The organism is Nocardiopsis sp. SBT366 (genome assembly GCF_001083815.1).
Taxonomy (GTDB): Bacteria; Actinomycetota; Actinomycetes; order Streptosporangiales; family Streptosporangiaceae; genus Nocardiopsis; species Nocardiopsis prasina.
In genome coordinates, this window is record NZ_LAVM01000021.1 from 1 (window position 1) to 56,774 (window position 56,774).

At 70.8% G+C, this 56,774-nt stretch carries 52 protein-coding genes, 1 tRNA gene and 1 riboswitch (1 of these 54 running past the window's edge); of the genes, 31 read left to right on the plus strand and 22 right to left on the minus strand.

The features are described from left to right. The first annotated feature begins 195 nt into the window (after window positions 1-195). Both ADX84_RS08585 and ADX84_RS08590 read left to right on the plus strand, forming a co-directional pair. Window positions 196-828, plus strand: a complete 633-nt coding sequence (locus tag ADX84_RS08585; protein WP_049570230.1) for a class I SAM-dependent methyltransferase — start codon at window positions 196-198, stop codon at window positions 826-828. 618 nt (window positions 829-1,446) lie between these two features. Then, on the plus strand, window positions 1,447-4,278 hold the full coding sequence (locus tag ADX84_RS08590) for a transglycosylase domain-containing protein (protein WP_156208049.1): 2,832 nt from the start codon (window positions 1,447-1,449) through the stop codon (window positions 4,276-4,278). 55 nt (window positions 4,279-4,333) lie between these two features. Here the strand turns inward: ADX84_RS08590 and ADX84_RS08595 are convergent, their stop codons facing one another. The 4 genes from ADX84_RS08595 to ADX84_RS08610 form a co-directional block, all read right to left on the minus strand. Further along, window positions 4,334-5,386: a prenyltransferase gene (locus ADX84_RS08595; RefSeq protein ID WP_049570236.1), complete on the minus strand. Its 1,053-nt coding sequence runs from the start codon at window positions 5,384-5,386 to the stop codon at window positions 4,334-4,336. Beyond that, complete coding sequence (locus tag ADX84_RS08600) at window positions 5,386-6,114, minus strand: class I SAM-dependent methyltransferase (RefSeq protein WP_049570240.1); 729 nt, start codon at window positions 6,112-6,114, stop codon at window positions 5,386-5,388. The genes ADX84_RS08595 and ADX84_RS08600 overlap by 1 nt, the downstream gene beginning before the upstream one ends. Before the next feature lie 37 nt (window positions 6,115-6,151). Continuing rightward, window positions 6,152-7,510 (minus strand): glycosyltransferase family 4 protein, encoded by a 1,359-nt coding sequence (locus ADX84_RS08605; protein ID WP_049570244.1) that lies wholly within the window; start codon window positions 7,508-7,510, stop codon window positions 6,152-6,154. Window positions 7,511-7,666: 156 nt separating this feature from the next. Then, window positions 7,667-8,698 (minus strand): MBL fold metallo-hydrolase, encoded by a 1,032-nt coding sequence (locus tag ADX84_RS08610; protein ID WP_049570248.1) that lies wholly within the window; start codon window positions 8,696-8,698, stop codon window positions 7,667-7,669. Between the two features lie 366 nt (window positions 8,699-9,064). Between ADX84_RS08610 and ADX84_RS08615 the strand changes: the two genes are divergently transcribed. Further along, entirely contained in the window at window positions 9,065-9,703 is a 639-nt protein-coding gene (locus tag ADX84_RS08615; protein ID WP_049570251.1) for a TetR family transcriptional regulator, read from the plus strand. A 62-nt stretch (window positions 9,704-9,765) separates the two neighbouring features. On the opposite strand, the gene ADX84_RS08620 is transcribed toward ADX84_RS08615, so the two are convergent. Both ADX84_RS08620 and nadA read right to left on the minus strand, forming a co-directional pair. Beyond that, complete coding sequence (locus ADX84_RS08620; protein ID WP_049570253.1) at window positions 9,766-11,226, minus strand: hypothetical protein; 1,461 nt, start codon at window positions 11,224-11,226, stop codon at window positions 9,766-9,768. A 152-nt stretch (window positions 11,227-11,378) separates the two neighbouring features. Beyond that, on the minus strand, window positions 11,379-12,377 hold the full coding sequence (nadA, locus tag ADX84_RS08625) for a quinolinate synthase NadA (RefSeq protein ID WP_049570254.1): 999 nt from the start codon (window positions 12,375-12,377) through the stop codon (window positions 11,379-11,381). Between the two features lie 165 nt (window positions 12,378-12,542). Here nadA and ADX84_RS08630 point away from each other — a divergent pair, with 165 nt between their 5' ends. The 6 genes from ADX84_RS08630 to ADX84_RS08655 all read left to right on the plus strand — a co-directional run bounded on the left by ADX84_RS08630 (window position 12,543) and on the right by ADX84_RS08655 (window position 17,843). Beyond that, a complete protein-coding gene (locus ADX84_RS08630; RefSeq protein ID WP_234003883.1) occupies window positions 12,543-13,274 on the plus strand; it encodes an NUDIX domain-containing protein in 732 nt (243 codons plus the stop codon). Window positions 13,275-13,347: 73 nt separating this feature from the next. Continuing rightward, on the plus strand, window positions 13,348-14,019 hold the full coding sequence (locus tag ADX84_RS08635) for an HAD family hydrolase (RefSeq protein ID WP_234003884.1): 672 nt from the start codon (window positions 13,348-13,350) through the stop codon (window positions 14,017-14,019). 243 nt (window positions 14,020-14,262) lie between these two features. Then, window positions 14,263-15,378: an ATP-binding cassette domain-containing protein gene (locus ADX84_RS08640; RefSeq protein ID WP_049570263.1), complete on the plus strand. Its 1,116-nt coding sequence runs from the start codon at window positions 14,263-14,265 to the stop codon at window positions 15,376-15,378. Further along, complete coding sequence (locus ADX84_RS08645) at window positions 15,375-16,202, plus strand: ABC transporter permease (RefSeq protein ID WP_049570265.1); 828 nt, start codon at window positions 15,375-15,377, stop codon at window positions 16,200-16,202. The genes ADX84_RS08640 and ADX84_RS08645 overlap by 4 nt, the downstream gene beginning before the upstream one ends. 2 nt (window positions 16,203-16,204) lie before the next feature. Continuing rightward, window positions 16,205-16,885, plus strand: coding sequence for an ABC transporter permease (locus tag ADX84_RS08650; RefSeq protein ID WP_049570268.1), 681 nt, complete (start codon window positions 16,205-16,207; stop codon window positions 16,883-16,885). Window positions 16,886-16,943: 58 nt separating this feature from the next. Next, window positions 16,944-17,843: an ABC transporter substrate-binding protein gene (locus ADX84_RS08655; RefSeq protein ID WP_049570270.1), complete on the plus strand. Its 900-nt coding sequence runs from the start codon at window positions 16,944-16,946 to the stop codon at window positions 17,841-17,843. Window positions 17,844-17,917: 74 nt separating this feature from the next. Here the strand turns inward: ADX84_RS08655 and ADX84_RS08660 are convergent, their stop codons facing one another. Both ADX84_RS08660 and ADX84_RS08665 read right to left on the minus strand, forming a co-directional pair. Beyond that, entirely contained in the window at window positions 17,918-18,415 is a 498-nt protein-coding gene (locus ADX84_RS08660; protein ID WP_234003885.1) for a flavin reductase family protein, read from the minus strand. After that, window positions 18,412-20,136, minus strand: coding sequence for a S49 family peptidase (locus tag ADX84_RS08665; RefSeq protein ID WP_049570273.1), 1,725 nt, complete (start codon window positions 20,134-20,136; stop codon window positions 18,412-18,414). The genes ADX84_RS08660 and ADX84_RS08665 overlap by 4 nt, the downstream gene beginning before the upstream one ends. A 121-nt stretch (window positions 20,137-20,257) precedes the next feature. Between ADX84_RS08665 and ADX84_RS08670 the strand changes: the two genes are divergently transcribed. The 4 genes from ADX84_RS08670 (at window position 20,258) to ADX84_RS08685 (ending at window position 25,357) form a co-directional block, all read left to right on the plus strand. Continuing rightward, window positions 20,258-20,938, plus strand: coding sequence for a hypothetical protein (locus ADX84_RS08670; RefSeq protein ID WP_049570277.1), 681 nt, complete (start codon window positions 20,258-20,260; stop codon window positions 20,936-20,938). Window positions 20,939-21,124: 186 nt separating this feature from the next. After that, on the plus strand, window positions 21,125-22,468 hold the full coding sequence (locus ADX84_RS08675) for a pitrilysin family protein (RefSeq protein ID WP_049570413.1): 1,344 nt from the start codon (window positions 21,125-21,127) through the stop codon (window positions 22,466-22,468). Between the two features lie 40 nt (window positions 22,469-22,508). Beyond that, on the plus strand, window positions 22,509-23,852 hold the full coding sequence (locus tag ADX84_RS08680) for a pitrilysin family protein (protein ID WP_049570279.1): 1,344 nt from the start codon (window positions 22,509-22,511) through the stop codon (window positions 23,850-23,852). A 335-nt stretch (window positions 23,853-24,187) separates the two neighbouring features. Then, the gene (locus ADX84_RS08685) at window positions 24,188-25,357 is read left to right on the plus strand and encodes a serine/threonine-protein kinase (protein ID WP_049570282.1); all 1,170 of its coding nucleotides are present in this window, start codon (window positions 24,188-24,190) and stop codon (window positions 25,355-25,357) included. A 99-nt stretch (window positions 25,358-25,456) separates the two neighbouring features. Here the strand turns inward: ADX84_RS08685 and ADX84_RS08690 are convergent. Both ADX84_RS08690 and bcp read right to left on the minus strand, forming a co-directional pair. After that, a tRNA-Leu gene (locus ADX84_RS08690) sits at window positions 25,457-25,530 on the minus strand. A 77-nt stretch (window positions 25,531-25,607) separates the two neighbouring features. After that, on the minus strand, window positions 25,608-26,090 hold the full coding sequence (gene bcp / locus ADX84_RS08695) for a thioredoxin-dependent thiol peroxidase (RefSeq protein WP_049570287.1): 483 nt from the start codon (window positions 26,088-26,090) through the stop codon (window positions 25,608-25,610). 328 nt (window positions 26,091-26,418) lie between these two features. On the opposite strand from bcp, the gene ADX84_RS08700 reads away from it, so the two are divergent. Both ADX84_RS08700 and ADX84_RS08705 read left to right on the plus strand, forming a co-directional pair. After that, the gene (locus ADX84_RS08700; protein ID WP_049570290.1) at window positions 26,419-27,516 is read left to right on the plus strand and encodes a CDP-alcohol phosphatidyltransferase family protein; all 1,098 of its coding nucleotides are present in this window, start codon (window positions 26,419-26,421) and stop codon (window positions 27,514-27,516) included. 16 nt (window positions 27,517-27,532) lie between these two features. Beyond that, the gene (locus ADX84_RS08705; protein WP_049570292.1) at window positions 27,533-27,931 is read left to right on the plus strand and encodes a DUF3618 domain-containing protein; all 399 of its coding nucleotides are present in this window, start codon (window positions 27,533-27,535) and stop codon (window positions 27,929-27,931) included. A gap of 85 nt (window positions 27,932-28,016) precedes the next feature. Here the strand turns inward: ADX84_RS08705 and ADX84_RS08710 are convergent, their stop codons facing one another. Then, window positions 28,017-29,240 (minus strand): alanine racemase, encoded by a 1,224-nt coding sequence (locus tag ADX84_RS08710; protein WP_049570296.1) that lies wholly within the window; start codon window positions 29,238-29,240, stop codon window positions 28,017-28,019. Between the two features lie 181 nt (window positions 29,241-29,421). Between ADX84_RS08710 and purU the strand changes: the two genes are divergently transcribed. From purU to amaP, 8 genes are all read left to right on the plus strand, one after another. After that, window positions 29,422-30,309 carry a formyltetrahydrofolate deformylase gene (gene purU, locus ADX84_RS08715; protein ID WP_049570299.1) on the plus strand — a complete coding sequence of 296 codons (888 nt, stop codon included), beginning with the start codon at window positions 29,422-29,424 and terminating at the stop codon, window positions 30,307-30,309. A gap of 302 nt (window positions 30,310-30,611) precedes the next feature. Next, window positions 30,612-30,815 (plus strand): CsbD family protein, encoded by a 204-nt coding sequence (locus ADX84_RS08720; RefSeq protein WP_017546414.1) that lies wholly within the window; start codon window positions 30,612-30,614, stop codon window positions 30,813-30,815. Between the two features lie 39 nt (window positions 30,816-30,854). Further along, window positions 30,855-31,331 carry an Asp23/Gls24 family envelope stress response protein gene (locus tag ADX84_RS08725; protein WP_049570303.1) on the plus strand — a complete coding sequence of 159 codons (477 nt, stop codon included), beginning with the start codon at window positions 30,855-30,857 and terminating at the stop codon, window positions 31,329-31,331. A 2-nt stretch (window positions 31,332-31,333) separates the two neighbouring features. Next, entirely contained in the window at window positions 31,334-31,648 is a 315-nt protein-coding gene (locus ADX84_RS08730; RefSeq protein WP_049570306.1) for a hypothetical protein, read from the plus strand. A gap of 37 nt (window positions 31,649-31,685) precedes the next feature. Next, window positions 31,686-31,859 carry a hypothetical protein gene (locus tag ADX84_RS26275; RefSeq protein WP_199776523.1) on the plus strand — a complete coding sequence of 58 codons (174 nt, stop codon included), beginning with the start codon at window positions 31,686-31,688 and terminating at the stop codon, window positions 31,857-31,859. Between the two features lie 14 nt (window positions 31,860-31,873). Next, window positions 31,874-32,239 carry a hypothetical protein gene (locus ADX84_RS08735; RefSeq protein WP_049570308.1) on the plus strand — a complete coding sequence of 122 codons (366 nt, stop codon included), beginning with the start codon at window positions 31,874-31,876 and terminating at the stop codon, window positions 32,237-32,239. A gap of 1 nt (window position 32,240) precedes the next feature. Then, entirely contained in the window at window positions 32,241-32,846 is a 606-nt protein-coding gene (locus ADX84_RS08740) for a DUF6286 domain-containing protein (protein WP_049570309.1), read from the plus strand. A 2-nt stretch (window positions 32,847-32,848) separates the two neighbouring features. Next, window positions 32,849-33,439 carry an alkaline shock response membrane anchor protein AmaP gene (gene amaP, locus ADX84_RS08745; protein WP_049570311.1) on the plus strand — a complete coding sequence of 197 codons (591 nt, stop codon included), beginning with the start codon at window positions 32,849-32,851 and terminating at the stop codon, window positions 33,437-33,439. 89 nt (window positions 33,440-33,528) lie between these two features. Here amaP and ADX84_RS08750 read toward each other — a convergent pair whose 3' ends face one another. The 6 genes from ADX84_RS08750 to gcvT form a co-directional block, all read right to left on the minus strand. Beyond that, complete coding sequence (locus ADX84_RS08750; RefSeq protein WP_234003886.1) at window positions 33,529-34,815, minus strand: hypothetical protein; 1,287 nt, start codon at window positions 34,813-34,815, stop codon at window positions 33,529-33,531. Window positions 34,816-34,997: 182 nt separating this feature from the next. After that, window positions 34,998-36,269, minus strand: a complete 1,272-nt coding sequence (locus ADX84_RS08755; protein ID WP_049570312.1) for a hypothetical protein — start codon at window positions 36,267-36,269, stop codon at window positions 34,998-35,000. Between the two features lie 312 nt (window positions 36,270-36,581). Beyond that, on the minus strand, window positions 36,582-37,994 hold the full coding sequence (locus tag ADX84_RS08760) for an L-serine ammonia-lyase (RefSeq protein WP_049570314.1): 1,413 nt from the start codon (window positions 37,992-37,994) through the stop codon (window positions 36,582-36,584). 83 nt (window positions 37,995-38,077) lie between these two features. Then, window positions 38,078-39,346, minus strand: coding sequence for a serine hydroxymethyltransferase (gene glyA, locus ADX84_RS08765; protein ID WP_049570317.1), 1,269 nt, complete (start codon window positions 39,344-39,346; stop codon window positions 38,078-38,080). 1 nt (window position 39,347) lies between these two features. Then, window positions 39,348-39,728, minus strand: coding sequence for a glycine cleavage system protein GcvH (gene gcvH, locus ADX84_RS08770; protein WP_017546423.1), 381 nt, complete (start codon window positions 39,726-39,728; stop codon window positions 39,348-39,350). 161 nt (window positions 39,729-39,889) lie between these two features. After that, complete coding sequence (gene gcvT / locus ADX84_RS08775) at window positions 39,890-41,005, minus strand: glycine cleavage system aminomethyltransferase GcvT (RefSeq protein ID WP_049570322.1); 1,116 nt, start codon at window positions 41,003-41,005, stop codon at window positions 39,890-39,892. Between the two features lie 140 nt (window positions 41,006-41,145). Then, window positions 41,146-41,247, minus strand: a riboswitch (glycine riboswitch). Between the two features lie 204 nt (window positions 41,248-41,451). Between gcvT and ADX84_RS08780 the strand changes: the two genes are divergently transcribed. Beyond that, window positions 41,452-42,342, plus strand: coding sequence for a serine hydrolase (locus tag ADX84_RS08780; RefSeq protein ID WP_049570325.1), 891 nt, complete (start codon window positions 41,452-41,454; stop codon window positions 42,340-42,342). A 36-nt stretch (window positions 42,343-42,378) separates the two neighbouring features. On the opposite strand, the gene ADX84_RS08785 is transcribed toward ADX84_RS08780, so the two are convergent. After that, the gene (locus tag ADX84_RS08785) at window positions 42,379-43,389 is read right to left on the minus strand and encodes an Lrp/AsnC family transcriptional regulator (RefSeq protein ID WP_049570327.1); all 1,011 of its coding nucleotides are present in this window, start codon (window positions 43,387-43,389) and stop codon (window positions 42,379-42,381) included. A gap of 194 nt (window positions 43,390-43,583) precedes the next feature. Between ADX84_RS08785 and ADX84_RS08790 the strand changes: the two genes are divergently transcribed. From ADX84_RS08790 to ADX84_RS08800, 3 genes are all read left to right on the plus strand, one after another. Continuing rightward, window positions 43,584-44,855 carry an amidohydrolase family protein gene (locus ADX84_RS08790; protein ID WP_049570330.1) on the plus strand — a complete coding sequence of 424 codons (1,272 nt, stop codon included), beginning with the start codon at window positions 43,584-43,586 and terminating at the stop codon, window positions 44,853-44,855. 40 nt (window positions 44,856-44,895) lie between these two features. Continuing rightward, window positions 44,896-46,506, plus strand: a complete 1,611-nt coding sequence (locus tag ADX84_RS08795; protein WP_049570333.1) for an AbgT family transporter — start codon at window positions 44,896-44,898, stop codon at window positions 46,504-46,506. Between the two features lie 62 nt (window positions 46,507-46,568). Beyond that, on the plus strand, window positions 46,569-47,807 hold the full coding sequence (locus tag ADX84_RS08800) for an amidohydrolase family protein (protein WP_049570338.1): 1,239 nt from the start codon (window positions 46,569-46,571) through the stop codon (window positions 47,805-47,807). 91 nt (window positions 47,808-47,898) lie between these two features. Here ADX84_RS08800 and ADX84_RS08805 read toward each other — a convergent pair whose 3' ends face one another. Further along, the gene (locus ADX84_RS08805; RefSeq protein WP_049570341.1) at window positions 47,899-48,960 is read right to left on the minus strand and encodes a 3-deoxy-7-phosphoheptulonate synthase; all 1,062 of its coding nucleotides are present in this window, start codon (window positions 48,958-48,960) and stop codon (window positions 47,899-47,901) included. Between the two features lie 224 nt (window positions 48,961-49,184). Continuing rightward, window positions 49,185-50,900, minus strand: a complete 1,716-nt coding sequence (locus ADX84_RS08810) for an AMP-binding protein (protein WP_049570344.1) — start codon at window positions 50,898-50,900, stop codon at window positions 49,185-49,187. A gap of 212 nt (window positions 50,901-51,112) precedes the next feature. Here ADX84_RS08810 and ADX84_RS08815 point away from each other — a divergent pair, with 212 nt between their 5' ends. From ADX84_RS08815 to ADX84_RS08825, 3 genes are all read left to right on the plus strand, one after another. Continuing rightward, entirely contained in the window at window positions 51,113-52,015 is a 903-nt protein-coding gene (locus ADX84_RS08815) for a DUF4429 domain-containing protein (RefSeq protein WP_049570347.1), read from the plus strand. Between the two features lie 42 nt (window positions 52,016-52,057). Continuing rightward, window positions 52,058-53,014 (plus strand): prolyl aminopeptidase, encoded by a 957-nt coding sequence (gene pip / locus ADX84_RS08820; RefSeq protein WP_049570349.1) that lies wholly within the window; start codon window positions 52,058-52,060, stop codon window positions 53,012-53,014. 405 nt (window positions 53,015-53,419) lie between these two features. Beyond that, window positions 53,420-53,611: a ferredoxin gene (locus tag ADX84_RS08825; RefSeq protein WP_049570351.1), complete on the plus strand. Its 192-nt coding sequence runs from the start codon at window positions 53,420-53,422 to the stop codon at window positions 53,609-53,611. Here ADX84_RS08825 and ADX84_RS08830 read toward each other — a convergent pair. Then, window positions 53,595-54,860 (minus strand): NAD(P)/FAD-dependent oxidoreductase, encoded by a 1,266-nt coding sequence (locus ADX84_RS08830; RefSeq protein ID WP_049570355.1) that lies wholly within the window; start codon window positions 54,858-54,860, stop codon window positions 53,595-53,597. The genes ADX84_RS08825 and ADX84_RS08830 overlap by 17 nt on opposite strands. Window positions 54,861-54,989: 129 nt before the next feature. Next, on the minus strand, window positions 54,990-55,952 hold the full coding sequence (locus ADX84_RS08835; protein WP_049570358.1) for an asparaginase: 963 nt from the start codon (window positions 55,950-55,952) through the stop codon (window positions 54,990-54,992). 200 nt (window positions 55,953-56,152) lie between these two features. Here ADX84_RS08835 and ADX84_RS08840 point away from each other — a divergent pair, with 200 nt between their 5' ends. Continuing rightward, on the plus strand, window positions 56,153-56,774 hold the 5' portion of the coding sequence (locus ADX84_RS08840) for a PolC-type DNA polymerase III (RefSeq protein ID WP_049570360.1). Its footprint extends 305 nt past the window's final position; only the first 622 of its 927 coding nucleotides appear in the window; the start codon lies at window positions 56,153-56,155; the stop codon falls past the right edge of the window.

Here is a 56,774-nt window from a genome sequence, read left to right on the forward strand (position 1 = left end):
CCCTGTTGTGGGGTGGGAGAGTAGGTCGCTGCCACGGTTTTTCTTGATAGGGGAGGGGAAGGGCTTGTCCTTTGGGGCGGGTTCTTTCCCTTCTTTTTTGTTGGGGTTGTTTGTGCGTTTGTGAACGCCTTTCTCAGGGTCGTTTCCCCATGGGGTGCTGGCGGGCCGGACCTCCTGCGATGGGAGGATTTCCGTATGACGAACACAATCCCCGCGGACCTGCTGGCGGCCGCTGAGGCGGCGAACGGATTCATGCCCACTGACGAGGGGATGGCTCTCTTCGAGACGGCCCTGGAGTACGCGGACCGCGGACCCGTCGTGGAGATCGGCACCTACTGCGGCAAGTCCACCGTGTTCCTCGGTGCCGCCGCGCGCGTGGGCGGGGCCAGGGTCATCACCGTCGACCACCACCGGGGGTCCGAGGAGCACCAGGAGGGCTGGGAGTACCACGACAGCTCCCTGATCGACCCGGTCACCGGGAAGTTCGACACCCTGCCGCACTTTCGGCGCACGATCACCCAGGCGGGTCTGGACGACGAGGTCATCGCGATCACGGGGGCCTCAGTCGACGTCGCGGCGGTCTGGGGCACTGAGCTGGGCATGCTGTTCATCGACGGCGGACACAGCGAGAGGGCGGCCCAGAACGACTACGAGGGCTGGTCGCCGCACGTCGCCCAGGGCGGGGCGCTGGTCATCCACGACGTCTTCCCGAACCCGGAGGACGGCGGCCGGCCGCCGTACAACGTCTACTGCCGCGCGCTGGACTCCGGGAAGTTCAGGGAGGTGCGCGTGGTGGGATCCATGCGGATCCTGGAGCGCGTTTCCTGAAGCGATTCGGGGGCGGGCGCGGCATTCGTGACGGGGGCTCTGGTGAATCGAATGCGTACGCTCAGTGATTGTCCCTGAGTGTGGCAATATTGGTCCAGTATTGTGAGTGAGCCAACACCCGGACATGGACACGCCTTCGGAGGGTAAGCCTTCGGTAAGAAGTGACCGTGCGGTTACGGATTCGGCCTTGACACGGTTACGTGCGGGTATCGTGGCTTTGAGAGTGGAGCGATGGTGGTGATTTTCCCCGAAATACCGCTTCAGCCCTGAATCGACTGAACCGATCAGGGGCACTCGCGCGTCAAACACCAGGACGGCACGGTGCCGGACGTGATTTGCCTTGGGGGCGGGGAGCTGAGCAAGAGCACACACGGCGATGGCGGGACGGACGGACAGCGTCCCGAATCGAACACGCCGGAGACGAAAGAGACCTCTGCTGAGGAGCTGTCCACTCAAACGACCCCCCAGGGTGATGATCTATCCACCAGCGGTGAGGATCAATCCGTGGGGGAGGCATCGGAGTCGGCTGGCGAGGCCAACGGCCAACCCGAGCCGGAGTTCGTCCCGGGGGCCATCGCTTTCAAGACGAGCGGCACGTTCCTGCGTGACCGCGTTGCCATGACACTGGCCGAGCAGGGCTTCGAGTCCGAGGGGTCTGATTCGACCGGGACGGGTGACGACTCGGAGAGGGCGAAGCCGGAGGCCTCCGAAGTGGACTCCGACGACGGACCCGCCGACGACGCATCCGCCGCCGGTGCGGAGGACGAGGCCGACCGGGTTGTCACCGCAGACCGGACCGCCGGGGAGTCCGCGAGCGCGGCCACCGGGCAAGCCGATCTGGAGGAGGCCCGAACCGAACAGATCCCGGTCCTTGGAGCCGAGGAGACCGAGGACGCGGCCGAACCCGCGGCGGCCCCCGCCGTCACCGGCTCCGGACCCTCCTCGGAGCCGGAGAAGGTGACCGAGCCCGAGCCCGACCCCGGGACCGACGCCGCGAAGGATTCCGACGACGGCGCTCGGACCGAGGCCATGCCCGCACCCGCGGCTGGCGCGGTGGCCTTCGCTGGCGCTGCGCCGGAGCCGGACGACGCGGAACACGGAGCCGGGAGCGGATCGGCCGAGGGCACCGACACCGGTGCCACGGCGCAGACCGCGGCCATGTGGCCGACGCCCCGACGGTTGTCGGACTACGTGTCGGACAGGCCAACGCCGGAGGGGCCCAACGGCCCCGCCGAGGGCGGAGTGACCGGGGCGGCGGCCTCGGGCGGAGCCGGTACCCCCGGGGGGCCGGGAGGGCCCGGTGGGCCCACCGACAGCGCAGGGGGGCCGGGTGAGGGTTCCGGGAAGAACAGGAAGAAGGCGAAGAAGCCGCTCTGGCTGCGCCTCCTGCTGGCCTTCCTCGCCGTCACCGGCCTGGGCGTCGTCCTGGCCTGCGGTGTCTTCACGTTCTTCTACGTGACCGTCGAGGTTCCGGACGCGGCCAAGGCCGACGCGGTGGAGCAGGGCTCCACCTTCTACTTCGCGGACGGCGAGACCGAGTTCGCCTACCGGGGCACTGACCGCGAGGTCATCAGCTACGACGAGATGACGGCCGGCGGTGACCACGTGGTCGAGGCGGTCATCTCCGCCGAGGACCGTGGTTTTTGGACCGAGCCCGGTGTCTCGCTCAGCGGCACCATGCGCGCGGTGTGGTCCACCATCACCGGCGAGCAGGTGCAGGGCGGTTCGACCGTCACCCAGCAGATGGTGCGCAACTACTACGAGGGCGTCTCCTTCGAGCAGACCGTGTCCCGCAAGATCCAGGAGATCATCATCTCCATCAAGGTGGATCAGAGCGAGGACAAGGAGTGGGTGATGGAGCAGTACCTCAACACCATCTACTTCGGTCGCATGTCCTACGGCGTCCAGGCGGCTTCGCAGGCGTACTACCACAAGGACGTCGACGAGCTCACCGCTGAGGAGGCCGCCTTCCTGTCCGCCGCCATCCAGCAGCCGACCCGGTTCGGCCAGGCGGACGTGGAGACCACGCCCGACATGGAGAACCGCTGGCAGTACGTGGTCAACGGGATGGTCACCACCGGGGCGATCACCCAGGCCGAGGCGGACGCCATGGAGTTCCCGGCACCCGAGCCGGAAAAGAGCACGGAGGACCTCAGCGGCTACCGGGGGTACATGCTCCAGGAGGCCATGAGCGAGCTGACGGACCTCGGCTACACCGAGGACCACATCAACCGCCAGGGCTTCAGGATCGTCACGACCTTCGACAAGGACATGATGGACGCCGCCTACGAGTCGGTGGAGGAGATGGTCGACCCGGACAGCCTTCCCGAGGGCGTCAACATCGCGCTGACCACCATCGACCCGGAGACCGGCGAGGTCCTGGCCTTCTACGGCGGCCACGACTACCACCTGAACCAGTACGACAGCTCGTTCCTGGGGGCCGCCCAGGCGGGGTCGGCGTTCAAGCCGTACGTGCTGGCGACGGCGTTGGAGCAGGGCTACGGCCTGAACTCCACGGTGGACGGCCGCGGGCCGAGGGAGATCCAGGGTTCCCGTGTGCAGAACGCGGGAGACGCGCCCGGTGGCGTCATGACGCTCACCCAGGCCACCACGGTGTCCAACAACCTGGGCTTCGTGGAGCTAGCCCAGGAGGTCGGCTTCGACAACATCAGGCAGACCGCCTACGACGTGGGCCTGCCCGACGGGAGCATCGACGACAACCAGCTCGTCCCGGTCATGCCGCTGGGCGCCACGAGCGTTCGCTCGGTGGACCAGGCCAGCGGTTACGCGACCTTCGCCAACGGTGGCGTGCACATGGAGGCGCACGTCGTCAAGGAGATCGTCAACCAGGACGGTGACAACGAGCGGCCCGAGATCGAGGGCAAGAGGGCCCTTGAGGCATCGACCGCGGCCGACGTCACCTACGCCCTGGAGCAGGCGGTCAGCTCCGGCACGGGTACCGCCGCGCAGCTGTGGGACCACCCGGTCGCGGGCAAGACCGGCACCACCAACGGCAGCGTGGCGGCCTGGTTCGTCGGGTACACGCCGCAGCTGTCCACGGCGGTCGGGGTCTACAGCGGCAACAACGAGAGCTTCCAGGTCCCGGGGTACAACATCTCCGGCGGCGGTCTGCCCGCCCAGATGTGGGAGTCGTACATGAACCGCGCCATGGAGGGCTACGAGCCCGCCTCGTTCCCGGGCCCCGAGTTCGGTGGAACCACGGAGAACTGGGCCCCGGACCCGGCGACCCAGGAGCCGCAGCAGCCCGAGGCGCCGCAGAACGACCAGCCGGAGACGCCGGAGGGGGAGCCGCCGCCCCCCGAGGAGCCGGTCGACCCGGGGCCGGACATCCCGGAGGACCCGACCTTCCCGGAGAACCCCGAGTGGCCGGGTGACCCGGAGGATCCGGGTATCCCGGAAACGCCGCCAGGCCGGGGCGAGGAAGGCTGACGAACGAGCGAAGGAGGGCCCCTCGGGGCCCTCCTCGTGTGTTCGGGGTCGGAGTTCAGGCCCCGGTGTGCAGGAACACCCGGGAGCCGGGGGTGGCGCGGGTGAGCGCGTCCACCGCCAGGATGATCGCCGCCGAGGTCCACGTGCTGCGCTCCACCGGCCAGCGCACCTGTTCGGCGAACTGGTATCCGGTCCAGTAGACGCCGTCGTCCGCGTCGCGCAGGTGCTGCACGTCCCGCAGGACGCGTACCGCGGTCTCCGTCTCTCCCATGGCGGCCAGCGCCATGACCAGCTCCGAGGACTCCGCCGCGGTCACCCAGGGCTGGTCGCTCACACAGCGCACTCCCAGTCCGGGCATGACGAAGGTGTCCCAGCGCTCGGCGATCCGCTCCTTGGCGGCCTCGTCGCGCAGCACACCGCCGAGGATCGGGTAGAACCAGTCCATCGAGAAGCGGGAGCGGTCCGAGAACAGCCCCTCGTCCTCGGTGATGAGTTCGGCCAGACGGTCGGCCGCCTTGGACCAGTCGGGTCGTTCGCGGCCCAGCCGCGCGCCCAGCTCGGTCCCGCAGCGCAGGGCGTGGTGCACGCTCGCGCACACGGTGAGCAGCGCGTGGTCGCCCGGGGATCCGTCCTCGGAGCGGGCCCACAGGATCTCGCCCTGCTCGCCGCGCAGGGCCAGCACGAACTGCAGGCCGCTCTCCACCACGGGCCACATCCGCTCGGCGAAGTCGACGTCGCCGGTGGTCAGGAGGTGGTGGAGGAGCCCCACGGCCGGGTAGGCGGCGTGGTTGGCCTCGCGCAGCGCCGTCACGGGCCGCCCCTGGCGGTACTTGGCGTACCAGCCGCCGTCGGGGTGGCGGCTCCCGTCCAGCCACAGGTAGGCGCGGCGGGCCGCCTCGGCGTGCTCGGGGACGAGCACGCCGGTGACGGTCAGCGCCATGGCGCACTCCACGTGGTCCCACACGTCGGCGTGGCCGCCCGGGAACCACGGGATCACCCCGTCGCGCTCCTGGGAGCGCACGAGGTAGTCCGCGGACCGGTACAGCTGTTCGGCGCTGAGGACCCCGGGCAGGTGGAGGGCGCCGGGGTCGGACGGTGCGGGTGCCATCAGGCGGCCGCGTCGGTGTGCGGCTTGCGCACGTACACGATGACGCTCTTGCCGATGACGGGGTTGAGGAGCCGCTCGGCCACCCGGGTGACCTTGGGGGCCTGGAGCATGTCCCAGACCAGGAGGTCGTGGTAGGCCTTGGCGGCCGGGTGGTCGTTGTTGTCGGTGCCCACGGCGCACTTGATCCACCAGTACGGGGCGTGCAGGGCGTGCGCGTGGTGGTGCGGGCCGATCACGAACCCGGTGGCCTTGAGCTTGGCCTCCAGCTCGGCGCGGGTGTAGATGCGGATGTGGCCGCCCTCGTTGGTGTGGTACTCCTCCGAGAGGGCCCAGCAGATGCGTTCGGGCAGGAAGCTGGGCACGGTGACGGCGGCGATGCCGCCGGGCCTGAGGACCCGGTACAGCTCCTTCATGGCGGCGGTGTCGTGCGGCAGGTGCTCGAAGATCTCGGCGGCCACGACGCGGTCGAAGCTGTCGTCGTCGAAGGGCATGTCGAGGGCGTCACCCTTGACCGTCTCGGCCTTGGCGGAGGCCGGGGCCTCCCCCTCGTGGGCCATGGCCGCGAACATGGTCTCGACGTCGGCGAGGTCGCTCACGTTCTGGTCGAAGGCGACCACGTCGGCACCGCGTCGGTAGATCTCGAAGGCGTGGCGGCCGCCGCCGCAGCCGAGGTCGAGGACGCGCTGGCCGGGGCCGACGGGGAACAGGTTGAAGTCGACGGTGATCAGTGGAGGCTCCCTAGGGACGGTGCTGCGGGTCGTGGGATCAGGCGCCGTTCGCGCGGGCCCGCACGGGTGCGGGCCGGGTGTCGTCGTCTCCGGTACCGGCGCTGGTCCCCTTGACGGCGTCGATGGTGGTGGCGTAGCGCTGGGCGGTGAGTTCGGCCACGGCCTTCCAGGTGAAGCGCTCCTGGACCCGGCGCCAGGCGGCGGCGCCCATGCGCTCGCGCTCGGCGTCGTCGTCGAACAGGGAGGCGAGTTCGGCGGCCAGCAGTTCGGGGTCGCCCGGGGGGATGAGGCGCCCGGCGTCGCCGTCGGTGCCGACCACCTCGGGCAGGGCGCCCGCGTGGCTGGCGACGAGGGGTGTGCCGCAGGCCATGGCCTCCACGGCGGGCAGGGAGAAGCCCTCGTAGAAGGAGGGGACGACCGCGATCTGGGCGCTGGAGACGAGTTCGCCCAGCTGCTCGTCGTCGATGCCGCTGACGAACTCCACGCGGTCGCGCAGGCCGAGTTCGTCGACGAGCTGGTCGGTGGGGCCGCCGGGTTTGGGCTTGCTGACGATCCTCAGGGTGATGTCGCGTTCGGTGGCGAGCTTGGCGGCGGCGCGCAGGAGCACGCTGACCCCCTTGAGGGGGCTGTCGGCGCTGGCGGTGCACACGATGCGGCCGGGGACGCGTTCCACCTCGGGGCGGGGGTGGAAGTAGCGGGTGTCCACGCCGAGCGGGGTGACCTCCATGGTGGCGGGGTCGACGCCGAACTCGCGGGCGATGTCGTCGGCGGAGGACTGGGAGGGGACCAGGATCGGGTCGAGGCGGCGGGCCACCCGCGCCTGCATCCTGACGAATCCGTACCAGCGGCGCTTGGAGAGCTTCTGGAGGCCGCGGGCCTCCTCGATCTCGATCCGGCGGTCCACGCTGATGGGGTGGTGGATCGTGGTGACCAGGGGGAGTCCCGCTGACCTGATGCCGAGCAGACCCCACCCGAGGGTCTGGTTGTCGTGCACGACGTCGAACTCGTCGAGGCGGCGGCGGAGTTCGCGGTTGGCGCGCAGGGAGTAGGTGAGGGGCTCCGGGAACCCGGCGGTCCACATGGTGGCGACCTCCAGGACGTCGATCCAGTCGCGCCACTCGCGCACGGGCGGGGCGACGAAGGGGTTTGCGTCGTTGTAGAGGTCGAGGGAGGGGATCTTCTCCAGGGTGACGCCCTCGTCGAGGACGGGGTAGGGCTGTCCGGAGAAGACGGTGACCTCGTGACCGAGCGCGGCCAGTTCGCGTGACAGGTGGCGGACGTAGACTCCCTGCCCGCCCACGTGCTGTTTGCTGCGGTACGACAGGAGGGCGACGCGCAGGGGGCGTTCGCCGGAGGGCCGTGGGGTCGGTCCCGTGCTGGTGCCCGACTGGGTCAAGAGTCCACCTCTTCGTTGGATCGCGTGCCCGGTCGCCGCCGTTGGTGCCCCGGTACTGGCCGGAGCCGCTGGTGGGCGGCTGCTGGGATGCTGCGCGCCCCCATATGTTACTCGCGAGTTCACTCGGGGTCGGCGCCGGGCATCAGGTACAGGGGATCATATTCGGGGCGTCGTCCCCGGGGTGACGTTGGCCCAGCGGGGTCGGTGTGGCGTGCCCTCGCGAACGACGCGGCCGCGCTCCTCCAACAGGCGAAGGTGTGCGGCGGTCTCGGAGGCGGCCATGTGCCGGGCCAGTGGTCTCATGTCCGCCCAGGGGCGCCGCCACTCCAGGCGTGAGGTGAGTTCCCACAGGGTGGTGGGTCCCTGCTGCACCAGGCGAACCATGAGGTCCAGGCGCTCCTCGTGGTGGTCGACGATCTCCTTCGCGCGCTCGCGCAGTCCGGAGAAGCGCCTCTCGTGTGAGGGAAGACATAGGAGACGCTCGGCCCCGGGCAGGCCGCCGATCCGGGCCTGGGAGGCGAGGAAGTCGCCGAGCGGGTCGCCCTCGGCGGAGTCCAGGGGGAACTGGCCCACGTGCGGGGTGATGCGTGGCAGGACGTGGTCGCCGGTGAACAGGAGTTCGCGTCCGGCGAGGTGGAGGCACAGGTGCCCTGGCGTGTGGCCGGGGGTCCACACGGCGCGCAGGTCCAGGCCGGGGACGTCGACGCGCTGGCCGTCGTCGAGGGCGGTGTCGGGGAGCGCGGGCGGTCGGAAGACGGTGGGCGAGGCGCGGAAGGCCTCGACGTCCTGGTCGGGGAAGCCCGCTCGGGCCATCTGTTCGATGACGGAGGCGGCACGCTGGTCGTCGGTGCGCTCCTCCTGGCGGCGCAGGACCTCGGCGTCGGCGGGGTGCATGGCGATCCAGGCGTCCGAGGCCGCGCGCAGGCGTCCGGTGAGTCCGGAGTGGTCGGCGTGGAAGTGGGTGACGACGGCGCCACGGACCTCGTCCACCCGGTGCCCTGCCTGGTGGAGGCCCTTGACCAGGGCGTCCCAGGAGTCGTCGTGGTCCCAGCCGGTGTCGACGAGGACGGGGCCGACGGGGGAGTCGAGGGCGTAGACGTAGGTGAACCCGATGGGGTTGTGGGGGACCGGAACGGGGATGCTCCACAACCCCTCGCCCAGGTCCTCTACTGGGGGAACCTCACGCATCCCTGGCCGACCTCTCCACTGGAAACCGAATCGGGTTCGATTCTAGGGAAGGGTCCTTCGAGCCGTGCGGGGGTGGGTACCTCCGGGGCTCGGACGCGGCCCGCCGCATTTCGGACCGACAAAATAGAACATATTCTACAAAGGTCGGAGTGTCGTCCCGAAAGTTCCGGCCAAGTTCTCGTATTGCCTCTGTCACGTCGGGCGATGAGGCGAGGATCATGGGTTCCAGGCGCTGTGATCAAGGGAATTCGTTGGATAACGTGTTCTCGTGAGCCGGGTCGCCGGGCGCGGGTCCACCGGGCTCGGCCGACCCTCGGCCGTCGCACCTCGGCGACGCGCGGACCGATGACGAATGGGAGAGACCCTGTGGCGGTGCAGGCACCGATCGGAACGATGACACGGAGTCAGACCCAGCGTCGTCGGCGCATCGTCCAGACCGCGGCCGCCCTGGCGGTGCGCGGTGGCGTGGAGGCCATGCAGATGCGTTCGGTCGCCGAACGCGCGGGTGTCGCCTTGGGCACGCTCTACCGTTACTTCCCCTCCAAGATGGACCTGGTCGTGGCCGTGGTCACCGAGGAGCTCGACCTCCTGGAGGGCGGCATCGTCCGCCGTCCGCCCACCGCAGACAGCCCCTCCGGCCGGGCGGTCGACGTCCTGCTGCGCGCCACGCGCGGTCTCATGCGCGAGCCGGAACTGGCCGACGCCCTGGTGCGGTCCCTGATCATGGCCGAGGTCAAGATCGAGCTGGACGTGCGCATCAGCGACCTCGTGTGGAGGGTGGCCACCGGCAACCTCGAGGGCGCCGACACCACCGACGAGGCCGGCGAGGACGCGGCGGAGGCCGGTACCGACGTGGACCGCGACAGCACCGGGTACGTCCTGGTCGGCGCGCTCACCAGCGTGTGGATCTTCGAGCTGGTGGAGATCCTCAAGGGACGCCGCGACGTCGACGAGGTCGAGAGGCGTCTCCAGGCCGCCGCCGAACGCCTGCTCTCCTCCTTCTGACGGCTCCGGCTCCCCACGGCTCCCGCCAGGGGGCGTCCGCCTCGTAGCGCCGTCCCGGTCGGCTACTCGGCCGGTTCGTCCACCTCGCTCTGCCCGCTCCCGAACAACAGTCCCAGCAGGCCTCCGAGCAGGCCGGGGGAGCCGTTCCCGGGAGACCCGCCGCCGCCTCCGGGCGGCTCCTCCTCGTCCTCACCCTGGCCGGGGTCGGGCTGCTCCGCCGGGGGCTCGGGTGCGCCCGGACCCTCACCTGGGGCCTCCGGTCCGTTGCCGCCGTGCTCCTCCCGGGGCTGGCCCCCGTCGTCGCCCTCGTCGTCGCCCTCGTCGCGTGGCCCGTTCGGGCTGCCGCTGGGGCCGTCGCTCCTCGGTGTGTCCGTCCCGGGGGCCTCGGTACTCGTCTCCCCGGCGGCGGTGGCCGAGGTCGGCTCGGTCCCCGGCTTGCCGTCGGAGGCGGTGGAGACCGCCTCCACCTCGGACAGGCCCGGACGCTGCCCCGGCAGGGCCGGGCCGGAGTCGATCATGGTGGTGGGGCCGCCGACCGAACTGGCCCACCACCACAGCCCCAACGCGACCACGACCGTGGCCAGTCCGGAGACCGCGGGCAGCGGCCAGCGCCTGCGGCCGGTGTCGGTGATCTCGCCGTGCGGGTCGTGGTCGGGGGAGGGCAGCGGTGAACGCGCGTCGTCGCGCACGGGGTGGTCCGCGGTCATCACTCGGTCGCCGGGCAGGGCCCGGGGGAGCGGGACCTCGACGGGGCCGGCGTCCTCGCCCGCTTCGACCACCGGGTCGCCGGGCGGGCGCGAGCGGTGGACCGGGTAGCCGTCCGCGGTGAGCGGTTGCATGGCGGCGGCGATCCGGGCGCGTTCCTCGGCCGCGTCGGGTGAGGTACAGGTACGCACGACCCGGTCGCGCAGACCGGGCGGCGCCCCGGGCGGGCGCAGCAGGGCCAGCGCGGAGGAGACCTGGTGCACCTGGGTGCGCCAGTTGCCGCTGGGGGTGTCCTCGTCGGGTTCGGGCGCGGGAAGGTCCTCCAGTCCCTCCGCCGCTCGGCGGATCGCGGAGCGGGAGAGCTCGCCGCAGATCCTCGGTTCCAGTCCCAGCACCCGGGAGACGGCCGAGGTGGACAGCGCGTGGCGCAGGTTCAGCTCGACGAGTTCCCGGTGGCTGGCGGGCAGGCGGGAGAACATCCGCGCGACCGGTGCCTCGGCGGGCACGGTGGCCAGGCGCGTGTAGGGGCAGGTGTGCGCGAATCCGCGCCGCTGACAGGCGGCGCGGACGAGCGCGAAGAGCCAGGGGCCCCGGTCGGCGGGGTCCGCGAGTCTGGACCCCAGTTCGACCCCGGCTACGAGGGCCTCGTGTACGGCGTCGGTGACGGGGTCCTCGTCGGGCCGGTCAACGCGCTCGCTGTACTGGTCGGGGTCGCCCAGCAGGGACCACGCGTACCGGAAGAGCGGCTGCGCGAACGCGTCGTGCAGCCCCTCGACGGTGTCGGTCGTCGGTACGCCTGTTTCGTTACCTCTGGTCACGATTCTCCCCCCACTCCTGAGGTGACGCTAGCGAGGGGAGGCGTCTGGTGTGGGCGAATGGATCAGCTGTGGCTGGAAGGTGAGACTTCTGTTACCGTCCATGCGCCTGCGGCGTCACTCGCCACGCGCCGCCGACCTCGCCCACGTGCCCCCTACTCGCCGCCCCGGGAGGGTTGGCCGATGGAGACCATGCGCTCCACCGAGCGACGGGCCCGCTCGGCGGTCCCGGGGTCCACGTGGATCTCGGTGGTGCCGTGGCGGAGCGAGTTCAGCAGCTTGTCCGCGTCGATCATCTTCATGTAGTGGCACTCGGCGCGGGAGTTGACCGCCTCGAACTCCGTGGTGGAGTTGGCGTTGCGCAGCTGGTGCAGCATGCCGGTCTCGGTGGCGATGAGCACCTTCTTGGCGGTGGTGTTCTCGGCGGCGCTCAGCATCCCGCCGGTGGAGAGGACCTTGACGCGCTCCTCCGGGACCGCGCCGCTGCCCACGAGGTAGAGCGCGGAGGTCGCGCAGCCGCACTCGGGGTGGACGTACACCTCGGCGTCGGGCTCGGACGCGACCCGTTCGCGCAGGGTGTGGCCGTCGATTCCGGCGTGCACGTGGCACTCGCCCATCCAGATGTGGATGTTCTCGCGGCCGGTGACCCGCTTGACGTGGGCGCCCAGGAACTGGTCCGGGAGGAAGAGGATCTCCTTGTCCTCCGGGATGGACCGGATGACGTCGGCCGCGTTGGAGGAGGTGCAGCAGATGTCGGTCTCGGCCTTGACCGCCGCCGTGGTGTTGACGTAGGCGACCACGACCGCGCCGGGGTGCTGGGCCTTCCAGGCGCGCACGTCCTCCGCGGTGATGGTGTCGGCCAGCGAGCACCCCGCGTTGGGATCGGGCAGCAGGATGGTCTTCTCCGGTGCGAGGATCTTGGCCGTCTCGGCCATGAAGTGCACACCGCAGAAGACGATGGTGCTGGCGTCCACGCTCGCGGCCAGCCGGGAGAGAGCCAGGGAGTCGCCGGTGTGATGGGCGACGTCCTGGATTTCCGGGCGCTGGTAGTTGTGCGCGAGGATGACAGCGTCGCGCTCCTCTGCCAGGCGGCGGACCTCGGAGGCCCACTCCTGCCTGGTCATGGTGTCCGCCGTCGCGGTGACCGATGCCATGTCCTACTACTTCCTTGAGGCTGTGGGCACGCCGTGCGGGCGCCGTGCCAGGGGAGATGAGTGCGCCGACCAAGTTTTTGTCTGCCAGGCACAAACCTGGTGAAGCTTAACATGGCGTGGAACGGAAGGGACAGGGTGGATATCCCGGAAGCAAACGGACAGGCCATGGTGGCCGCAGCGGGCCCGACCGCGACGGCCGACCCCGAACGGGGGGGAGGGGCCGCGGTGCTGTCCGCGCACGAGGCGATCGCGGTCGTCCTCCAGATCCGCGCGGGCGAGCTGTGCGTCCTGTTGTGGCGGCGGGCCCTGCCGCCCTGCGAGGGCGAGTGGGCGCTGCCCGGCGGGCGACTCGGTGCCGACGAGAGCCTTGGCGCCTCGATCCGCCGTCAGCTCGCGCAGAAGGTCGACGTCCGCGACCTCAGCCACATGGAACAGCTGGAGACCCGCAGCGACCCCGACCGCGACCCCCAGCGCCGCACCCTGGCCACCGCGTACCTGGGGCTGGTCCCGGCGCACATCGACCCGGTGGTTCCGGCGGACACCGACTGGCACCCCGCCGCCGACCTGCCCCCGATGGCCTTCGACCACGCCTCCATCGTCCTCTCGGGCCGCCGCCGACTGCGCTCCAAGCTCAGCTACACCAACCTGGGGTTCGCCCTGGCACCGCCGGAGTTCACGATGTCGGAGCTGTCGGCCCACTACCGGGCCGCCCTCGGGCACGACGTGGCCGCCACCAACCTGCGCCGGGTCCTGCTGCGGCGCGGACAGATCGAGGAGACGGGTCGTTCGGTGCCCTCCGGCCGCTCTGGCGGCCGACCCGCCGCGCTCTTCCGCTTCCGGGCGCGCGAACTGGAGGTCACCGACGCCTTCGCCGTGCTGCGCCCTCCCGGCACCTGAGCCCCGTGCGTCGCGGGCCCGGGCCGCTCCGGTCCGGGTCCGCGCCGGTACAGGCCTTGTACACTCCCTAACCGTGGCAATTCGTACTGTGGTGTTCGACGTCGGCGAGACACTCATCGACGAGACGCGGATCTTCGCGCGCTGGGCGGACCGGTTCGCGATCCCGCACATGGCGTTCTTCGGCACCATCGGCGCGGTGATCGCCTCCGGCGGCACGCTCACCGACGGCTTCCGGCTGCTCGTGCCCGGGTTCGACCTGGAGGCCGAGAGCGCCCGCTGGCGCGCCGAGGACCCCGAGGGCGCCCGCGAGCACTTCGACGAGCGCGACCTCTACCCCGACGTGCGCCCCGCCTTCAAGGCCATGAACGAGGCCGGGCTGTCCCTGGTGATCGCGGGAAACCAGCCGCCCGAGGCCGGACCGGCCCTGGACGCCATGGGCCTGGGAGTCGACGGCATCGGCATCTCCGACGTGTGGGGCACGCAGAAGCCCGAGCCCGAGTTCTTCGACCGCGTCCTGGAGCTGGCCGACCGCGTCCGCCCGGGTGTCACGGCGGGGGAGATCCTCTATGTCGGCGATCGCGTCGACAACGACGTCCTCCCCGCCCGCCGCGCGGGAATGCGCACCGCCCTGCTGCGCCGGGGCATCTACGGGTACCGTCACGCGGCCACCCCCGACGCCGAACGGGCCGACGTGGTGGTCGACGACCTCCACCAGCTCTCCGACTGGATCTCCGACCAGGGCTGAGCCCGACCGGAATGTGACGTCCGCCGGGTCATACTCATGTTCGAACGCGGGTGGCGTGTCGTCTGTCCCACCACCTCCTGGCCTCGGGTACCCTTCCCGGCACGCCCAGGGACCGACCGGGGTCGCGGTCCGGTCACGGTGCCCGATTCAACCCGTTTGATCCCCAGGCCCAGGGGAAGGCTGCGTACCTGCGCGGCTCCCCGCGGTAACACCAACCGGCCCCCGAACGGAGACGACCCCGCGATGATCACATTCGAGGGCGCCGCCAAGACCTATCCAGACGGCACCGTCGCCGTCGCCAGCCTGGACCTGACCGTGGAGTCCGGCGGGACCACGGTCTTCGTCGGGCCCTCCGGCAGCGGCAAGACGACCTCCCTGCGGATGATCAACCGCATGGTCGAGCCCACCGCCGGAACCATCCGCGTCGACGGCGCGGACATCCGCGAACAGGACCCGGCCCAGCTGCGCCGCTCCATCGGCTACGTCATCCAGCAGGCGGGACTCTTCCCGCACCGCACGGTCCTGGACAACATCGCCACGGTGCCGCTGCTCCTGGGATGGCGGCGCAGCAAGGCGCGCGCACGAGCCGCCGAGCTCATGGAACTGGTCGGCCTCGAACCCGCCCAGGCCAAGCGCTACCCGCACCAGCTCTCCGGCGGCCAGCAGCAGAGGGTCGGCGTCGCCCGCGCCCTCGCCGCCGACCCGCCGATCCTGCTCATGGACGAGCCGTTCAGCGCCGTCGACCCGGTCGTGCGCACCAGCCTCCAGGACGAGCTGATCCGCCTCCAGCAGGAACTGAACAAGACGATCGTGTTCGTCACCCACGACATCGACGAGGCCGTGCGCCTCGGCGACCGCATCGCGGTCTTTCGCCCCGGCGGCGAACTCGCGCAGTACGACTCCCCGAAGCGCCTGCTGGCCGATCCCGTGGACGCGTTCGTCGAGTCGTTCATCGGCTACGACCGGGGCGTGCGACGCCTCTCGTTCTTCCCCGCCAGCGGACTCTCCCTGCGTGAGGACGTCGTCTTCGACGACGAGGACCGGGTCGAGCGGGCCAAGGACGTCGTCGCCGGGGACGCCGAACCCTGGGCCCTCGTGGTGGACCCCGACCGGATGCCCCGAGGGTGGGTCAGCGCGGCGCAGCTCGACCGGGCCCCCACCGGGGTGCCGCTCGGCTCACTGGACCTGGCGCCCTACGGCCACACCTTCGACGTGGCGGTCGACTCCCTGCGCGCCGCCCTGGACGCCGCCGTGCTCTCACCCGCGGGCCGCGCCGTCGGCGTGGACGACGAGGGCCGGGTCGTCGGCGTGGTCTCCCAGGACGACCTCGGCTCCGCGATCTGGTCGGTGTCCGAGTGATCGCCGCCGACGGCGGGAACTGGGCCGTGGGGGCCTGGGAGTGGGCGGTGCGGGTCACCGACTGGGGCGTGGCCAACTGGAGCTACCCGGGCGAGCCCAACCGGGGGATCTGGCCCCGGCTCCTGGAGCACATGCGCCTGGCCTACCTGTCCATCCTCATCGGGCTGGCCGTCGCCGTGCCGCTGGGGCTGGCGTGCGCGCGCTGGCGCGGTGTCTACCCGCCCGTGCTCACCGGCGTGAACGTGCTCTACGCGGTGCCGTCCATCGCCCTGTTCTTCCTCATGCTCCCCTACACCGGGTTCAGTGACTGGACCGCGATCATCCCGCTGTCCCTGTACACCCTGGTGATCCTGCTGCCCAACGTCGTGGACGGGCTGCGCCAGGTCCCCGACCACGTACGCCAGGCGGCCGTGGCGATCGGCTACAGCCCGCTCCGGCGCCTCGTGACCGTGGAGATGCCGGTGGCGGTGCCGGTGATCATCGCCGGGCTGCGCGTGGCCTCGGTGGCCACCATCAGCATGGTCAGCGTCGCCTCCCTGGTGGGCCTCGGCGGGTTGGGCCAGCTCATCCTCAGCGACGGGTTCCGCCGCCAGTTCGACGCGCCCATCGTGGTCGGCATCGTGCTGGTGGTCCTGCTGGCCTTCGTCACCGACGCCCTGCTGGTGATCGCCCAGTACCTGCTCACCCCCTGGACGCGCGGCAACGCGGGGCCGGGCGGCGGACGACGCGCACGAGCGCGCCGCGGGGCCACCGCGCCCAGCGGCGCACCCGCCGCCCCGAACGCCGCGCCCGCGAACCCGAGCCCAGCCACGGCGGGGGAGTAACCATGGACATCCTGAACGAACTCGTGGCGTGGTTCAGCGACCCCGCGCAGTGGAGCGGCTCGGCGGGCATCCCGGCCCGGCTGGGCGAACACGTCTACTACTCGCTGCTGGGCCTGCTGATCTCCGCCGTCATCGCGGTGCCGATCGGCCTGTTCACCGGACACACCGGTGTGGGCGGCTTCCTCACCGCGAGCCTGGCCAACTTCGCCCGCGCCCTGCCCACCATCGGCGTGCTCTTCCTGATCGTGCTGGCCGCCGGGATCGGACTGGTGCCCGTCATCGCCGCGCTGGTGGCGCTGGCCGTCCCGCCCATCCTCGTCAACACCCACGAGGGGGTCCGGGGCGTGGAACCCCGGCTCCGGGACGCCGCCCTGGGAATGGGCATGCGCGGCCGCGAGGTCCTGTTCAAACTCGAACTCCCGGTGGCCACGCCGCTCATCCTCATCGGGATGCGCACCGCCGCCGTCCAGGTGGTGGCCACGGCCACCATCGCCGCCTACGTGGGAGTGGGCGGCCTGGGACGCTACATCGTCGACGGCCAGGCCCGACAGGACCTGACGATGATGCTGGGCGGCTCCCTGCTCGTGGTGGCGCTGGCCGTGGCCACCACGCTCCTGTTCGCCGGGCTGCGACGGGTCCTCGTCGCTCCCGGACTGCGTGCCGAATCCGCGGTGGCGCGCTGACCGGGCGGTCTTCGGGCACCGCCTGTCAAGTAGGACTCCCCAGAGAGAAGGTTCGGACATGCACAAGAAGCTCGCCCTCATCGGGCTTCCCCTGGTGTTGCTCCTCAGCGCGTGCGGTGGCAGCGACCCCTTCGAGGAGGAAGGCGGCGGAGGCGCCGAGTCGGGCTCGGTCGTCATCGGCTCCGCCGACTTCCCCGAGAGCACCCTGCTCGCCGAACTGTACGGCCGGGCCATGGCGGCCGAGGGCGTCGACGTCGAGTACCAGCTCAACATCGGCAGCCGCGAGGTGTACTACTCGCAGATCGAGTCGGGCAACCTCTCGGTCTTCCCCGAGTACAACGGGGCGACCCTGGCCTACCTCGACGACGACGCGCCCAGCGCCGACGCCGAGGAGACCAACGCCCTGGTCGTGGAGGCCCTGCCGGAGGGGTTGGAGATCCTGGACTCCTCCAGCGCGGAGAACAAGGACTCGATCACCGTCACCAGAGAGGTGGCCGAGGAGCACGACCTTGCCAGCCTCACCGACCTGGCGGACGTGGCCGACGAGCTGGTGCTGGGCGGGCCGCCCGAGTTCGAGACGCGCCACCAGGGCGTGGTGGGGCTGGAGTCGGTCTACGGGATCGAGTTCGCCGAGTTCCGCTCGCTGGAGGTCGCGCTGCTGACCAAGGCGCTCCAGGACGGTGACATCCAGGCGGCCAACCTCTTCACGACCGATCCGCAGATCGAGGTGGAGGACCTGGTGGTCCTGGAGGACCCGGAGAACCTCTTCGGCTCGCAGAACATCACGCCGCTCATCAACGCCGAGCAGGTCGACGACACCGCGAGGGACGCCCTCAACTCGGTCTCCGCGGCGCTGACCACGGAGGAGCTCACCCAGCTCAACGAGCGCGTCGTGGTCGGTAACGAGAACGCCGCCGACGTCGCCCAGGAGTGGCTGGAGGAGCAGGGCCTGGTCTGACCCCGCCCGCTGACACAAGGGGGCCCCGGAACCGTCGCCCGGTTCCGGGGCCCCTCGTGCGTCCGTCGATCCGCTCAGCCCAGGGCGTGGTAGCGACCGTCCCAGCGGACCATCGCCGGACCGCGCCGACGCTCGCCCACCTCGGGCAGGCCCACCACGTCGGCGAAGAACACCACGTGGTCGCCGACCTCCACGCGTTGACGCACCGAACACTCCATCGCGGCCAGCGCGTCATCCAACACGATCGCCCCGGTGTGCGCGCCCCGGTGGTGTGCCAGCCCCGACACCAGGTGCCGGGCACTCGGGCGGCCCTCGGCGGCGAACCGCCCCGCCACCGCGCGCTGGTCGGCGGCGAGCACGCTCACCGCGAACGCGCCCACCTCCCCCACCACCTCGGCCACGTAGCCCTCCCCGGCCACGCTCAACATCACCACCGGGGGGTCCGTGGAGATCGACACCAGGGCGCTCACCGTCGCCCCGATGTCGTCGCGGCCGTCCGCGATGGTCACCACGGTCACACCGGTCGGCAGCAGCGCCATCGCCTCCAGGTAGGCGCCGCTCGGAACGCTCAACGGATCTCCCACGAGCCGGACATGCTCAGCGGGCCGGAGGCGGGCAGCCCCAGCCGGGCCGCCAGGTGCTCCAGCGGGCCCCAGGCGCTCAGCACCGTCTGCGGTTCCGCGGAGGCCACGTCCTCGCTGGACTCGTGCTGGCGGAGTCGGTCCAGCGGGTGCGACCGCGGGAAGACGCGCACCGGAAGCGCCCCGGCCCCGACCTTGGCGCGGGCCAGACGCACCGCCGTCTCCACGCCGCCCAACTCGTCGACCAGGCCGTTCTCCAGAGCGTCCGCCCCGGTCCAGATCCGGCCCTTGGCGACCGCGTGGATCTCGTCCCAGGTACGGCCCCGAGCGGCGGCGGCCTTGGCCACGAAGTCCTCGTAGATGGAGTCCAGGAGCGTGTTGATCCGCTCCCACTCGGAGTCGCTGAACCCCGTCAGGGTGTCGAACATGCCCGCGTGCGGCCCCTCGCTCACGGAGTCGGAGGTGATCCCGAAGCGCTCCCGGAGCGCGCCCATGACCGGCTTGCCGATCAGCACGCCGATGGACCCGGTGATGGTGGCGGGCTGGGCCACGATCGCGTCCGATCCCATGGCGACGTAGTAGCCGCCCGACCCGGCGACGTCGCCCATGGTCGTGACGACCGGCTTGCCCGCCTCCCGGGTCAGCTGGCTCTCGCGGCGGATCAGGTCCGAGGCGATGGCCGAACCGCCGGGGCTGTCCACCCGGAACACCACGGCCCGGACCCGGGGGTCCTGGCGGGCGGCGCGGAAGGCGGCGCAGACGGTGTCCGAACCCATCACGGTGCCGCCCAGCGGTGAACGGCGGCTCTTACCCAGGTTGATGCCGCCGTTGGCGGAGATCAGGGCGATGTGGTCCCCGTTGTCGGCGAACCGGGGCCGGGGCGGCGGGACGTGCCTGCGGTGGTACCGGGTGACGAACTGGAGGGTGGGTTCGGGGGAGCCCTCGGCCCTGGCCCGCACCTCGGCGTTGAGCTCGGAGTACACCTCGTCGCGGTAGGCGAGCTGGTCGACGAGCCCGGCGTCCAGCGCCTCCTGGCCCAGGATCGGCGCGGTGGCCACGAGCTCCCGGACACGATCCTCGGAGAGCCCGCGGCTCTCGGCGACCGCGGCGACGATCTGGTCGTTCATCGACTCCACGAGCCGCCCCGCCGCCTCACGGTGGGCGTCGGTGTACCCCGTCTGCGTGTACGGGTTGATCGCGTTCTTGTACTCGTGGCGCGCCCCGGCCTCGAACGTGACGTCGAGCTTGTCCAGGGCGCCCTTGAGGAACGTGGTGCGCGACATCAGGCCGCTCAGCCCCACCAGGCCGGTGGGGGAGAGGACCACCCGGGAGAAGGCGGTGGCCAGGTAGTAGGGCAGGTTGCCGTCCCCGGCCTCCCCGAAGGTGTCCGCCCAGGCCACGGCGGGCTTGCCGGTGGCGCGGAAGTCGGCCACGGTGTCGCGCAGCTCCTGGATCCTGGCGATCCCCAGCGAGCGGGCGTCCACCCGCACGACCAGACCGCCCACCTCCGGGTCCCGGGCACCTCTGCGGATGCCCTCCAGCACCTCCAGGTAGTGCTGCTTGCGCCTGTTCATGATCTGGCTGAGGGGATCGCCCGGCGCCTCGTCGGCGACACCCTCCGTGAGGTCCAGTTCCAGGACCAACGGTCCCCGGGGTCGGGCCCCGAACCGGTTGAGGGACAAGGGCTCAGTGATCTTCGCGAGGTCCACCATGGACCCAGAGTAGTAGGGGAGGTGGTCCGGCGCGGAGGGTGTGTCGGGGGCGCTATGGTCGACTGTGCTCCGATCTGTCGGACACGAGTTCGGGGACCGTATGAGAAGGGCGGAACGCACAATGGCGGGCACGACGGACCTGGTTCGGGACCGGCTGAGGGGCGGTCGTGTCGCCGCGGTCGCGGCGACTGCCCTGCTGGCGCTCACCGCCTGCGGTTCCGAGGACGCCCCCGGCGAGCTCGAACTGCAGCGCGGCGAGAGCGGCATGATGCCCGCGATCGAGCCGCCCGGCCCGGAGGGGTTCGAGAACGCCGACGTGTTGGGCGTACGGATCGACACCCCCGACGAGTGGGACGTCCAGAACGACGGCTCCGAGCTGTGCATGACCCCTCCCGGCCAGAGCTCCTGTGCCTACGGTTCGATCCAGCTCGTTCCCAAGCAGGCCGACAAGCACCCGCAGAGCTGGCCGAAGAAGGACGAGTCCTTCAACGACGACGACGGCTGGGCGGACGACACCGGCAGCTGCCGCAGCCTCAACACGGCCGCCTCGGGCAACATCGGTGTGGCCGACGCCAGCCTGGAGACCGGGGCCGGAAGCGTCTTCGAGCACGCCGACGGCCGCAAGTCCCACTACTCCATCTGGTCCGTCACCTGCGACAACGACGACACCTTCGAGGTTCGTATGTGGTTCCTTCCGGAGAGCGACGTCCTCCTCTACGTGTGGTCCGTGGACGCCCAGTACAGCGCCGTCTACGACGAGATCGCCGAGTCGATGGACACCACGGAGTACCGGAACGGGTAGCCGCTTCCGCTCCGTGGCCGTGGCCGCGGCGACCGGTCGGGTCCACGGCCGGGGGCCGGGCGGCGGCCGGGTTTCGCACCTGTGGATTACTCCAACCGAGTGTTCCCGAAGGGCCCTGAGGACATAGGGTCGTGTTCGGTGAAGCAGTCAACGGAACTTGATGGGGTGCATGCGCTGGTGACCACCATGGGAACGGCGGGACGGGTCGAGCAGTACACGCTGGACAACGGACTGCGTCTGGTGACGGCTCCGGCCTCCACCGGGCAGGTCGCCTCGGTCAACCTCTGGTACGGGGTCGGGTCGAGGCACGAGGTGACCGGCCGCACCGGGTTCGCGCACCTGTTCGAGCACCTGATGTTCCAGGGCAGCGGGAACGTCACCAAGGGCGAGCACTTCGACGTGGTCGAGCGGCTGGGCGGCGACATCAACGCCTCCACCTCCACCGACCGCACCAACTACTACGAGACGGTCCCCACCCACGCCCTGGACACCGTCCTGTGGCTGGAGGCCGACCGCCTGGCGACCCTGCGCGAGGGCATGACCCAGGAGGTCCTGGACAACCAGCGCGACGTCGTCAAGAACGAGCGCCGCCAGCGCTACGACAACCAGCCCTACGGCACGGCCCTGGAGCGCATCCTGCGCCTGGCCTACCCCGAGGGCCACCCGTACCACCACTCCACGATCGGCTCCATGGCGGACCTGGACGACGCCGACCTGGACTACGTCAAGTCCTTCCACAAGGCGCACTACGGCCCCGACAACTGCGTGCTGACCATCGTCAGCGACCTGGAGTCCGAGGACGTCCTGGCCAGGGTCGAGAAGTTCTTCGGCGGTATCCCCGCCCGCGAGGACCTCCCCGAGACCCCCGACCCGGCACTGCGCGCGCCCCTGGGCGGCCCCGTGCGGGACGCCGTGACCGAGACCGTCCCGGCCGCCGGGGTGTTCATCGGCTTCCGCGTCCCCTCCTACGGCGAGCGCGGACACGACGCCGCCCAGCTGGCAGCGGCCGTCCTCGGACAGGGCCAGGGCAGCCGCCTGTACCGGTCGCTGGTCGTGGACCGGCCCATCGCCGCCGACGACGGCGGGGGCTCCGCCGACATCCTGCCCTTCCGTTACACCGACAGCCTCCTGCTGGTGAACATGCTGGCCCGCGAGGGCGTGCAGGGCGACGTCCTGGAGCAGGCCATCCGCGAGGAGGTCGCCAAGCTCGCCAACGGCGTCACCGACGAGGAGCTCGACCGGGCCCGCGCCGTCCTGGAACGCGAGCACCTGCACTCCATCGCCAGCCCCTCCGGCCTGGCCGACAGCATCGGCAGCTGCACCCAGCTGTTCGGCGACCCCGAACTCGCCTTCACCTGGCCCGAGCGCTGGGCGGACATCACCGCCGAGGAGGTCCGCGCCGCCGCCGCGAACCTGCTCGTCGACGACAACATGCTGGTCGTCCGGTTCGACCCCGAGCCCGAGACCGCCGCCGAGACGCTCCAGGCGGAAGCCGAGGCCGACGCCGCGGCCCAAGCCCAGCAGGCGTAACCGCCCCGTTCCCGCCCAGCCGCAGAAAGAGCCGCAGAGCATGCAGAACCGCCCGGACCTCGGCGCCCCCGCGTCCTTCACCTTTCCCAAGCCCCAGCGGATCACCGTCGGCGGCGGCACCGTCGTCGCCCTCGACGTCCCCGGCCAGCAGCTGGCCTCCCTCCGCCTCGTGCACCCCTTCGGCGGTGCCGTCGAACCGCTCGACGCCATGGGCGTCAGCGCTCTGACCAGCGAGGCGCTGGAGGACGGCCCCGGCGGCAACAGTTCCCTGGCCCCGGCCCTGGAGCGCCACGGCGCCGAGTGGATCGCCCGCGTCAACTGGGACGGCTTCATCACCGGCCTGGACGCGCCCACCAACCGCCTGGGCGACGCCGTCAACCTGTTCGCGGACGCCGTGCGCCGTCCGGCCCTGAACCCCGACGACGTCGTTCGCCGCCGTGAGCAGCTCCTGGAGCGCTTCTGGCTTGACGCCTCCTCCGCTTCCACCCTGGCCATGCGCAGCCTCGGCGGCCAGCTGTTCACCGGCCGCTACGCCACGCCGCTGGCGGGCGGCCCGGTCAAGCTGGCCGACATCAGCCCCGAGACCGTCGCGCGCTTCCACGCCGACTCGATCGCCTCGGTGGCCGGGACCCTCGTGGTCGTCGGCGACCTGGCCAACGTCGACCTGGAGGAGCTGGGCCGGATCGTGTTCGGCGACGCCGCGCCCGCGCCGGAGCGCCAGGCCACCGAGCCCGAGCCGCCGCCCGGCGACCTGCCGCGCGTGCTCATCGTCGACCGTCCGGGCTCCGTGCAGTCGGCCCTGGTCATCGCGCACCGCGCACCCTCGCGTTCGCAGGTGGACCTGCCGCGCGCCGAGGGCGTCGGCGAGATCCTCGGCGGCATGTTCACCTCCCGCCTCAACATGGAGCTGCGCGAGCGCCTGGGCTACACCTACGGCGCCGGGAGCCGCTTCGACCTGCGCCGCGACAGCGGTGTGTTCTTCATAAGCACGCAGGTCGAGGCCGGGACCACCGCGCACTCGGTCACCTCCTCCCTGGAGCAGGTGAACAAGCTGCGCGACCAGGGCGTGACAGAGGACGAGCTGTCCACGGTCCGCGAGTCCAACACCGTCGGCCTGCCGGTCACCTACTCCACGGCCCGGGCCATGGCGGGCGCGCTGGTCGACATGGTCGTGCACGACCTGCCCGACGACAACGTGGACCGCATCCGCGCCGGATACGAGAAGCTCACCGCCGAGGACCTGAACTCCGCCGCCGTCGAGTACCTTCGTCCTGAGGAGGCCGTCGTGGTGGTGGTCGGCGACGCCGACAGCCTGCGCGAACCGCTGGCCAAGACCGGTGTCGGGCCGGTCGAGGTACGCAGCCCCGAGTCCCTCTGGAGCTGATCCCCGGGGGCGGCGCACGCGAGCACGCACGTGTACGTGGGGCCGCCCGGGTCAAGGATTGGTAAGGGAGGGCCTCGTCACGGCATGCGTGGCCCTCCCCCGGACATAACGAAACCGAACCTATGTGTCAGCCATCAGACAACCAGCGGCGTGACCCCGGCGTCATCCTGGTATAACGAGTGATCCGTGCACCTAAGTGGTGACAGCGACCGCAATGCTCCGCAGGAGGCCACCATGGCCGGTGAATGGACCCGTGGATAACCGTGTCCTCCCTAGAAAATCCGCACACGCAGCGGCCCCAGACGTCGCTCGATCCCGCGCCTCCCGAGGCGGCCGTGGCTGAGCCGGAGGGCGGTGGTCGGCTGCTCAAGGCCCGCTACCAGCTGACCTCCGAGATCGCGCGCGGCGGCGTCGGCACCGTCTGGCGTGCCACCGACCTGGTCATCAAGCGTGAGGTGGCGGTCAAGGAGCTCCGCCTGCCCTCGGACCTGAGCCGGAACGAACGCGAGTCCCTGGTCCAGCGCACCACGCGGGAGGCCCGGGTCGCCGGACGCCTCGTCCACCCCAGCCTCGTCACCGTCCTGGACGTCGTGGACGAGGACGAGCGGCCGTGGATCGTCATGGAGCTGCTGGAGGCCTCCACCCTGGAGGAGATCATCCAGGTGGGCGGCCCGCTGCCGTACCAGCGCGTGGCCGAGATCGGGCTCCAGCTGATCGACGCGCTCAAGGTCGCGCACAACGAGGGCATCGTCCACCGGGACGTCAAGCCGGAGAACGTGATGATCAACGAGGCCGGTCGGGTGGTTCTGACCGACTTCGGCCTGGCCGCCTGGAACGGCGAGTCCGCGCTGAGCGCCTCGGGACGCATCATCGGTTCACCCGCCTACATCCCGCCGGAGCGCGCCAAGGCCGGTCCCGTCGGGCCGGAGTCCGACATCTGGTCCCTGGGCGCCACCCTGTACGCGGCGGTCGAGGGCTACCCGCCCTACGACCGCAAGGGCTACATCAAGATCCTGCGCCAGGAACCGTTGGACGAGCCCAAGGAGGCCACCAACGCCGGGCCGCTCGCCCCGGTGCTGGCCGGGATGCTGCGGGTGGAGCCGGGGGAGCGGCTGAGCGCGGAGAACGCCGCCAAGATGCTGCGGATCGCGGCGCTGGCCCCCTGGGCACCCGAACGTACCGACGCGGAGCGCGCGCCCGCGGCCGAGGGCGCCTCCGAGGAGGAGGCGGGAGCCGACACCGAGGGGGCGGAGGAGCGCGAGTCGGCGCGGGAGCACTTCCGCGCGGGAGCGCACGTGCTGGCCGAGTCCATCAGCGAACGGCTGCGCAACAGCCCGGAGGCGGTGAACTCGATCATGCTGTCGATCCGCGAGTCCACCGAGACGCTGGGGCTCACCAAGTCGGGCAAGCACTCCGAGCGCAGCCACCTGACGGTGGCGGCCGCCGTCGGCCTGGGTGTGGTCGCCCTGCTGGCCCTGGTCGTGTGGGCGCTCTTCGGTCTTTGACCACCGGACACACGAAGAGGCGCGCGAACCGGTGTTCGCGCGCCTCTCGTCGTTCACGGGGGTCCGCCGGGACGCTTCGAAGAGCCGCCGGGGATGGAGTGGGGCCGACGGGATTCGAACCCGCACTGTACAGCACCTAAAGCTGCCGTCTCCTGCCGTTGGACTACGGCCCCGACGGGGCCACTCTACCGGGATCGGGGACTCGACCGGCCGTCCGGGCCCGTGGTCTCCGGGCGGCCGGTCGGCGGGCTCAGACGCCCAGTTCCTTCTTGATCCGGTCCACGTGGCCGGTGGCCTTCACGTTGTAGAACGCCTTGGTCACCTTGCCGTCGGTGCCTACGATGACCGTGGAGCGGATGACGCCCTGGACGACGCGGCCGTAGTTCTTCTTCTCGCCGAACGCGCCGTACGCGCGCAGGGTGTCCTTGTCCGGGTCACCGAGCAGGGTGAAGGTCAGGCTCTCCTGCTCCCGGAACTGGGCGAGCTTCTCGGGCTTGTCCGGGGAGACGCCCAGGACGGTGAAGCCGGCGGCGGCGAACTCGGCGATGTTGTCGCGGAAGTCGCAGGCCTGCGTGGTGCACCCGGGCGTCATGGCGGCCGGGTAGAAGTACAGGACGACGCTCTTGCCGGTGTCGGCCAGGACCTTGCTCAGGGTGACGGGCTGGCCGTCGGCGTCGCTGAGGGTGAAGTCGGGAGCCTGGTCGCCGGGCTCCAGGCGGATGGGGTCGCTCACGTTGTGTCTTCCTGTCTGCTGCTGGCGGACCGCGTGCGACGGTCCGCGTCGTTTCACGCCTCACAGTACGAGATCCGCCTGAGCGGCGGGAGGGCCGGTTCGTCGGCGCTGGTCGGAGACGCGGATGATCTTCGGTTGCGATTCCGGTTCGGTTCATCCGCTTTGGGATCGACCAACGGTTCGATCACCTATTGTTGACCCTGTGCTATAGGTTGGTCGTCCTCTGGGACATGGCGCAGCGTGCGCGGGTCGCCCGTGACCCGATGGTGTGTCCGACGACCACGGACCGGGACACACATCCGCTTCGCTTTGGGAGTAGTTCGTCACGATGCCTCGATACACACTCGACGAGGTCAGGGCTCGCACCCTCAAGGAGCGCGACTCCTGGTTGACGGTGTACCTGGTCGACCCGATCGCGGTCCGGCTCGTGCGTCTGATCGCGAACCGGACGTCCGTCACCCCCAACCAGCTGACCGTCGTCGCCCTCTTCCTGGGCCTGGGCGCGGCCGTGTGCTTCGCGTTCGGCTACTGGCAGCTGTTGCTGCTCGGATCCCTGCTCTACTACGCCTGCTTCCTCGTGGACTGCACGGACGGCAAGCTCGCCCGCCTCACCGGTTCGGAGTCGCTCTTCGGGGCGTGGATGGACTACGTCTCGGACCGGTTCAGAGTGCTGGTGTGCGTGGTCGCCCTCATGGGCGGCCAGTTCCGGGAGACCGGGCACGTGGCGTTCGTGTGGCTGGCGCTGGCCGTGGTCTTCCTGGACATGCTGCGCTACCTGAACGCGCTCCAGGTGTACAAGGTCCGCCGTGAGATGCGCTCGCACCTGGCGGCCGCCCTGGAGCGTGCCCGCGCCACCCTCTCCATGCTGGAGCCCGAGCGCGACGCCACCGGCGACGCGACCGGTGGCGGCGGCCGCACCATGAGCGACGGCGGGGAGCAGGCGGTGCTGCGTCACGGCATCGGCGTCCTGGAGCAGATCCTGCGCAGCCAGAACGAGCGCGAGGCCCGCAACCAGCGGACGGCGGGCAAGCAGCCGGACCTGACACTGCCCAAGGTGGACCTGCACCAGGAGTTCCGGAGCCGCTTCCCCTGGTACCAGCGGTTCTGGGCTGCGCTCAACGCGCGCCGGGTCCGCACCCACCTGGTGGGCGGGATCGAGTTCCAGATGGCGGTCTTCGTGGTGGCTCCGATCGCGGCGGTCGTCTTCGGGCCGCCGGTCATCGGCTGGATCACCGCGGTCGTCGGCGTTTTGCTGCTCGCCTTCGAGATCGCCATCATCTATAAACTGTGGTTGTCCACACGGGACTTCTTCCGTGTGGTCGACGGAATCGATGGCGCGCTGAGATTCTCCGGTCCGTTCGACGGCGCGGAGGAACAGGGTCGGGACACCGGCTCGGACTCGGACTCTCAGACAACCGTGCGCTAGTGAAGAGAGGCACCCTATGACGGGACACGAGACCGAACCGCGCCAGACCCCCGCCGAACTCCAGGCCGAGATCAACCGAGAGCAGCGTCGGCTGGCCGAGACGCTGGAGGAGCTGGGCGTGCAGGCGCGCCCGGCCAACATCGCCCGGCGCCAGATCGACAGGGCCAGGGACCGCGGGACCCGGATCTTCGACGAGGCGCGGGCCCTCGTGTTCGGCGGCGGCGCCGTACGCGTGGAGAGCCGTCTGGTGCAGCCCGAGGAGGGCAGCATCGTGGTCAAGGGCGACGACAAGGTGGTGACCACCTACCAGTCGCGCGGCCAGCTGCCGCCCGAGGCGCTCCTCCTGATGGCCGGGGTGGGTACGGTCGTCGCGGTGGGCGTCGTGGCCTGGGCGGTCCGCCGCAAACGGAAGTAGCCGCACAGATACGACGACGGGGCCCGCGCGAACACTCGCGCGGGCCCCGTCGCCATGTCGGCGCGGTGCCGTATCCCCCGGGGGATCAGAGGAAGGTCCGGCCCTCGCCGCGGTAGGTGGGTACGGAGCCCTCGTAGGTGCCTGTGTCGGAGTCGACCAGGTGCAGGGTGTCGAACCGCTCGCAGAGCTCCCCGGCCTTGGCGTGGCGCATCCACACACGATCGCCCACATGGAGCTCGCGGGCGGCCTCCCCGATCAGGGGGGTCTGGACCTCGCCCGCGCCCTCGGTGGGGCTGTAGGCCAGGCCCTCGGGCAGGTGGGGGACCGGTGGGCGGTGCGCGTCGGCGGGGCCGGAGGCCGGGTAGCCGCCGCCGAGGACCGTGGCCACGTTCGGGGCGGGGCGGCGGACGACCGGAAGGGCGAACAGTGCGGCGGGACGGCCCCGGAACGACCGGTACTGGTCGAACAGGTGCGGTTGGTAGAGGCCGGAACCGGCGGCCAGTTCGGTCACGGCGCGTTCGCGCCCGGTGGTGTGCAGGCTGCCGGTGCCGCCGCCATTGACGAAGCGCAGGTCGGCGACGCCTCGGACGGCTCTGGTGATCGCGGCTCTGCGTCTGGCGAGCTCGACGGCCGAACGGCGCTGGACGGCCCGCAGGACCCTGCCGTAGAGGGGACGACCGGGGGGCGCGTCGCCCACCCCGGCGATCTGTCCCTCGTAGGCCATGATCCCGTCCAGTTCCAGCTCGGGGAGGCGCACGACGGCGCGGGCCAGCGCCGCTGCCTGTGCCGGGGTGCGGACGGGGGAGCGGTAGGCGCCCACGCGCATGCCGGAGCCGAGCGGCTGCCAACTGGTGTCAATGTCCAGGCAGACCCGGATCGGGGGTGCGTCGGGGGCGCGGTCGGCCCGGGCGACGGCGGCGCTCACCAGTTCGAGGTGGGCGGGGTCGTCGACCATCAGGGTGATGACGCGGGCGGCTGTGGGGGAGGCGGCGAGTTCGGCGAGGGCGTCGGTGTCCGATGTGGGGTAGGCGACGAGGATGTCGTCGCTGAGCGGTTCGGGGTCGCCCGTGGCCAGCCAGAGTGCCTCGGGGAGGGTGAAGGCCATGACGCCCGCGTATCCGGGCAGGTCGAGCACGGTGCGAAGGAGGTCCCTGGAGCGCACGGACTTGCTGGCCACCCGGATGGGGCGTCCGTGGGCGCGGCGGGTCAGGTCGGCGGCGTTGGCGCGGAAGGCGGCCAGGTCGACCATGGCGAAGGGGGCCGGGATGTCGCGCGTCGCGGCCTCGTACTTCTCACGCAGTCTCGTCATGTTCCTGAGGATGCCAGAACATGAATGTGCTTCATATTGCTCGGGGGTCCGATTTCGTGCTTTTCGGGTCGGTCGCGGGTGACGCGGGATACGCGGGGGCAGGCCCCGCCGGTCGCGCCCGCTGGATATCCTGGGGCGTCACGGCTGATCAGCCGGTCGACCCCGGGAGTTGTTTCCTTTCATGAACGAGCGTGAGTACGTCCTGACCCTCTCCTGCCCCGACAGCCGGGGCATCGTGGCCGCCGTCGCCAACCTGTTGGCCGACCACGGTTGCAACATCACCGAGAGTCAGCAGTACGGTGACCACTTCTCCGGTCGCTTCTTCCTCCGGACGCAGTTCGTCGCGGAGGCGGGACACGCGGGCGTGGTCGGCGAGGACGTCCTGCGTGGAGCCTTCGCCGCTCTGGCCGGGGGGTTCGGCGGTGGCTCCGAGGGCTCGTTCGTTGAATGGGACCTCCAGGCGCGGGACGTGCGCCCGCGCATGATCGTGATGGTGTCCCGGTTCGGGCACTGCCTCAACGACCTCCTCTACCGCCAGCGCAGCGGCCTGCTGGACATCGACATCGCTGCGGTGATCTCCAACCACCCCGACCTGGAGTTCCTGGCCGACTCCTACGGCGTGGACTTCCACCACCTGCCCGTCAGCCCCGAGAGCAAGGGCGAGCAGGAGGAGCGCGTCCTCGAGCTGGTCGACTCCTACGACGTGGACCTGGTGGTGCTCGCCCGGTACATGCAGGTGCTCTCCGAGCAGCTGTGCACCAAGATGTCCGGACGCATCATCAACATCCACCACTCCTTCCTCCCCAGCTTCAAGGGCGCCCGCCCCTACCACCAGGCGCACGCGCGCGGTGTGAAGCTGATCGGCGCCACCGCCCACTACGTCACGGCGGACCTGGACGAGGGCCCGATCATCGAGCAGGAGGTCTCCCGGGTCGACCACACCCACAGCCCGGAGCAGCTCACCGCGATCGGCCGGGACCTGGAGTCCGTGGCCCTGGCGCGCGCCGTGAACTGGCACGCCCAGCGCCGGGTCCTGCTCAACGGGGACAGGACGGTCATCTTCGGCTAGGGCGAACCGCCTGGCCCGCCCGACGCGGGCGGGCACAACACGATTTCGGACGCGCAGGGGTGCCCACGGGCACCCCTGACGTTTTTCCTGCCCAGTCGGGGTTCCGGATGTGTTTTTGGGGCACGGATGGTATGACCGTGACCCTTCTGACCTGCAAATCATGACCAGAAGTGCCTTGTTGGCTACATAGAGTGCGTATAAGGTGTGATGAGGTCCAAACCGCTCCGGTCGTCCTGACTCGGGGCGACACGGGTTTCGGACCACCAACCCTGAGCCGCACGGGCTCTGATCAGGGGGCACAAATGGGCAAGCACTTCGACGACGCCGCCGGCAAGGGCAAGGAAGCCTTCGGCAAGGCCACCGGCGACAAGCGCACCGAGGCCGAGGGCAAACTCGACCAGACCAAGGCCGGGGCCAAGGACAAGGCCGACAAGGCCAAGGACAAGGCCGAGGACCTCAAGGACAAGGCGGAGGACAAGATCAAGGGCGTCTTCAAGAAGAAGTAGCGGCGTCCAGGACGGATTGCGCACTGTGTAGGGGGACCAGTGTCGGACTTGAAGACCGAATCCGCGGTACCGAGCGCCCGTGAGTCCAGGGGCGGGCGTGACTCCGCGAGCACGAACGAGCAGGGACACACTCAGATCGCCGACGGCGTCGTGGCCAAGATCGCGGGCAAGGCCGCCCGCGAGATCGGTGGCGTCCACGCCATGGGCGGCGGTGCCGCCCGTGTGGTCGGCGCGGTACGCGACGCCGTGAGCGGCGGCAGTTCCTCCGGATCGGTGGCGCAGGGCGTCTCCGTCGAGGTGGGGGAACGCCAGGCGGCGGTCGACATCGACCTGGTCGTCGACTACGGGGCCGCCATCCAGGACCTGGCTTCCGCCGTACGGCGCAACGTCACCCAGGCGGTCGAGCGGATGACGGGCCTGGAGGTCACCGAGATCAACATCCGGGTGGACGACATCCACCTGCCCGAGGACGACGAGTCCGCCGACGACGGCGACTCCGAACCCAGGGTCCAGTAGCCATGGCCGGCGGCGATCCTGGAGCGACCGCACGAGCCGTCGCGGAGGCCGCGTCGCGTTTCTCCGACGTGGTGGAACTGTCCTCCGGCTCCTTCGGAACCCTGAGCACCGCCGTGCCCGGGGGACGTGTCCGGGGGGTCGCGGTGCGCGAGGACCACGTCGAGGTCGGCGTGGTGGTCCGCTACGGGCGTCCGCTGCCGGAGATCGCCGCCGAGATCCGCCGGGGCCTGGCCCCGTTGTCCGGCGGCCGCGCCGTCCACGTGTCCGTGGAGGACGTGGTCGCCGGACTCGGCGACGGCGCGCGCACCGTCAGCTAGACCTACAAGCAGGGCGTTCTGATTAGAGGGGGTAGCCATGTGGCCCATCGTTGGACTGTCCTACGGGACGGTGCTCGGGCTCTCGGCGGCGTTCGGCGGGTTCCCCGCCTTCGCGCTGGTACTGGTCCTCGGCCTCGTCGGGTTCGTCGCGGGCCGGGCAATGGAGGGTGAGATCGACCTCGCCGAGATGTTCACACGGCGGTCGGCGTAGACAGGGGTGAGGTCGTGGTCGGGGTTCGCACGGACACCGTCCCTCGTCAGAGGGGTCCCGCTCCGGAGGGGGAGGCCGTAGGGCACACCCGCGGACGGGACCCCGGGGGCCGCACGGACATCCCCGGGGCCGTCATCGAGAAGGTGGCGGCCAGGGCCGTCGGAGAGGTCTCCGGGGCACGGGCGGTGCGATCGAGGACCGCCCGCGCCCGGGTGAGCGGGGAGATCGTCCTCCTGCGCCTGCGGGTCGGGGTGCGCTACCCGAGGCCCGCGCGCCAGGTCGCCGAGGAGGTGCGCGGCCACGTCAGGGACCGGGTCGAGCGCATCACCGGCAAACAGGTCCACCACATCGACATCGAGATCGCGGAGCTGGTGCGCTGACATGACCACCGTGGAAGAGGCGCTCGCCCGTCCGAGCCAGGGGATCGACCGCCGCGCCAAGCGCGTCGCCGTCCACACGTTCCGCCCACGCAGGTCGTGGCCCGCGGTACTCATCGGACTGCTGATCCTGGTGGTGGCCGTGGTCGCGGCCGCCGAGGTCATCGCCGCCCTCGCGGGCAACCCGCTGAGGCTGATCCCGGTCGGTCCGGCCACGGACTACGCCGCCGCCACGACCTGGTCGGAGCCCTCGGTGCAGATCGCCTCGGCGGTCCTGGCGCTGATCGGACTGGCCCTGATCGTGGTCGCGCTGGCTCCGGGTCGGAGCCGGTGGACGGCGCTGCGCACCGACGACCCGGCGCTGGTCGTCGGACTGACCCGCCCAGCTCTGCGGCGGGCCGTGGCGGCCGCCGCGCAGGACGTGAGCGGCGTCGACCACGTGCACGTGGCCGTGCGCGGCAACCGGCTCCGGGTCCACGTACGCACCGGGATGCGCGAGTCGCACGGGCTGCCCGCCGAGGTCACCTCGGCCGTGGAGACCCGACTGGAGGAGCTGGCCCCGCTGCGCAGCATGCGGATCGCCACGCACGTTCGATACGCGGAGGGTTGACCATGGCGCGCGACAGGTCTCGAAGGTCGGCCCGGGGCAACCGCCTGGGCCTGGTGGTCGTGGGAATCATGCTGCTCGTGGCGGGCCTGGCGGCCCTGGCCGCCGGGCAGGGACTCCTCGGCGGCGACCTCGCCACCACTCCGTTGCTCGGGGACCGGGCCAACGAGGTGCTCGCCCAGCAGTGGGTGCCGTACGTGGCGGTGGCCGTCGCTTTCGTGGCCGGTTTCCTGGCCCTGCGGTGGCTGATGGTGCAGGGCATGAACGACACCGTGGGTCGTATGCACCTGGCTCGCGACGACGCGGGCAACGTGGAGATCTCGGAGAGTGCCGCCAGGGGCGCCCTGGAACAGGAGGTCACCGACTATCCCGGTGTGCGCCGTGCCCGAGCCCGCCTCACGGAGTCCGGTGACCACCCGCACCTGCGGCTGGCGCTGACCCTGGAGGAGGACGCCGACGTGGCCGGGATCTGGCGGCGCGTGCGTTCGGAGGCCATCACCAACCTGCGGGGCGCCCTCGAACTCGACCAGGTGCCCGCGGTCATCCGGATGTCCATGACCGCCCCCGCCAGGAACCCCCGGCGCAGCCTGGCCTGAGGGACCCCGTGGAACGAGGGAGGGGGCGGCGCGAGAGGCGCCGCCCCCTCCGTGTCGGCCGGGATCATGTCGGTCGGTGGAGCGTGGGGCTACTGCCAGGCGGCGATGATCGTGTCAGGGTCCTCGAGTTCGAACGCCTCCTCGGGCTCGGCGGAGCCGTCGGTGGGGGCCCGGTACCAACTCGACCCGCCGCTCTCCGGTGTGGAGCGGAAGAGGACTTCGGTGCGGTCGGGGGAGAGAAGGAAGTTCTCGTTGTACCGAGGGCCTTCAGGGATGAGCGTGCGGTCGACGGGAAGGTACTCGTCGTTGAAGGTGAAGAGGTCCCTCTCCTCCTCCGGCTCGGTGTGCTCCGCCAACAGGTCCTCGGTGAACTCCCAGATCGACAGCTCGTTGTCCCCCAGGAGCAGGGTGTTCTCGTCGATGAACTGGGGCGGGGCGGCCACTTCCAGGTTCACCTCGTAGTGGCGCAGGTCAGCGATACCGCCCGTGATGAGGTCGGGGTTGTCGGCGAGGGCCGTCTCGATGTCGATGAAGGTCAGCACGGTCGAGGACCCGGTGTGGTCCGCGTAGAGCAGGGTCTCGCCGTCCGGGGACTCCAGAAGGCTCGCGTCCATCGCGCTGCCTGAGGCCGGGGGCGTCAAGGGGCCCTGGACGGCGATGCCGCTCTCGGGCAGGACGGACAGCGACCCGCAGTGATCGGATCCCTCACAGGTGCCGAGGTCGTTGACCTCTCCGGAGTGCAGGTCCATGGCCTGGACGTCACCCTCGTCGGCGCTGGGGTCATATGCCACGAAGAGGATGCGCTCGTTCACCGCGTCGTACACCGGGTGTCGGTAGTCGATGGGGACGCCGAAGTCGGAGACCTCCTGTTCGGGAGCCAGGGTGGTGAGGGCGCCCTCCTCGGACATCACTCCGAAGGTCGACACGGTGTTGCCGTTGACCTCTTCGCTGTAGACGCGCAGGAGCAGGTGTTCGTGGGGGGACACACTGATCAGCGCTCCGCTGCAGGCGTCGAACTCCCGGTCGTGGTTCAGTTCCTCGACGTCCGGGGCCCGGCCGTGGCCGAGGGCTTCGGAGGTCTCCGCGGCGACCAGTTCGCTGGTGAAGGTCAGCGTGGAGATCCTGGTGCCGTCATCAGCGGAGTAGAGGGTGAAGACACCGTCGTAGCCGTCACAGTCTCTGGTGATGAGTCCGGATTCGGTGATGGAGGGCTGCTCCGGGGTCTCCTCGGCCCCTTCTTCGGTGGAGGCGCCCGCCTGGTTCTCGTCGGAGGATCCACCCTCTCCGTCGGAGCCGCCGCAGGCGGAGAGCAACAGGGTCAACGCGGCCGCGGGGGCGAGCGCGCGGATAACGGGGGAAATGGTTCTGGAGGTCACGGGCGAAATCTATCCCACTCGCGGAGGGTGGGAATTCGGGGAGTTCTGGGAATGACAGTGAGAATGGCCATGCGTTTCCCGCGAGAATCGGCTTGAAACAGGAGTATTCGGAGGCGGCACAGGCCGGAACGACCCACCTGGGGACCGGTGGCCGGTTGTGGCCAGGTGGGTGCCCTCAGGAGTTATCGCCAGCCGATGACCGTCGAGACGTTCCCGGGCATCCCGGGCAGCTCCTCCGGTGCGCCGGATCCGTCCGTGGGCACCCTGTACCAGCTGGCCGGACCGCTCTGGGGCTGGTTGCGGAAGAGGATCTCGGCGCCGTCCGGGGAAAGCACGACGTGGGAGTTCTCCCCGTCGCCGTCGGGGGCCAGGGTCCGGTTGACCGGCAGGGGCTCCCACAGGTTCCGCGGCGTGGTGGCGTTCTCCTCCTCGTAGCCGGCGAGGGTGCTGTCGGAGAATTCCAGGACGCTCAGCACCTCGTCGTCGAAGAGCAGGGTGTTGGAGTCGAGGGCCTGAACGGTGCCGCTGGCGTCCACGTCCACCTCGGTCGTGCGGTCCCGGTTGAGGAAGTTGAGGGTCAGGTCGACCACGTCGGAGTCGGCCTGGTCCCCGATGTCGAAGAAGGACAGACCCAGGTCGTTGCTCTGGACCACCGTCGAGCCGTCGAGGACCACTGCCATCGGAGTGCTCTGGCCGTCGTCGATGGCGACTCGGTCGAGCCCCGGCATGATCGTGAGGTTCTCGCAGACCTGCTGACTGTCACAGGTGCCGAGGTCGGTGAACTCCCCGCTCTCCAGGTCGAGGGCCTGGACGGTGTCCTCGCCCTCGCCGGTCTCCGTCACGAAGACGATCCTGTCCCCTTCCGGATCGGCCACGGGGTGGACGTGGTCGGCCGGGGCGTCGGCCCCGGACTCCTCGTGGTCGGGGCTGAGCGCCGTGAACGTGCCGTCCTCGGCCATGACCCCGAACCCCGTGACGGCGACGCCGTCGACCCTCTCCTCGAAGGTGCCCAGGACGAGGCCGCGTTCGGGGAACAGCGACGGAGCGCCCGTGTCGCACGAGGTCTCCAGGGAGACGCTCCGCGCGTCCACCGCACGGCCGTGGGTGAGGTCGTCCGACTCGGCGTGGACGGCCTCGGCGGTGTCGAACCGGACGCTGGTGATCTCCTGGGCGTCCTCGGCGGAGTGGAGGGTGAACTCCAGCCAGCCGGACTCGGGCTGGCACGCCGCGGTGAGGATGCCGGGGTCGGCCAGGGAGTTCGACCCCGTGGACCTCTCCCTGGAGGGGCCGCCCTCCTCGGTGTCCGGTGCCTCCGTTTCCTCGGAGGCACCCTCCTCGGTCTCCGTGGAGGCGGGTTCCTCCGCCCTGAGAAGGCCGCAGCCGGAGAGCAACAGGGCCAGCGCGGCCGCGGGGGCGAGCGCTCGGACGGCAGGGGGAATGGTTCTGGAGGTCACGGCCGAAATCTATACCACCCTCGCGCCGGGGGAATTGCCGGAGTGCGGAAAATGGCGGTGGGGCCGTCACGTGTTTCTCGCGGGAGCGACCTGGAAGAGGTGGAACGGGTGGTTATCCGGGCTCGAATCGCCGGGTCGTGCTGCGGTGGCCGGAAGTGGCCAGAAAGGGGGCGAGTCTGGTGGCGAGCAGAGCTCAAGCCACCAGACCCGGGGTGACGGCCGACGAGGGCGAGCGGGTGGGAGCTCGAGCCCGGTCGTCGACCGTGCCCTCCGTACAACCAGGGAACGAACCAGGACATTCCCGGCACACGGTCAGCACTCGATGACGTTGACGGCGAGGCCGCCGCGGCTGGTCTCCTTGTACTTGTCGTGCATGTCGCGCCCGGTGTCACGCATGGTCCTGATGACCTTGTCGAGGCTCACGAAGTGGCTGCCGTCGCCGCGCAACGCCATCCGGGTGGCGCTGATCGCCTTGACCGAGGCGAGCGCGTTGCGTTCGATACAGGGGATCTGCACCAGGCCGCCGATGGGGTCGCAGGTCAGACCCAGGTTGTGTTCCATGGCGATCTCGGCCGCGTTCTCCACCTGCGCCGGGGAACCGCCCAGGACCTCGGCCAGGCCCGCCGCCGCCATGGAGGAGGCCGAACCCACCTCGCCCTGACACCCCACCTCGGCGCCGGAGATCGACGCGTTCTGCTTGAACAGTATGCCGATCGCCGCTGCCGTCAGCAGGAAGCGCACCACACCGTCGTCGCCCGCGCCCGGGCTGAAGTGCAGGTAGTAGTGCAGGACCGCCGGGACGATACCGGCCGCGCCGTTGGTCGGCGCGGTCACCACGCGGCCCCCCGCGGCGTTCTCCTCGTTGACCGCGAGGGCGTACAGCGTGATCCAGTCACTGCCGCGCATCGGGTCCGGGTCCACGTGGGTGGGTGCGAGCAGGCCGTGCTCGTCGCAGTTGCCGCCGAGCTGGCGGTAGAGCCGGTGGGCCCGGCGCGGCACCTTCAGGCCCCCGGGCAGACTGCCCTCGGTGGACACACCGCGACGTACGCACTGGCGCATCGCCGCCCAGACCTCCAGCAGCTCCTCCCGGATCTGCTCCGGGGTGCGCCCGAAGGCCTGCTCGTTGGCCAGCATCAGCGCACTGATGGACATGCCGGTCTGCTCACACAGCTCCAGCAGTTCCTCGGCGGAGGAGAAGGGGTGGGGCAGGACGGTGTCGTCGGCCTTGATCCGGTCGGCGCCCGCGGCTCTCTCGTCCACGACGAAGCCGCCGCCCACCGAGTAGTACACCTTCGCGGCCACCTCGGCACCCGTGTGGTCGAACGCCAGGAAGCGCATCCCGTTGGGGTGGTCGGGCAGGCTCTCCTTACGGCGGAAGTCGACGTCGACGGCCGGGTCGAAGTCCACCGCCGGGCCGTCCGGGCCGCCAAGGAGGAGTCTTCGGTCCGAACGGACCCCCTCCACCAGGCGGGGGACGGCGTCCACGTCCACACCCTCCGGCGTGTGCCCCATCAGCCCCAGGACCACGGCGGTGTCACTGCCGTGCCCCTTGCCGGTGAGCGCCAGTGAGCCGTACAGCTCCACCCGCACGTGGGTCACGCGCGAGAGGAGTTCCTCGGAGCGCAGGCCGGACACGAACGTCCGGGCCGCCTTCATCGGGCCGACGGTGTGGGAACTCGACGGTCCGATACCGATCTTGAACAGGTCGAAGACGCTGATGGCCATGGCTGTCCTCCTCGTTGAGCACAGGGATGGGGCCGTGGTGACCGGCGCCGTGTGGGCCCGCGCGGCCCACACGGCGGAGACTGCTACAGGTTCGGGTAGAGCGGACGCTTCGCGGCCAGAGCGCTGACCCGGTCGCGCAGGGCGGCCTCGTCGAACTCGGGCTTGAGCGCCTCGGCGATGACGTCGGCGACCTCGGTGAAGTCACCCTCGTCGAACCCGCGCGTGGCCAGGGCCGGGGTACCGATCCGCAGACCCGACGTCACCATCGGCGGCCTGGGGTCGTTCGGGACCGCGTTGCGGTTGACCGTGATCCCGACGGAGTGCAGCCGGTCCTCGGCCTCCTGGCCGTTGAGCTGCGAGTCGACCAGGTCCACCAGGACCAGGTGGACGTCCGTGCCGCCGGTCAGGACCTTGACCCCGACCTTCGCCGAGTCCGGCTGGGTGAGCCGCTCGGCGAGGATGCGGGCACCCGCCACCGTGCGGCGCTGGCGGTCGGCGAAGCCCTCGCTCGCGGCGACCTTGAACGAGACCGCCTTGGCCGCGATCACGTGCTCCAGCGGGCCGCCCTGCATGCCGGGGAAGACCGCGGAGTTGATCTTCTTGGCCAGCTCGGCCTTGGACAGGATCATGCCGCCACGCGGGCCGCCGAGGGTCTTGTGGGTCGTGGTGGTGACCACGTCGGCGAACGGCACCGGGTTCGGGTGCAGTCCGGCCGCGACCAGACCGGCGAAGTGCGCCATGTCCACCATGAGCAGGGCGCCGACCTCGTCGGCGATCTCGCGGAACCTCGCGAAGTCGAGGTGGCGCGGGTAGGCGGACCAGCCCGCGACGATCATCTTCGGCTGGTGCTCCTTGGCCAGGGCGGCGACCTCGTCGTAGTCGACGGTGCCGTCCTCGTCGCGCACGTGGTAGGCCACGGCGTTCAGGATCTTGCCGGAGTAGTTGATCCGCATGCCGTGGGTCAGGTGCCCGCCGTGGGCGAGGTCCAGGCCCAGGATGGTGTCACCCGGCTTGAGCAGCGCGAAGTACACGGCCGTGTTGGCCTGCGCGCCCGAGTGCGGCTGCACGTTCGCGTGCTCGGCGCCGAACAGCTCCTTGGCGCGGTCGATCGCCAGCTGCTCGACGACGTCGACGTGCTCGCAGCCGCCGTAGTAGCGGCGGCCGGGGTAGCCCTCGGCGTACTTGTTGGTCAGGACGGTGCCCTGGGCCTCCAGAACCGCCTGGGGGGCGAAGTTCTCGGAGGCGATCATCTCCAGGGTGTCGCGCTGGCGCGCCAGTTCGGCGTCGACCGCGGCCGACACCTCGGGGTCCAGCTCGCCCAGAGTCTGGTTGAGAAGGTTGTCGCTGGTCATGCTAGTTCTCGCCTTCGGTCAGCTTGGTGTACTCCTCGGCGGAGAGCAGGTCCGCGGGCTCCTCGGAAACGCGCACCCTGAACAGCCAGCCACCCTCGAAGGGGTCGGAGTTGATGGTCTCCGGGGCGTCCTCGAGCGCCTCGTTGACCTCCACGACCTCTCCGGTGACGGGGGAGTAGATGTCGCTGACGGATTTGGTGGACTCCACCTCGCCCGCGGTCTCACCGGCGGTGACGTCGTCGCCGACCGAGGGGGTCTCGACGAAGACGATGTCACCCAGCGACTCGGCCGCGTACGCCGTGATCCCGACGGTGGCGATCCCGTCCCTGACCGCGATCCACTCGTGTTTGGCGGTGTAACCCAGCTCCGTGGGAACGCTCACTTCAACTCTCCTTGGAGGTGTTCCATTTGTCTGCCGTGCGCCCGTACGGCGACCCGGCCCGGCCTACGCCTGGCCACACCCCGTCCGTACCGGTCCCTCGTGGGGATCCGGCCGTGCGGGGCGTGCAGGTTCTCGGGTCCGCCCGGAGGCGGCCCCGCTTCCTACGACTGCCGCTTGTAGAACGGCAGCTCGACCACGTCGACTTCCTCGCCCCGCCCGCGCACGTCCACGGTGAACGTGCCGGTCGCGGTGTCGAGGTCGCCGTCCACGTAGGCCATGGCGATGGGGCGGCCCAGGGTGGGGGAGGGGGCGCCACTGCTGGTGACTCCGATGACCGTGCCGTCGCGCAGCACGTCCTGGCCCTTGCGGAGAGGGCGGCGGCCACGGGAGACGAGGCCGATCAGGCGCCGCTCGCGAGCGGTGCGCGAGGCCTCCTCGAGCGCGGCGCGGCCCACGAAGTCACCGGGTTTGTCGAGCTTGACCACGCGGCCCAGCCCGGCGTCGAAGGGGGTCAGCCCGGCGTTGAGCTCCTGGCCGTAGAGCGGCATGCCGGCCTCCATACGGAGGGTGTCACGGGAGGAGAGCCCGGCCGGGACCAGCCCGTGCGGTGCGCCCTCGGCCATGAGGGCGGCCCAGACCTCGGGCGCGCGGTCGGCGGGCCGGACGAAGATCTCGAACCCGTCCTCACCGGTGTAGCCGGTGCGGGCGAGCAGGACGGGGACCCCGGCGACGGTGTGCTCGTAGCCCGCGTAGTAGCGGATGTCGTCCAGGTCGGCGTCGGTGAGAGGGGCGAGGATCTCCACCGCGCGCGGGCCCTGGATCGCGATGAGCGAGTAGTCGGCGGACTCGTCGGCGACCTCGACGTCGAAGCCGGAGGCCCGCTCGGCCAGGGTGGAGGCGACCACGGGCACGTTGGCCGCGTTGGCCACGACCAGGTACTCCTGCTCGCCGAGCCGGTAGACGATGAGGTCGTCCAGGACGCCGCCGTCCTCGGCGGTGATCATGGTGTAGCGGGCGCGGCCCACCTTGACCTTGGACAGGAAGCCGACCAGCGCGTGGTCGAGGGCCTCTGCGGCCTGGGGGCCGGTCAGCCGGATCTCGCCCATGTGGGAGAGGTCGAAGAGCCCGGCGGCCTCACGGACGGCGGTGTGCTCCGCGGTCTCGCTGCTGTAGCGGAGGGGCATCAGCCATCCGGCGAAGTCGACGAGCGTCGCCCCGGCCTCTTCGTGGGTCTTGTGCAGCGCGGTGAGGCGCGGCGCGGTCGCGGACTCTGACATGGGCACTCCCGAGAGGATGGGTGTCGTGCGTAAGGCGTTGCCATCCTCCCCCTCTGTCATGGGTGCCTGAGAGCTTCACCGCGCGCTCGGCGTGGTTTGCACCTTCGGCGAGGGAACGTGTCCCTGCTTTCCAGAGTGGTCTCGCCCGTACGGTCCGCTGTGCCTGAGAGGTTGTCTTCGGGGAGGGATTGCTCCTTCGGCGGCCCACGCTGGATACGCGGACACTCTCCCGTACGGGGTCAGCAACACGCTCAGCCTAGCAGCGGCGAACTGGGGCGCCCAAGACTGCCCGGGTGCTCGTGGACGACCGGGACGCCCATGCCCGGACGCTTGGGGACGACCTTCGCGACACGGTCGCCGGAGGCGGCCAAGCGGGGTGTGTGACCACCGGGCATGCCCTAGCTTTGTGGGTGGACGTTCCCGCGGACAGCCTGTGGAGGAGACGAGTGCGTACCGACACCGAACACGCTCCCGGGAGGTCCGGGCGTGCCACCGGCCGCTTCGCCCTCGGAGCCGCCGGTTGTGCCATCACCCTGTTCACCGGGGCGGCCTGCGCGACGACGGACGAGCCGGAGCCCGCGCAGGGCACGGTCGGCAACCCCGTCCAGCTGGGCGACGTGCAGACCGTGGAGCGTCACGACCTCGAGGCGGTCTTCGCCGAGGCCGGGGTGGACGGCACCTTCGTGCTCTTCGACGCCGGTGACCGGTCCGCCGTCGTGGTGAACCTGGACGAGGCGGGCGAGCGCGCCGTGCCCGCGTCCACCTTCAAGCTGCCGAACACGCTGATCGCCCTCCAGACCGGTGAGGTGTCCGACGTGGACGACGTGATCTCGCCCGAGGCCGGCGACGACCTGAGTCTGCGCGAGGCCCTGCCCACCTCCGACGTCCCGGTGCACCAGGAGGTCGTCGACCGGATCGGGTTCGACCGGATGTCCACCTGGGTGGACCGGTTCGACTACGGCAACCGGAACGTCGGCGAGGAGGGGGCGATGGACCGGTTCTGGCTGGAGGGTCCCCTGGAGATCTCCGCGATGGAGCAGGCCACCTTCGTCGCCGAACTCGCCCGCGAGGAACTGCCCGTGGACGTCGAGCACCAGCGAGCCCTGCGTGAGCTGCTGTTGGTCGAGGAGGGTCCCGAGCACCAGCTGTTCGGCCGGACCGGCCTGGGCGTGGACGTGGACCCGGTGCCCGGCTGGTGGGTGGGCTGGGTCGAGCGTGGCTCCGAACTGCACACGTTCGCGCTGCGTCTGGAGGTCGAGGACCAGGAGGACGCGGAGCTGCGCGAGTCGCTGGGCCGTGAACTGCTGGTCGCCCTGGACATCCTTCCGGCGGCCTGACGCGTCCGTTCCGCGACCCGCGACCCGCGGGCCCGACTAGGGGTCCTCGGGCGAGCGGAGCTGGATCGGGACCGAACGCACGAAGCGCTGTTCGGAGTCGGTCACCCCGCCCATGAACTTGAACGTGCGCAGCGTCATCCGGCGGTCGGCGATGCGCAGTCCCGGCAGCTCCTCCAACAGTCTGCGCTCCACACGGGTGAGGTCGGGGGCGTCGCGCAGCCACAGGATGAACAGGGTGTTCTCCGGGCCCGCGATGGTCGTGCACAGCCGGACCTCGGGGATGCGTTCCCCCAGGTCGGGCACGCCGTCCAGAACCTCGGGTTCCACCGTTCCCCACAGGGTGGCGGCGCTCGGCCAGCCCATGTGCGCGCGGGAGATGTCGCAGCGCAGCCCGAGGAGGCCGTCGCGCAGCAACCGGTTGATCCGGCGCGCGGCCGTGGTGGGCGCGATGTCCAGCCGTTCGGCGATGGCCTGGTAGCCCAGTCGCGCGTCCGCGCACAGCAGGTCCACGATGCTCTGGTCCAGCTCGGTGACGCGTTCGCTGCCCCCCGGGTCGCGCACCCTGGGGGAGAGGGCGCGCAGTCGGCGCCGCTGCCCCGGTGAAAGGGCGCGGACCTGCCACAGGTAGGCCTCCCGGGGGACCTCGGTGACCACGTGCACCCGGTAGGAGACCACGTCGGGGATGCCACCCACCCAGTTGAGCAGGTAGTCCGCCAGCCCTCCTCCCGGCACCACGGTGAGCATGAGCTGGTGGGACCCGGCCACGAACTGGATGCTCAGGGTGTCGCGGTCCTCGGCCAGCGCCGCCGCGACCCGCTCCACCGATCCGTTGCGGCAGCTCAGCTCCACGTAACTGAGGTACCGACGGGCCATCACGCGGCGGCGGGGGAACGCGGCTATGCGCGCCAGCCCCTCGTCTTCCAACCGCTTCCACCGGCGGGCCAGCGTGGTGGGGTCCGCGTCCAGGACCGGCCCGAGCTCGGCCCAGGTGGCCCTGGGCGCCAGCTGGAGCGCGTTGATCAGGGACAGGTCGAACTCGTTGGGCATGCTCGATCCCTGCAAAATCCACCTCCTCCGTAGCTGTTCCCGGCGATTTCCGCAGGTTACCGGAGGATCCACGTAGGTTTCCGCAAGATCAGAAGCGCGGCCCCGAGCCGCGAGTCCGTTGGATTGCGCACCGTCGCGTCCGGGTGTCCGCCTCGCGGCACCAGGGACCCGGTGCGATGAGAAAGGTGGCGTCGATGACCTCGGCTGGCAGGACCCTCGTGGTCCGCGACGGAACCGTGATCGACGGGACCGGGGAGGGGCCCCAGCGCCACCGGTCCCTCATCCTGCGCGACGGCCGGATCGACTGGATCGGCCCCACCGACCAGACACCGCACGTCGGCGAGCCGCACCGGGTGGTCGACGCGGCCGGGGGCACGATCCTGCCGGGATTCGTCGACACCCACGTGCACATGACCATGTCCGGCGACGGCATGAACCCCGCCGACCTGATCAACCAGCCTCCCCACTACGGCTACTTCACCGCCATCCCGCGCCTGAGGGCCACCCTCGACGCCGGGGTCACCAGCGTCCGCGACCTGGCCGGACTCGACCAGGCCGTGGTCCGTGCCGTCGACGAGGGCATCATCCCCGGTCCCCGCGTCACCACCGCCTACCGGGCCCTCGGCCCGACCGGCGGCCACGGCGACTTCCGCACCTGCTGCGGCTTCGACTACGGGGCGATCCTGGGACCGGACGGCGCCGTCTCGATCAACACCGACGGCCCCGCCGAGGCCCTGCGCGCCACCCGTGAGGTCATGCGCAAGGGCGCCGGGGTCATCAAGGTGATGGCCAGCGGAGGCGTGTGGAGTCCCCAGGACACCCCCTGGCACGACGGGCTCAACGTCGAGGAGATGTCCGTGATCGTGCGCGAGGCCGCCAGCCACGACATCCCCGTGGCCGCCCACGCCCAGAGCGCTCGCAGCATCCGCAACGCCCTCACCGCCGGGGTCACCAGCGTGGAGCACGGCTACGAGATCGACGAGCGGGGCATCCAGCTCATGCTGGACGGCGGTGCCTTCCTGGTGCCCACCCTCTCCACCGCCACCACCCCGCCCGACCCCGCGAAGTCGGCCGACTACGCGGTGGCCAAGAAGCTCAGGCTCCAGGAACACCTCAGCGAGAACATCACCGCCGCCGTCCGGGCCGGGGTCCGCGTGGCCCTCGGCACCGACTCGGGTATCTGCCCGCACGGCCGCAACCTGCGCGAACTCGCCCTGCTGGTGGAGCACGGCATGAGCCCCATGGGTGCCCTGCTCGCAGGGACCCGCGACGCCGCCGCGCTCCTCGGGCGGAGCGAGGAGATCGGCACCCTCGAACCCGGCAAGCGCGCCGACGTCGTCGTCTGTTCGGGAGACCCCCTCGCCGACATCACCCTGCTCGGTGATCCCGACAACGTCACCGTGGTCATCAAGGACGGTGCGGTCCACAAGGACACCACCGGAACCCGACCGGGCACCGCGAACTGACCAGGCCCCACCCGCCACCCCTTCGTCCCGGAGGTGACCCATGAGCACCCCACGCCCCAAGCTGGGCGGCGCAGTCGAGACGCGCCCCGGCTTCCTCACCCGCTCCCTCGACAACATCGAGCGCCTCGGTAACAGGATCCCCGACCCGTTCGTCCTCTTCCTGCTGCTCTTCGCGCTCGTCGCCGTCGCCTCCTCGGCCCTGTCGGCTCTGGGCGCCACCTACGTGGTGCCCGGCAGCGAGGACGGAGCCCAGGAGATCAGGGGCTTCTTCACCGCCGAGGGCCTCACCTGGCTCACCACCAACCTGGTCCCCAACTTCATCGGCTTCCCGCCCCTGGGCGTGGTGCTGACCATCCTGCTGGGCGTCGGCATCGCACAGCGGACCGGCCTGCTCAACACACTGGTCCGCCGGGCCTTCAGCGGCGCGCCCCAGTGGCTGCTCCCGTACGTGGCCGCCCTGGTCGCGGTCTCCGGCAGCATCATGAGCGACGCCGCGATGGTGGTCATCCCGCCGCTGGCCGCGATGGTTTTCAAGGCGGCCGGGCGCCACCCCGTCGCCGGTCTCCTCGGCTCCTTCGCCGCCGCCATGGCCGCGTTCAGCTGCAGCCCCTTCATCACGAGCACCGACGCGCTGCTCTCCGGCATCACCAACACCGCCGCCGCGTCGGTGGAGGGACTGGGCACCACCCACGTCAGCCCGATCTCCAACCACTTCCTCACCTTCACGATCGCGATCGTGCTGAGCGTCGTGGCCGGTTTCCTCATCGACCGCGTCCTCGAACCCGCCCTGGTACGGCGCGGGGTCAGCCGCGAGCAGACCGGTGCCGAGGACGGCGCGGCCGCTGGGACCGCCGAGGAGCGCCCCGACCTGAAGATGGACGCCGAGCTCACCCCGAGTGAGCGCGGCGGGATGCGCTGGGCCGGGATCGCCCTGGTCCTGACGGTCGTCGCGGTCCTGCTGGTCACCCTCCCGCCGGGCGCGCCCATGCGCAACGAGGACGGCGCGTTCCTGCCGGAGTCCCCGCTGCTCAGCTCCGTGGTCTTCCTGGTCTTCCTCACCCTGGCCGTGCCGGGAGTGGCCTACGGCCTGGCCACCCGGGCGATCCGGGGCGGGGCCGACGTCGCGCGGATGATGGGCCACACTGTGAAGGAGATGTCCGGCTTCGTCGTCCTGGCCTTCGTGATGGCGCAGTTCCTGGAGCTGTTCAACTGGACCGGCCTGTCCACGTGGATCGCGATCAAGGGCGCGGAGACGCTGGAGGCCACCGGGTTCACCGGGTTCGGGGCCATCCTCTGCTTCATCCTGCTGGCCTGGCTGATCAACTTCTTCATCATCTCCGGCTCCGCCCAGTGGGCCCTGTTCGCCGTGGTGTTCGTCCCGATGTTCGCCCTGCTCGGCTACGAGCCCGGCTTCGTCCAGGCGGCCTACCGGATCGGCGACTCCACCTCCAGCGTGCTCTCGCCGCTCAACCCGTACGTGATCATCGTCCTCGGCTTCCTGAAGTCCTACGAGCCCAAGGCGGGCATCGGCACCGTGATCGCGCGCTGCCTGCCCTTCTCGATGGTCTTCCTGGTCATGTGGGTCGCCGTCTTCGCGGTGTTCTACTTCGGTGGCCTGCCCATCGGCCCCGGCATGTACCCGCAGCTGTAGACCACGGGCCCGGGGGACCGGGCCCGCCATCCCGCCCGCACACCGACGTAAGGAGACCACCCATGACCGGCGCCAGGACCCTGTACCGGGACCTCACCCTCATCGACGGCACCGGAGCCGCCCCGGTCACCGACGCCGCCGTCCTGGTCGAGGACGGCCTGATCGCCTACGCCGGGCCCTCCGCGAACGCACCCGAGCCCCGACCCGAGGACACGGTGGAGAGCCTGGGTGGCCGCACCCTGCTGCCCGGGTTCATCGACACCCACGTGCACTTCGGGTTCTCCGACGGCCGAGCCCTGGCCACCAACAACGCGGACCTCTCCCGCAGCCTGCACGCCTTCGAGTCCGCCGAGCGGATGCGGGTCACTCTGGAAGCGGGCGTCACCGGCGCCCGTGACCTGGGCGGGGCCGACGCCGGGTTCCGTATCGCGCGGGAACGCGGTCTGATCCGGGGGCCGCGCCTGAGCATGGCGCTGCGCCTCATGAGCCACACCGGAGGCCACGCCGACTTCACGCTGCCCTCCGGAGCCAACCCGCACGACTGCGAGCACACCGCCGCCGAGATCGTCGACTCCCCGCAGGAGGCCCGGGTGGCCACCCGCAGGCTGGTCCGCGACGGCGCCGACGTCATCAAGGTGTGCGCCACCGGCGGGCTCTCCAGCCCCTCGGACGGCCCCACCGACGAGGGGATCACGGAGGAGGAAATCGCCGTGATCGTGGCCGAGACCGCCAAACACGGCGGTCGGCCGGTGGCGGCGCACGCCCAGGGTGCGGCGGGGATCAGGAACGCCGTGCGCGGCGGGGTGGCCAGCATCGAGCACGGCTACCTCATCGACGACGAGGGCATCGACCTCATGCTGGAGCGGGGCACCTTCCTCGTGCCGACCCTGACCACGTTCGACTTCGAGGACCGGGTCCACCTGATGACCCGGAAGGCGGTCGACACCAAGCGGGCCCTGGCCGAGGAGACCCACCGCCGGATCTCCCACGCGGTCAGCCGCGGCGTGCGGGTCGCGATGGGTACGGACGCCGGTATCTCCGAGCACGGCCGCAACCTGCGCGAACTCGCCCAGCTGGTGTCCGTGGGGCTGTCGCCCATGGAGGCGATCAAGGCGGGGACGAGCAACGCCGCGGAGCTGGTGGGCACCGCCGACACCACGGGCACGGTCGAGGCCGGTAAGTTCGCCGACCTCGTGGTGTGTGAGGGCGACCCCCTCGCCGACGTCTCACTGCTGGGTGACCGCGCCAACGTGGTGCTGGTCCTCCAGGGCGGCGAGGTCGTCAAGGACACCCGGGCCTGACCCGGCGACCGGCCGACCCGGTCCTCCCACTCTGGGGGACAGGGCCGGGCCCGGCACACCGTTCTCGTGCCGGGCCCAGCGTGTGTCGGGATCAGGCGGCGTTCTTGCGGCGCTGGCGGACCGCCTCGGCCAGGTTCTCCAGGACGCCCTCGGTGGTCTCCCAGCTCATGCACTTGTCGGTGATGGACTGGCCGTAGGTGAGCTGGTCCGGGTCGCCCAGCTTCTGGGCGCCCTCCACGATGAAGCTCTCCAGCATGACGCCGACGATCCCCTTCTGACCCTCGGCGACCTGGGCGGCGATCTCCCGGGCCACGCCCGCCTGGCGGACGTGGTCCTTGCCGCTGTTGGCGTGGCTGGCGTCGATCATCAGGCGGCGCGGCAGCTTGGAGCCCTCGATCACGTCCAGGGCGGAGGCCACCGACGCAGGGTCGTGGTTGGGGCCGCTGCGCCCGCCGCGCAGGATCACGTGGCAGTCCGGGTTGCCCTCGGTGACCACGACCGAACCGGCGCCGGCCGGGTCCACGCCGAAGAACGTGTGGGAGGCGGCGGCCGCCCCGACGGCGTCCACGGCCACCTGCACGTCGCCGTCGGTGCCGTTCTTGAAGCCGACCGGGGTGCTCAGACCGCTGCTGAGCTGGCGGTGCACCTGGCTCTCCGTGGTGCGGGCGCCGATGGCGCCCCAGGAGACCACGTCGGCGATGTACTGCGGGGTGATCGGGTCGAGGAACTCGGTCCCGGCGGGCAGCCCGAGGGCGTTGATGTCGATCAGCAGCTCACGGGCGGTGCGCAGGCCACGGTGCACGTCGTAGGTGTCGTCCAGGCCCGGGTCGTTGATCAGGCCCTTCCAGCCCACCGTGGTGCGCGGCTTCTCGAAGTACACGCGCATGACCACGCACAGCTCGTCGCTGACCGAAGGGACGAGGTCGCGCAGGCGACGCGCGTAGTCCAGGGCCGACTCGGTGTCGTGCACCGAGCAGGGACCGACGACGACCAGGAGGCGGTCGTCGGCGCCGTCCAGCACCCGCTTGACCTCGGCGCGCGAGCTCTCCACGAGGGCGGTGCTCTCCTCGCTCATGGGGAGCTCGGCGAGCAGGTCCTGGGGGGCGATGAGCGGTTTGTAGCTCGCCACCCGTGTGTCGTTGGTGCTCGTCATCGTCTCCCCTGGTCCCGTCACGTCGATCGCCTGGCGACAGATGCTCGTGCCGCACCTTGACCGTAGCGCGGTCCGGCGGGGCGGACACGGTCGCGGTGGAATTCGACGTGCAAACCCGGGATGGGAAAGGCCACACCAGCGCATTTCGCGGGAAGTCGTCCCAACCAGCGAGACACAATGGCCCCGGCTGCCATTCCCGCCGGGTGCCCCGAGCGCCCGGGGGATCAGTCCTTCAGCCCGGGGAGGTCCTCCTCCCAGTACTCGCGCGGGTTGCGCACCCCGTCGGCGACCGTGCCGCGCTCGGTCTCGGCGCGGCGCAGCCGGACCCGCCTGATCTTGCCGGAGGCGGTCTTGGGCAGGTCGGCGAACTCCAGGCGGCGGACCCTCTTGTGCGGGGAGAGGCGGCTCCTCGCGTACTCCATGATGGCGCGGGCGGTCAGGGCGTCCGGTGCCACGCCCTCGGCGAGGGTCACGTACGCCTTGGCCACCGAGAGCCGCAGCGGGTCCGGTGACGGCACGACCGCGGCCTCGGCCACGTATTCGTGCTCCACCAGAACGCTTTCCAGCTCGAATGGTGAGATGCGGTAATCCGAGGCCTTGAACACGTCGTCGGATCGGCCGATATAGGTAATGGAGCCGCGCGAATCCCGCGTGGCGATGTCGCCCGTGCGGTACAGCCCGAGCCGCGTCACGTCCCGGGTGGTGTCCGGGGCGTCCGCGTAGCCGCGCATCACGCCCACGGGATCGTCGCTCATGTCCACGCAGATCTCGCCGGTGTCGGAGGGCCTCGCCGTCTCCGGGTCGACCAGGACCACGTCGTAGCCGGGCATGGGACGTCCCATGGACCCACGGGCCACCTCCTGGCCGGGGCCGTTGCCGACGAGCAGGGTGGTCTCGGTCTGCCCGAACCCGTCCCGCACGGTGAGCCCCCAGGCCTCACGGACGTAGTCCACGATCTGCGGATTGAGCGGTTCCCCCGCCGCCACCACCTCGCGCAGCGGCACCTTCCACGCGGTCAGGTCCGCCTGGACCAGCATCCGCCAGACCGTGGGCGGCGCGCACATCGTGTGCGCCCCGCACCGCACCGCCGCGTCCAGCAGGGTCGCCGGATCGAACCGTTCCTGGTTGACCACCAGCACCGTGGCCTCCGCGTTCCACGGCGCGAACACGCTGCTGTAGGCGTGCTTGGCCCAGCCGGGCGCGGACACGTTCAGGTGCACGTCCCCGGGCCGGACCCCCAGCCAGTACATGGTGGACAGGTGCCCCACCGGGTAGGAGCTCTGGGTGTGGGTGACCAGCTTGGGGCGCGCCGTGGTGCCGGAGGTGAAGTACAGCAGGAGCGGGTCGTCGGGGCCGGTGGGTCTGGGCTGGGTGAACTCCAGGCCGGAGTGCTCCGAGTCCGGGTAGCTGAGCCATCCGTCCATGTAGCCCACGCAGATCCGGGTCCAGTGGCCGCGCAGGTGCTCGAACCGCTCGGTCTGCTCCGGCGAACACACCACGTGCGCGACCTCGCCCCGGTCCAGCCGGTCCACCAGGTCGGCCTCGGACAGGTTCGTGGCGGTCGGGGTGATCACCGCGCCCAGCTTCACGGCGGCGAGCATGATCTCCCACAGCTCGACCTGGTTGCCGAGCATGAGCATGATGCGATCGCCCGGGTGCACCCCCTGGCCGATCAGCCAGTTCGCCACCTGGTTGGAGCGTTCGGACAGCTGGCGGTAGGTGTGGTGGGCCTCGGTCCCGTCCTCCTCCACCAGCCACAGCGCCGTGCGGTCCGGTCGGGTGGCGGCCACGTGGTCGAAGTGGTCCAGCGCCCAGTTGAACCGTTCCGGCCTGGGCCAGGTGAACTCCCGGTGGGCCGTCTCCTGGTCCTCCCGGTGCTCTAGGAGCAGGTCCCGCGCGGCGCGGAACTCCCGTGCCCCCTCGGTCATCTCGTGCGACATCGAAGGCCTCCGGTTCGGGGGCGGCGCGCCGGGCGCACCGCCACGGGCTCCCGACCACCGCAGGGGTGGCGGGACGAGGTGTGCCCCTGCGGTTCTACCCGGAACGGGACATCCCGACCCATCACCACCGCCGCTTCGGTCCGGATCGGGCGGCACGGGGGCCCGGGGACGGGGGGTGTCCGTTCGCGACCGGCGCCCTAGGATGGTCTCCCATGGAGGAACTGCACGGACACCACGCCATCTGGCGCTTCGACGAGGAGACGGTGCGCATCGGTTTCGGCACCGGTCGCAGGGTGCCGGCCCTGTTCAGGGCACTGGGACACTGCTCCGTCCCGTTGAGCGCCGTGCACGACGTGGAGTTCGATCCGGGGGATCGCAAGCAGGGGTGGCGGGTCCGGCTGCGCCTGTTGGAGGGGGCCGACCCCTACGCGCCTCTGGAGACCGTCGGCGCCGGTGGAGCCTCCACGCCGCTGGTTCTGACCGGCCCGCACGAACGGGAGCTGGTCGCCGAGTACTGCGCCGACCGGATCACCGAGTCGGCCCGCTACGCCCGCGAGACCCTCACGGGCCCGCTCGACCCCGCCCAGGTCGCCAGGGCCCTGGTGGTCGGCCTGCCCTACCAGGCGCGCACCGGGGAGGGCTCGGTCTCCTTCGACGGCGATCGGGTACGCCTGGTGTGGGACGGCTGGATGGCCAGCACCGCCAAGGGACAGGAGAAGTCGCGCGATTTCCCCCTCTCCGAGATCGAGTCCCTTCAGTGGTTCCCCCAGCGCGACTTCGACGAGGGCTTCCTCCGGGTCGTGCTGCGCGGGGTGACCATGCCCGAGGCCTCCGGTCTGGAGAACGACTTCTTCACGCTTGCCTCGCACGGCCTCAAGGGCAGCGAGGAGAGCCTGTTGATGGCCGCCACCGTCAACACCCACATCGCCCTGGCCAGGGGGGAGACCGCCGACGAACCGGCGGCCCGAGCCCCCGAGTTGGAGGCGGCGCCCCCCGCAGAGGGCAGCGACGAGATCTTCGCCAAGATCCGCGAGCTCGGCAGCCTCCACGCCGAGGGGCTGCTGACCGACAGCGAGTTCAGCAACAAGAAGGCCGAACTCCTCGACCGGCTCTGACCGGGAACCACCCAGCCACGAACACCACGAAAGGGCCACGCCTTGCGCACCTTGTACCCGCCCATCGAGCCCTACGACTCGGGCACGCTCGACGTCGGCGACGGACACCGCGTCTACTGGGAGCTGTGCGGGAACCCGACGGGCAAGCCTGTGGTGTTCCTGCACGGCGGCCCGGGCGGCGGCTGCACCCCCGACCACCGTCGGCTCTTCGATCCGGAGCGGTACCGCATCCTCCTGTTCGACCAGCGCAACTGCGGCCGGTCCACCCCGCACGCCAGCCGGATGGACGCCGACCTGTCCACCAACACCACGTGGTCGCTGGTCGAGGACATCGAGCGGCTGCGCGAGATGATCGGCGTGGACGCCTGGCAGGTCTTCGGCGGTTCGTGGGGCAGCTGCCTGGCCCTGGCCTACGCCCAGAAGCACCCCGAGCGCGTCACCGAGCTGATCGTGCGCGGCATCTTCACCCTGCGCGACCAGGAGCTGCGCTGGTTCTACCAGGAGGGCGCCTCGAACCTCTTCCCGGACCTGTGGGACTCCTACCTGGAGCCCATCCCGGAGGAGGAGCGGGACGACCTGATCAGTGCCTACGCCCGCCGCCTGGAGTCCCCGGACCGTGAGGTGCGCCTGGAAGCGGCCCGGGCGTGGAGCGTGTGGGAGGGCTCGACGATCACGCTGCGGCCCAACCCGGCGCTGCGGGAGCACCACGCCGACGAGGACTACGCGCTGGCCTTCGCGCGGATCGAGAACCACTACTTCCACAACAGGGGATTCCTCAGCCCCGAGCAGCTCATCAAGGGTGCCGAGATCATCCGGCACATCCCCGGCGTGATCATCCAGGGGCGCTACGACGTGTGCACACCGGTGCGTACCGCCTACGACCTGCACCGTGCCTGGCCGGAGGCGGACTTCCACATCGTCGACGACGCGGGCCACGCCTTCAGTGAGCCCGGCATCCTCGACCTCCTCATCGAGGCCACGGACCGCTTCGCCAAGTAGCGGGTGGGGTCGCGCCCGGCCGGGCGCGACCCCACGCCCCAGTAGCGGTACGGGACGGAGCAGTCGGTGCGTTCGCCGGTCCCGCCCGGACAGCCACAGCGGGGCGGCCGGGAGCGGCGATCGTTGCCGGGGCGCAGGGAGGGCGGGTGCGTCCGGCCCGTGGACCGAGCGGTGCCCCCGGTCCTCGTCGATGTCCCGGTCGTCCGTGCTCGTGTCGTCCGTACCCACCTCCCACACCGTTGCCGTTCCGCAAACAGGTGTTGGGTGTGGCGGCGGTCGCGTTGGGCTGGTTCTCCTCCGGCCGGAAGAGGTCCCGGGAGAAGCCACCGGCGACGCGGCGGGGTGTGGCTAGGGTGTTGCCACCCGCAGACCCCAAGGGCCCACGGCCCAGGAGAGAAGGACGACATGCGAGTAGAGGTCGACTACGACCAGTGCGAGAGCAACGCCCTGTGCATGGCCGCCGCCCCCGAGGTGTTCGAGGTCAGGGATGACGACTTCCTCTACCTCCTGACCGAGGAGCCGGGCGAGGAACTCCGCGAGAGCGTCCTCAGGGCGGAGCGCCTGTGCCCCAAACGAGCCGTCACCGTGACGGGGTGACCCCCGCGGCGGCCAGCGCCTCGTCCCAGGTGGTGGGCTTCTCCAGCAGGCCGCGGTAGCGCATGGTGCGTGGGGTGGAGCGCAGACCCAGCACACCGGTGAGCATCCCCCCACGCCCCAGGAACGCGACGAACTTTCGGTCCTCCGGTGACCCGTGCACGAAGCTGACCTGATCGGCGGGCGCGCCCTGCCCGAGGAGCTGAATCTTCTTCCGGTACTGGTCCGACCAGAAATAGGGCACCGGGGTGAACGGTGTCCGCCCCGATCCGGCGAGCAGGTTGCGGGCGGCCGCCTCGCCCTGCTCGCTCGCGTTGGTCCAGTGCTCCAGCCGAATCCGACCGCCGAAGCGCGGGTGCGGCCAGTTGGCCAGGTCCCCGACCGCGTACACGTTCGGCACCGAGGTCGCGGAGTACTCGTCGCACACCACCGAGCCGTCGTCGAACAGCTCGACCCCCGAACCGCGCAGCCACTCGGTGTTCAGGTGCACGCCGACACCGGCCACCACCAGGGAGGCGTCGATGGCGGAGCCGTCCGCCAATCGGACCCGCTCCACCCGTCCCGCGCCCTCGAACCCGCTCACACCCACACCGAGGCGCACGTCCACGCCGTTCTCCCTGTGCAGGTCGGTGAGGACCCCTCCGATCCGGGGGTCGACCACCCGGGTCAACGGAGTGGGCGCCGCCTCGATCAGTGTGACCTCCATGCCCACGGCTCGGGCGCTGGCGGCCACCTCGGCGCCGACGAACCCGGCACCGACCACCACCAGGTGCCCGGAGGAGTCGAAGGCCGCCCGGACCGCCTCGGCGTCGTCCAGGGTGCGCAGGACGTGCACGCCCGCCAGGTCGGTGTCCGGGCGCCGCGCCCGCGCCCCGGTGGCCACGATCAGCCCGTCGTAGCGCAGCGAATCCCGCTCGCCAGGCCCCTCCACACGCACCTCCCGTGCGGCGGTGTCCAGTCCGACCACCCGGGTGCTGGGCCGGAAGTCCAGGTCCAGGCCGTCGATGACGGAGTCCTCACGCAGTCGGAGCGCGCGGTGTCCGACCAGCCAGCCCGGGTCGCCGCCGGTCGGCTCCAGACCCACACCGGTCAGGGCCTCCTTGGACAGCGGAGGCCGGGAGTAGGGCCGGTGGGCCTCCTCCCCGACCAGGGTCAGGCGCCCCTCGTACCCTCGCTCACGCAGGGCCTCGGCCGCGTGCAGGCCAGCCATGCCCGCACCGGCGATGACGATCTCGTTCAGGGTGTCCGACACCGATCTCTCCTTCAGTCGTCCCGTTGTCCCGGGTCCCGCGCACCACGTCCCGCCCTCCGCCCGGCGCTCTCCTGCCCGTCCCGGTCCCAAGGGCGCCGAACACCGGCCGAGGCGCCAGCGGAGCGGGGGCTACAGGGCCCGCACCTCGCCGACGGTCGCCCCGCCGCCGCTCACGGGGGTGGTCAGGCGGTCGCCCACCGGGCTCACGTCCACGCCCAGGGCACGCAGGGCGGTCAGCCCGACGGCCACGCGCGAACGCTCCTGGGCGTCACCATCGCTGATCTTGACCGCGACGGTCTCGCCGGTGGGCGCGTTGAGCACGAGCACGCCGTCCGCGCCGATCTTGGAGACCAGGCCGGGCATCCGGGTCATGAGGTCGGTGTCGACGCGCTCGGGGCCCGACACGTACTCGGGGTGCGCGCTCATCGCCTCGATGATGTCGTGCTCGTGTGTGCCCTCCGGAGACAGGCGCATCCCCTGGACGCCCCGGGCCAGACCGGCGAGGGTCACGGCCAGCTGGGGCGCGCCACAGCCGTCGACGGCGGTGTGCGCGATGGTCTCCCCGCACATGTCCTCGATGGCCTCGCGCACCAGCAGCTGGAGGGGGTGCTCCGGGTCGAGGTAGTCGTCGGTGCTCCAACCCCCGGCCACACAGGCGGCGAGCATGCCCGCGTGCTTGCCGGAACAGTTCATGTACCGGGACTCGGGCTCGCGCCCCGCGGCGACGAAGGCCCGGCGTGCGGTGGGGGAGCCGGGGGAGTCGGGCGGGCACTGGAGGGCGTCGGTGGTCAGCCCGACGGAGGTCAGGATCCGCTCGGCCTCGGCGGCGTGGAACTCCTCACCGCCGTGGCTGCCCGCCGCGATCGCGAGGGAGGGGCCGGTCAGTTCGGCGCCCGCGCGCAGCATGGCCAGCGCCTGGAAGGGCTTGGCGGACGAGCGGGGGAACATGGGGTCGTGTACGGGGCCGCGCGCGTAGGCGATCTCACCTTCGGCGGACAGACCGATCACCGCTCCGTAGTGCACGCCCTCGCGCATCCCGGACCGGACGACCTCGGCCAGGGGGGCGTAGCTGGGCAGCGGTGACTGGTTCATGCGGCTTCTCCTCGCCGTTGAGGCTGTGCGGTGAGTGCCCGTTGGCGCCGGGCACGCGTCAAAACGTACACACCCCCCTCCTTCTTCCCGTCCGCCGGTGTGCCGTCCGTGAACCCCCACGCCGTGGGGCGGCCGGTGTCGGGCACGGGCAGTAGGGTCGTGAACCGACGTTGATCGACCACAGGGAGTAGGGACAGACGATGGGAACGCTGCGGACGGGCGCACTGACCCGGAGAAGGGTCGGCATGCGAGCGGCGGACCTGGAGTACGCGGTACTCGACGTCGAGACGACCGGGCTCGACCCGCGCGAGGGCGCGCGGCTGGTCGAGATCGCCGTGGTGCGGGTGCGCGGGGACGGCACCCTCGTGGAGGAGTTCAGCACACTGGTGGACCCGCGGGCGCCCGTCAGCGGTCAGGAGTTCCACGGGATCGGCGAGGGGGACGTCATCGGTGCCCCGCGCGCGGAGTCGATCGTGCCCCGTATCGCCCAGCTGCTCTCCGGCGCCGTGGTGGTCTGCCACAACCTGGACTTCGAGGAGCGCTTCCTCTCCTCCGAACTGGTGCCCGCAGGGCTGCCGCGCGGCCTCTCGGGGCTGTGCACGCTGCGCGCCCTGCGCTCCCAGCTGGATCTGCCGCGCTACTCGCTGCCGCGCGCCACCCACCTGCTGAGCGGGGAGTGGCCCACCGGTCAGCACACGGCGCTCGGCGACGCGCGTGCGTGCGCCCGGCTGCTCGTGGAGATGATCGCGAACGCTCCGGGCGAGCTGCGCTACACCGGCCCGGAGCCCCGCCTCCTCCGGGTCGACGTGTCCCCGGACGAGG

Coding starts and splice junctions, on each gene's coding strand:
- ADX84_RS08655 (WP_049570270.1), top strand. CDS start 16,944: ATGCACAAGAAGCTCGCCCTCATCGGGCTTCCCCTGGTGTTGCTCCTC.
- ADX84_RS08815 (WP_049570347.1), top strand. CDS start 51,113: ATGGAGGAACTGCACGGACACCACGCCATCTGGCGCTTCGACGAGGAG.
- glyA (WP_049570317.1), bottom strand. CDS start 39,346: ATGACCAGCGACAACCTTCTCAACCAGACTCTGGGCGAGCTGGACCCC.
- ADX84_RS08740 (WP_049570309.1), top strand. CDS start 32,241: ATGACCACCGTGGAAGAGGCGCTCGCCCGTCCGAGCCAGGGGATCGAC.
- ADX84_RS08825 (WP_049570351.1), top strand. CDS start 53,420: ATGCGAGTAGAGGTCGACTACGACCAGTGCGAGAGCAACGCCCTGTGC.
- ADX84_RS08785 (WP_049570327.1), bottom strand. CDS start 43,389: ATGCCCAACGAGTTCGACCTGTCCCTGATCAACGCGCTCCAGCTGGCG.
- ADX84_RS08670 (WP_049570277.1), top strand. CDS start 20,258: ATGGCGGGCACGACGGACCTGGTTCGGGACCGGCTGAGGGGCGGTCGT.
- ADX84_RS08650 (WP_049570268.1), top strand. CDS start 16,205: ATGGACATCCTGAACGAACTCGTGGCGTGGTTCAGCGACCCCGCGCAG.
- ADX84_RS08800 (WP_049570338.1), top strand. CDS start 46,569: ATGACCGGCGCCAGGACCCTGTACCGGGACCTCACCCTCATCGACGGC.
- gcvT (WP_049570322.1), bottom strand. CDS start 41,005: ATGTCAGAGTCCGCGACCGCGCCGCGCCTCACCGCGCTGCACAAGACC.
- ADX84_RS08730 (WP_049570306.1), top strand. CDS start 31,334: ATGGCCGGCGGCGATCCTGGAGCGACCGCACGAGCCGTCGCGGAGGCC.
- ADX84_RS08630 (WP_234003883.1), top strand. CDS start 12,543: ATGGTGGCCGCAGCGGGCCCGACCGCGACGGCCGACCCCGAACGGGGG.
- ADX84_RS08790 (WP_049570330.1), top strand. CDS start 43,584: ATGACCTCGGCTGGCAGGACCCTCGTGGTCCGCGACGGAACCGTGATC.
- nadA (WP_049570254.1), bottom strand. CDS start 12,377: ATGGCATCGGTCACCGCGACGGCGGACACCATGACCAGGCAGGAGTGG.
- ADX84_RS08720 (WP_017546414.1), top strand. CDS start 30,612: ATGGGCAAGCACTTCGACGACGCCGCCGGCAAGGGCAAGGAAGCCTTC.
- ADX84_RS08810 (WP_049570344.1), bottom strand. CDS start 50,900: ATGTCGCACGAGATGACCGAGGGGGCACGGGAGTTCCGCGCCGCGCGG.
- ADX84_RS08805 (WP_049570341.1), bottom strand. CDS start 48,960: ATGACGAGCACCAACGACACACGGGTGGCGAGCTACAAACCGCTCATC.
- ADX84_RS08835 (WP_049570358.1), bottom strand. CDS start 55,952: ATGAACCAGTCACCGCTGCCCAGCTACGCCCCCCTGGCCGAGGTCGTC.
- ADX84_RS08760 (WP_049570314.1), bottom strand. CDS start 37,994: ATGGCCATCAGCGTCTTCGACCTGTTCAAGATCGGTATCGGACCGTCG.
- ADX84_RS26275 (WP_199776523.1), top strand. CDS start 31,686: ATGTGGCCCATCGTTGGACTGTCCTACGGGACGGTGCTCGGGCTCTCG.
- ADX84_RS08710 (WP_049570296.1), bottom strand. CDS start 29,240: ATGACGAGACTGCGTGAGAAGTACGAGGCCGCGACGCGCGACATCCCG.
- ADX84_RS08675 (WP_049570413.1), top strand. CDS start 21,125: ATGGGAACGGCGGGACGGGTCGAGCAGTACACGCTGGACAACGGACTG.
- ADX84_RS08640 (WP_049570263.1), top strand. CDS start 14,263: ATGATCACATTCGAGGGCGCCGCCAAGACCTATCCAGACGGCACCGTC.
- ADX84_RS08610 (WP_049570248.1), bottom strand. CDS start 8,698: ATGCGTGAGGTTCCCCCAGTAGAGGACCTGGGCGAGGGGTTGTGGAGC.
- ADX84_RS08665 (WP_049570273.1), bottom strand. CDS start 20,136: ATGGTGGACCTCGCGAAGATCACTGAGCCCTTGTCCCTCAACCGGTTC.
- ADX84_RS08795 (WP_049570333.1), top strand. CDS start 44,896: ATGAGCACCCCACGCCCCAAGCTGGGCGGCGCAGTCGAGACGCGCCCC.
- ADX84_RS08590 (WP_156208049.1), top strand. CDS start 1,447: ATGACACTGGCCGAGCAGGGCTTCGAGTCCGAGGGGTCTGATTCGACC.
- amaP (WP_049570311.1), top strand. CDS start 32,849: ATGGCGCGCGACAGGTCTCGAAGGTCGGCCCGGGGCAACCGCCTGGGC.
- ADX84_RS08680 (WP_049570279.1), top strand. CDS start 22,509: ATGCAGAACCGCCCGGACCTCGGCGCCCCCGCGTCCTTCACCTTTCCC.
- ADX84_RS08595 (WP_049570236.1), bottom strand. CDS start 5,386: ATGGCACCCGCACCGTCCGACCCCGGCGCCCTCCACCTGCCCGGGGTC.
- purU (WP_049570299.1), top strand. CDS start 29,422: ATGAACGAGCGTGAGTACGTCCTGACCCTCTCCTGCCCCGACAGCCGG.
- ADX84_RS08585 (WP_049570230.1), top strand. CDS start 196: ATGACGAACACAATCCCCGCGGACCTGCTGGCGGCCGCTGAGGCGGCG.
- ADX84_RS08700 (WP_049570290.1), top strand. CDS start 26,419: ATGCCTCGATACACACTCGACGAGGTCAGGGCTCGCACCCTCAAGGAG.
- ADX84_RS08705 (WP_049570292.1), top strand. CDS start 27,533: ATGACGGGACACGAGACCGAACCGCGCCAGACCCCCGCCGAACTCCAG.